Origin of the sequence: Streptomyces sp. NPDC018019, from assembly GCF_044327805.1 — a bacterium.
Classification (GTDB): domain Bacteria; phylum Actinomycetota; class Actinomycetes; order Streptomycetales; family Streptomycetaceae; genus Streptomyces.
Genome location: NZ_JBIRGD010000006.1, coordinates 159,951 through 213,832 on the forward strand (window position 1 = coordinate 159,951; position 53,882 = coordinate 213,832).

The 53,882-nt window shown below is 74.2% G+C and carries 58 protein-coding genes and 1 pseudogene (2 of these 59 cut by a window edge); 33 read left to right on the top strand and 26 right to left on the bottom strand.

Going from position 1 to position 53,882, the window contains the following annotated elements:
- A protein-coding gene (locus ACH4FX_RS12975) for a hypothetical protein (protein WP_398478112.1) crosses the window boundary here: on the top strand, nt 1-1,188 show its 3' end. Its footprint begins 1,206 nt before the window's first position; 1,188 of the gene's 2,394 nt are visible here — the last part of the coding sequence; its start codon lies beyond the left edge, outside the window; its stop codon occupies nt 1,186-1,188.
- Nucleotides 1,189-1,195: 7 nt separating this feature from the next.
- On the opposite strand, the gene ACH4FX_RS12980 is transcribed toward ACH4FX_RS12975, so the two are convergent.
- On the bottom strand, nt 1,196-3,646 hold the full coding sequence (locus ACH4FX_RS12980) for a right-handed parallel beta-helix repeat-containing protein (protein ID WP_398478114.1): 2,451 nt from the start codon (nt 3,644-3,646) through the stop codon (nt 1,196-1,198).
- A gap of 234 nt (nt 3,647-3,880) precedes the next feature.
- Nucleotides 3,881-4,486: a hypothetical protein gene (locus ACH4FX_RS12985; RefSeq protein WP_398478116.1), complete on the bottom strand. Its 606-nt coding sequence runs from the start codon at nt 4,484-4,486 to the stop codon at nt 3,881-3,883.
- 251 nt (nt 4,487-4,737) lie between these two features.
- Here ACH4FX_RS12985 and ACH4FX_RS12990 point away from each other — a divergent pair, with 251 nt between their 5' ends.
- A complete protein-coding gene (locus ACH4FX_RS12990; RefSeq protein ID WP_398478118.1) occupies nt 4,738-5,463 on the top strand; it encodes a CBS domain-containing protein in 726 nt (241 codons plus the stop codon).
- Nucleotides 5,464-5,504: 41 nt separating this feature from the next.
- On the opposite strand, the gene ACH4FX_RS12995 is transcribed toward ACH4FX_RS12990, so the two are convergent.
- From ACH4FX_RS12995 to ACH4FX_RS13010, 4 genes are all read right to left on the bottom strand, one after another.
- Complete coding sequence (locus ACH4FX_RS12995; RefSeq protein ID WP_398478119.1) at nt 5,505-5,963, bottom strand: ATP-binding protein; 459 nt, start codon at nt 5,961-5,963, stop codon at nt 5,505-5,507.
- Nucleotides 5,957-6,775 (bottom strand): MEDS domain-containing protein, encoded by an 819-nt coding sequence (locus tag ACH4FX_RS13000; RefSeq protein WP_398478121.1) that lies wholly within the window; start codon nt 6,773-6,775, stop codon nt 5,957-5,959. Before ACH4FX_RS13000 ends, ACH4FX_RS12995 begins: the two co-directional genes overlap by 7 nt.
- Nucleotides 6,776-6,999: 224 nt before the next feature.
- A complete protein-coding gene (locus ACH4FX_RS13005; protein WP_398478123.1) occupies nt 7,000-7,839 on the bottom strand; it encodes an MOSC domain-containing protein in 840 nt (279 codons plus the stop codon).
- 93 nt (nt 7,840-7,932) lie between these two features.
- Nucleotides 7,933-8,385: a DUF6643 family protein gene (locus tag ACH4FX_RS13010; protein WP_398478125.1), complete on the bottom strand. Its 453-nt coding sequence runs from the start codon at nt 8,383-8,385 to the stop codon at nt 7,933-7,935.
- 257 nt (nt 8,386-8,642) lie between these two features.
- On the opposite strand from ACH4FX_RS13010, the gene ACH4FX_RS13015 reads away from it, so the two are divergent.
- Nucleotides 8,643-9,962, top strand: coding sequence for a TerD family protein (locus tag ACH4FX_RS13015; protein WP_398478126.1), 1,320 nt, complete (start codon nt 8,643-8,645; stop codon nt 9,960-9,962).
- A 7-nt stretch (nt 9,963-9,969) separates the two neighbouring features.
- Here the strand turns inward: ACH4FX_RS13015 and ACH4FX_RS13020 are convergent, their stop codons facing one another.
- Nucleotides 9,970-11,124 (bottom strand): glycosyltransferase, encoded by a 1,155-nt coding sequence (locus ACH4FX_RS13020; RefSeq protein ID WP_398478412.1) that lies wholly within the window; start codon nt 11,122-11,124, stop codon nt 9,970-9,972.
- 175 nt (nt 11,125-11,299) lie between these two features.
- On the opposite strand from ACH4FX_RS13020, the gene ACH4FX_RS13025 reads away from it, so the two are divergent.
- From ACH4FX_RS13025 to ACH4FX_RS13035, 3 genes are all read left to right on the top strand, one after another.
- A complete protein-coding gene (locus ACH4FX_RS13025; RefSeq protein ID WP_398478128.1) occupies nt 11,300-12,100 on the top strand; it encodes a glutamate racemase in 801 nt (266 codons plus the stop codon).
- Nucleotides 12,101-12,160: 60 nt separating this feature from the next.
- Nucleotides 12,161-12,775 carry a hypothetical protein gene (locus tag ACH4FX_RS13030; RefSeq protein ID WP_398478130.1) on the top strand — a complete coding sequence of 205 codons (615 nt, stop codon included), beginning with the start codon at nt 12,161-12,163 and terminating at the stop codon, nt 12,773-12,775.
- 107 nt (nt 12,776-12,882) lie between these two features.
- A complete protein-coding gene (locus tag ACH4FX_RS13035; RefSeq protein ID WP_398478132.1) occupies nt 12,883-13,362 on the top strand; it encodes an NUDIX hydrolase in 480 nt (159 codons plus the stop codon).
- A gap of 120 nt (nt 13,363-13,482) precedes the next feature.
- On the opposite strand, the gene ACH4FX_RS13040 is transcribed toward ACH4FX_RS13035, so the two are convergent.
- Nucleotides 13,483-14,094 carry a hypothetical protein gene (locus ACH4FX_RS13040; RefSeq protein ID WP_398478134.1) on the bottom strand — a complete coding sequence of 204 codons (612 nt, stop codon included), beginning with the start codon at nt 14,092-14,094 and terminating at the stop codon, nt 13,483-13,485.
- A gap of 141 nt (nt 14,095-14,235) precedes the next feature.
- Nucleotides 14,236-15,339, bottom strand: coding sequence for a hypothetical protein (locus ACH4FX_RS13045; protein ID WP_398478135.1), 1,104 nt, complete (start codon nt 15,337-15,339; stop codon nt 14,236-14,238).
- Nucleotides 15,340-15,575: 236 nt separating this feature from the next.
- Between ACH4FX_RS13045 and ACH4FX_RS13050 the strand changes: the two genes are divergently transcribed.
- Entirely contained in the window at nt 15,576-15,776 is a 201-nt protein-coding gene (locus ACH4FX_RS13050; RefSeq protein WP_398478137.1) for a CsbD family protein, read from the top strand.
- Nucleotides 15,777-15,865: 89 nt separating this feature from the next.
- Nucleotides 15,866-16,063: a hypothetical protein gene (locus ACH4FX_RS13055; protein WP_398478139.1), complete on the top strand. Its 198-nt coding sequence runs from the start codon at nt 15,866-15,868 to the stop codon at nt 16,061-16,063.
- Nucleotides 16,064-16,075: 12 nt separating this feature from the next.
- Here ACH4FX_RS13055 and ACH4FX_RS13060 read toward each other — a convergent pair whose 3' ends face one another.
- Complete coding sequence (locus tag ACH4FX_RS13060; RefSeq protein WP_398478141.1) at nt 16,076-16,900, bottom strand: SAM-dependent methyltransferase; 825 nt, start codon at nt 16,898-16,900, stop codon at nt 16,076-16,078.
- Between the two features lie 361 nt (nt 16,901-17,261).
- Between ACH4FX_RS13060 and ACH4FX_RS13065 the strand changes: the two genes are divergently transcribed.
- The 5 genes from ACH4FX_RS13065 to ACH4FX_RS13085 all read left to right on the top strand — a co-directional run bounded on the left by ACH4FX_RS13065 (nt 17,262) and on the right by ACH4FX_RS13085 (nt 22,967).
- On the top strand, nt 17,262-17,843 hold the full coding sequence (locus ACH4FX_RS13065; RefSeq protein ID WP_398478143.1) for an RNA polymerase sigma factor: 582 nt from the start codon (nt 17,262-17,264) through the stop codon (nt 17,841-17,843).
- Nucleotides 17,844-17,845: 2 nt separating this feature from the next.
- Nucleotides 17,846-18,562, top strand: a complete 717-nt coding sequence (locus ACH4FX_RS13070; protein ID WP_398478144.1) for a hypothetical protein — start codon at nt 17,846-17,848, stop codon at nt 18,560-18,562.
- A 123-nt stretch (nt 18,563-18,685) separates the two neighbouring features.
- Nucleotides 18,686-19,927: an NAD(P)/FAD-dependent oxidoreductase gene (locus ACH4FX_RS13075; RefSeq protein ID WP_398478146.1), complete on the top strand. Its 1,242-nt coding sequence runs from the start codon at nt 18,686-18,688 to the stop codon at nt 19,925-19,927.
- 24 nt (nt 19,928-19,951) lie between these two features.
- Nucleotides 19,952-21,355, top strand: a complete 1,404-nt coding sequence (locus ACH4FX_RS13080; protein ID WP_398478148.1) for a 2-oxoadipate dioxygenase/decarboxylase family protein — start codon at nt 19,952-19,954, stop codon at nt 21,353-21,355.
- A gap of 76 nt (nt 21,356-21,431) precedes the next feature.
- The gene (locus ACH4FX_RS13085; protein ID WP_398478150.1) at nt 21,432-22,967 is read left to right on the top strand and encodes an aldehyde dehydrogenase family protein; all 1,536 of its coding nucleotides are present in this window, start codon (nt 21,432-21,434) and stop codon (nt 22,965-22,967) included.
- A gap of 37 nt (nt 22,968-23,004) precedes the next feature.
- Here the strand turns inward: ACH4FX_RS13085 and ACH4FX_RS13090 are convergent, their stop codons facing one another.
- The 3 genes from ACH4FX_RS13090 to ACH4FX_RS13100 form a co-directional block, all read right to left on the bottom strand.
- Nucleotides 23,005-23,358 (bottom strand): STAS domain-containing protein, encoded by a 354-nt coding sequence (locus ACH4FX_RS13090; RefSeq protein ID WP_398478152.1) that lies wholly within the window; start codon nt 23,356-23,358, stop codon nt 23,005-23,007.
- A gap of 235 nt (nt 23,359-23,593) precedes the next feature.
- A complete protein-coding gene (locus ACH4FX_RS13095; RefSeq protein ID WP_398478154.1) occupies nt 23,594-23,794 on the bottom strand; it encodes an antitoxin in 201 nt (66 codons plus the stop codon).
- Nucleotides 23,795-23,930: 136 nt separating this feature from the next.
- A complete protein-coding gene (locus ACH4FX_RS13100; protein ID WP_398478156.1) occupies nt 23,931-24,446 on the bottom strand; it encodes a DUF5949 family protein in 516 nt (171 codons plus the stop codon).
- 241 nt (nt 24,447-24,687) lie between these two features.
- Here ACH4FX_RS13100 and ACH4FX_RS13105 point away from each other — a divergent pair, with 241 nt between their 5' ends.
- Nucleotides 24,688-25,128: a hypothetical protein gene (locus ACH4FX_RS13105; protein ID WP_398478158.1), complete on the top strand. Its 441-nt coding sequence runs from the start codon at nt 24,688-24,690 to the stop codon at nt 25,126-25,128.
- Between the two features lie 292 nt (nt 25,129-25,420).
- Complete coding sequence (locus tag ACH4FX_RS13110; RefSeq protein WP_398478159.1) at nt 25,421-26,152, top strand: helix-turn-helix domain-containing protein; 732 nt, start codon at nt 25,421-25,423, stop codon at nt 26,150-26,152.
- A 108-nt stretch (nt 26,153-26,260) separates the two neighbouring features.
- On the opposite strand, the gene ACH4FX_RS13115 is transcribed toward ACH4FX_RS13110, so the two are convergent.
- Nucleotides 26,261-26,848, bottom strand: coding sequence for an AAA family ATPase (locus tag ACH4FX_RS13115; protein ID WP_398478161.1), 588 nt, complete (start codon nt 26,846-26,848; stop codon nt 26,261-26,263).
- Between the two features lie 231 nt (nt 26,849-27,079).
- Nucleotides 27,080-27,805, bottom strand: a complete 726-nt coding sequence (locus tag ACH4FX_RS13120; RefSeq protein WP_398478163.1) for a TetR/AcrR family transcriptional regulator C-terminal domain-containing protein — start codon at nt 27,803-27,805, stop codon at nt 27,080-27,082.
- Between the two features lie 112 nt (nt 27,806-27,917).
- Here ACH4FX_RS13120 and ACH4FX_RS13125 point away from each other — a divergent pair, with 112 nt between their 5' ends.
- Nucleotides 27,918-29,627, top strand: coding sequence for a CocE/NonD family hydrolase (locus ACH4FX_RS13125; protein ID WP_398478165.1), 1,710 nt, complete (start codon nt 27,918-27,920; stop codon nt 29,625-29,627).
- Here the strand turns inward: ACH4FX_RS13125 and ACH4FX_RS13130 are convergent.
- Nucleotides 29,585-29,971 carry a nuclear transport factor 2 family protein gene (locus ACH4FX_RS13130; protein ID WP_398478167.1) on the bottom strand — a complete coding sequence of 129 codons (387 nt, stop codon included), beginning with the start codon at nt 29,969-29,971 and terminating at the stop codon, nt 29,585-29,587. The genes ACH4FX_RS13125 and ACH4FX_RS13130 overlap by 43 nt on opposite strands.
- A gap of 159 nt (nt 29,972-30,130) precedes the next feature.
- On the opposite strand from ACH4FX_RS13130, the gene ACH4FX_RS13135 reads away from it, so the two are divergent.
- The 7 genes from ACH4FX_RS13135 (at nt 30,131) to ACH4FX_RS13165 (ending at nt 34,709) form a co-directional block, all read left to right on the top strand.
- Nucleotides 30,131-30,490, top strand: coding sequence for an ArsR/SmtB family transcription factor (locus ACH4FX_RS13135; protein ID WP_398478169.1), 360 nt, complete (start codon nt 30,131-30,133; stop codon nt 30,488-30,490).
- A gap of 151 nt (nt 30,491-30,641) precedes the next feature.
- On the top strand, nt 30,642-30,872 hold the full coding sequence (locus ACH4FX_RS13140) for a hypothetical protein (RefSeq protein WP_398478171.1): 231 nt from the start codon (nt 30,642-30,644) through the stop codon (nt 30,870-30,872).
- Nucleotides 30,869-31,357: an MrpF/PhaF family protein gene (locus ACH4FX_RS13145; RefSeq protein WP_398478173.1), complete on the top strand. Its 489-nt coding sequence runs from the start codon at nt 30,869-30,871 to the stop codon at nt 31,355-31,357. The genes ACH4FX_RS13140 and ACH4FX_RS13145 overlap by 4 nt, the downstream gene beginning before the upstream one ends.
- Complete coding sequence (locus tag ACH4FX_RS13150; protein WP_398478175.1) at nt 31,350-31,667, top strand: DUF4040 domain-containing protein; 318 nt, start codon at nt 31,350-31,352, stop codon at nt 31,665-31,667. Before ACH4FX_RS13145 ends, ACH4FX_RS13150 begins: the two co-directional genes overlap by 8 nt.
- A complete protein-coding gene (locus tag ACH4FX_RS13155; RefSeq protein WP_398478177.1) occupies nt 31,664-32,455 on the top strand; it encodes an MnhB domain-containing protein in 792 nt (263 codons plus the stop codon). The genes ACH4FX_RS13150 and ACH4FX_RS13155 overlap by 4 nt, the downstream gene beginning before the upstream one ends.
- Nucleotides 32,452-32,799: a sodium:proton antiporter gene (locus tag ACH4FX_RS13160; RefSeq protein ID WP_398478178.1), complete on the top strand. Its 348-nt coding sequence runs from the start codon at nt 32,452-32,454 to the stop codon at nt 32,797-32,799. Before ACH4FX_RS13155 ends, ACH4FX_RS13160 begins: the two co-directional genes overlap by 4 nt.
- Nucleotides 32,800-32,831: 32 nt before the next feature.
- Nucleotides 32,832-34,709 (top strand): complex I subunit 5 family protein, encoded by a 1,878-nt coding sequence (locus ACH4FX_RS13165; protein WP_398478180.1) that lies wholly within the window; start codon nt 32,832-32,834, stop codon nt 34,707-34,709.
- Between the two features lie 123 nt (nt 34,710-34,832).
- Here the strand turns inward: ACH4FX_RS13165 and ACH4FX_RS13170 are convergent, their stop codons facing one another.
- The 5 genes and pseudogenes from ACH4FX_RS13170 to ACH4FX_RS13190 form a co-directional block, all read right to left on the bottom strand.
- Nucleotides 34,833-35,249, bottom strand: a complete 417-nt coding sequence (locus tag ACH4FX_RS13170) for a PTS-dependent dihydroxyacetone kinase phosphotransferase subunit DhaM (RefSeq protein WP_398478182.1) — start codon at nt 35,247-35,249, stop codon at nt 34,833-34,835.
- Nucleotides 35,246-35,827, bottom strand: a complete 582-nt coding sequence (gene dhaL, locus ACH4FX_RS13175; RefSeq protein ID WP_398478414.1) for a dihydroxyacetone kinase subunit DhaL — start codon at nt 35,825-35,827, stop codon at nt 35,246-35,248. The genes ACH4FX_RS13170 and dhaL overlap by 4 nt, the downstream gene beginning before the upstream one ends.
- Nucleotides 35,828-36,004: 177 nt before the next feature.
- A complete protein-coding gene (dhaK, locus tag ACH4FX_RS13180; protein WP_398478184.1) occupies nt 36,005-36,997 on the bottom strand; it encodes a dihydroxyacetone kinase subunit DhaK in 993 nt (330 codons plus the stop codon).
- A gap of 361 nt (nt 36,998-37,358) precedes the next feature.
- Nucleotides 37,359-37,910 (bottom strand): hypothetical protein, encoded by a 552-nt coding sequence (locus tag ACH4FX_RS13185; protein WP_398478186.1) that lies wholly within the window; start codon nt 37,908-37,910, stop codon nt 37,359-37,361.
- Between the two features lie 260 nt (nt 37,911-38,170).
- Nucleotides 38,171-38,378: pseudogene (locus ACH4FX_RS13190) on the bottom strand (transposase); the annotation flags it as partial.
- 352 nt (nt 38,379-38,730) lie between these two features.
- On the opposite strand from ACH4FX_RS13190, the gene ACH4FX_RS13195 reads away from it, so the two are divergent.
- Nucleotides 38,731-39,552: a DUF1963 domain-containing protein gene (locus tag ACH4FX_RS13195; RefSeq protein WP_398478188.1), complete on the top strand. Its 822-nt coding sequence runs from the start codon at nt 38,731-38,733 to the stop codon at nt 39,550-39,552.
- Between the two features lie 152 nt (nt 39,553-39,704).
- Here the strand turns inward: ACH4FX_RS13195 and ACH4FX_RS13200 are convergent, their stop codons facing one another.
- A complete protein-coding gene (locus tag ACH4FX_RS13200) occupies nt 39,705-40,583 on the bottom strand; it encodes an alpha/beta fold hydrolase (RefSeq protein ID WP_398478190.1) in 879 nt (292 codons plus the stop codon).
- Nucleotides 40,584-40,720: 137 nt separating this feature from the next.
- Here ACH4FX_RS13200 and ACH4FX_RS13205 point away from each other — a divergent pair, with 137 nt between their 5' ends.
- A complete protein-coding gene (locus tag ACH4FX_RS13205; RefSeq protein ID WP_398478192.1) occupies nt 40,721-42,658 on the top strand; it encodes a BTAD domain-containing putative transcriptional regulator in 1,938 nt (645 codons plus the stop codon).
- Between the two features lie 87 nt (nt 42,659-42,745).
- Here ACH4FX_RS13205 and ACH4FX_RS13210 read toward each other — a convergent pair whose 3' ends face one another.
- Nucleotides 42,746-43,345, bottom strand: a complete 600-nt coding sequence (locus ACH4FX_RS13210) for a TetR/AcrR family transcriptional regulator (protein WP_398478194.1) — start codon at nt 43,343-43,345, stop codon at nt 42,746-42,748.
- A 118-nt stretch (nt 43,346-43,463) separates the two neighbouring features.
- Here ACH4FX_RS13210 and ACH4FX_RS13215 point away from each other — a divergent pair, with 118 nt between their 5' ends.
- The 3 genes from ACH4FX_RS13215 (at nt 43,464) to ACH4FX_RS13225 (ending at nt 46,070) form a co-directional block, all read left to right on the top strand.
- A complete protein-coding gene (locus ACH4FX_RS13215; RefSeq protein ID WP_398478196.1) occupies nt 43,464-44,213 on the top strand; it encodes an SDR family NAD(P)-dependent oxidoreductase in 750 nt (249 codons plus the stop codon).
- 14 nt (nt 44,214-44,227) lie between these two features.
- Nucleotides 44,228-44,977 (top strand): SDR family oxidoreductase, encoded by a 750-nt coding sequence (locus tag ACH4FX_RS13220; RefSeq protein ID WP_398478198.1) that lies wholly within the window; start codon nt 44,228-44,230, stop codon nt 44,975-44,977.
- Between the two features lie 397 nt (nt 44,978-45,374).
- On the top strand, nt 45,375-46,070 hold the full coding sequence (locus ACH4FX_RS13225; RefSeq protein WP_398478200.1) for a rhodanese-like domain-containing protein: 696 nt from the start codon (nt 45,375-45,377) through the stop codon (nt 46,068-46,070).
- Nucleotides 46,071-46,111: 41 nt separating this feature from the next.
- Here ACH4FX_RS13225 and ACH4FX_RS13230 read toward each other — a convergent pair whose 3' ends face one another.
- Nucleotides 46,112-46,852, bottom strand: coding sequence for a TetR/AcrR family transcriptional regulator (locus tag ACH4FX_RS13230; RefSeq protein ID WP_398478202.1), 741 nt, complete (start codon nt 46,850-46,852; stop codon nt 46,112-46,114).
- Nucleotides 46,853-46,961: 109 nt separating this feature from the next.
- On the opposite strand from ACH4FX_RS13230, the gene ACH4FX_RS13235 reads away from it, so the two are divergent.
- Both ACH4FX_RS13235 and ACH4FX_RS13240 read left to right on the top strand, forming a co-directional pair.
- Nucleotides 46,962-47,891 carry a zinc-binding dehydrogenase gene (locus tag ACH4FX_RS13235; protein WP_398478203.1) on the top strand — a complete coding sequence of 310 codons (930 nt, stop codon included), beginning with the start codon at nt 46,962-46,964 and terminating at the stop codon, nt 47,889-47,891.
- A 220-nt stretch (nt 47,892-48,111) separates the two neighbouring features.
- A complete protein-coding gene (locus ACH4FX_RS13240) occupies nt 48,112-48,810 on the top strand; it encodes a glycerophosphodiester phosphodiesterase (protein WP_398478205.1) in 699 nt (232 codons plus the stop codon).
- 92 nt (nt 48,811-48,902) lie between these two features.
- On the opposite strand, the gene ACH4FX_RS13245 is transcribed toward ACH4FX_RS13240, so the two are convergent.
- On the bottom strand, nt 48,903-50,705 hold the full coding sequence (locus ACH4FX_RS13245) for a TnsA endonuclease N-terminal domain-containing protein (protein ID WP_398478207.1): 1,803 nt from the start codon (nt 50,703-50,705) through the stop codon (nt 48,903-48,905).
- A gap of 184 nt (nt 50,706-50,889) precedes the next feature.
- Between ACH4FX_RS13245 and ACH4FX_RS13250 the strand changes: the two genes are divergently transcribed.
- The 3 genes from ACH4FX_RS13250 to ACH4FX_RS13260 all read left to right on the top strand — a co-directional run bounded on the left by ACH4FX_RS13250 (nt 50,890) and on the right by ACH4FX_RS13260 (nt 52,871).
- Nucleotides 50,890-51,663 carry an IclR family transcriptional regulator gene (locus ACH4FX_RS13250; protein ID WP_398478209.1) on the top strand — a complete coding sequence of 258 codons (774 nt, stop codon included), beginning with the start codon at nt 50,890-50,892 and terminating at the stop codon, nt 51,661-51,663.
- Nucleotides 51,660-52,517, top strand: coding sequence for an SMP-30/gluconolactonase/LRE family protein (locus ACH4FX_RS13255; protein ID WP_398478211.1), 858 nt, complete (start codon nt 51,660-51,662; stop codon nt 52,515-52,517). The genes ACH4FX_RS13250 and ACH4FX_RS13255 overlap by 4 nt, the downstream gene beginning before the upstream one ends.
- Nucleotides 52,518-52,607: 90 nt before the next feature.
- Complete coding sequence (locus ACH4FX_RS13260; RefSeq protein WP_398478213.1) at nt 52,608-52,871, top strand: DUF5133 domain-containing protein; 264 nt, start codon at nt 52,608-52,610, stop codon at nt 52,869-52,871.
- A 90-nt stretch (nt 52,872-52,961) separates the two neighbouring features.
- On the opposite strand, the gene mmsB is transcribed toward ACH4FX_RS13260, so the two are convergent.
- A protein-coding gene (gene mmsB / locus ACH4FX_RS13265; RefSeq protein ID WP_398478215.1) for a multiple monosaccharide ABC transporter permease crosses the window boundary here: on the bottom strand, nt 52,962-53,882 show its 3' portion. 321 nt of this gene lie beyond the right edge of the window; the window shows 921 of its 1,242 coding nt (coding positions 322-1,242); its start codon lies beyond the right edge, outside the window; the stop codon is at nt 52,962-52,964.

The following is a 53,882-nucleotide window of genomic DNA, read 5'->3' on the forward strand; positions in this document are numbered from 1 at the left end:
GCCGCGCTGAAAGGATTCCACGGCGCGTCCGTCGCCCTGCTGGGGTGCGGACTGGGCGGCGTGCTCACCGGGGGAGCGGCCCAGCGCCTGGCGGACTGGCTGGACGACGGCGCGACCCCGGGCCGGCCGGGCGCCCCGATCGCCGGCCCGCCCGTCCTGCTGTCCTGGCAGGCATCGGTGCTCCCGGTGCTGCTGGTCGTCGTCGCGGCCTTCGCGCTGCTGGCCGGCGTGCAGATCCTGCTCGTACGCCGCCGGGTCGAGCCGGACATCCCCGGGTTGTACGACAAGCAGGAGCGGCCCGACGAGCAGCGGGCGCGCCGTATCGCGGGCACCATCGCCCGGGCCGGGCTCACCGACTCCGCGCCCGTCCTGGTCGGCGCCGTCTGCGTGGTGACGCTCGTCCTGGGCGCCGGCGCGGTGGCCGGTGCCTGGCTCACCGACCGGGCGCCCGGCCGGGCCACGGAGCACGCGCCGGTGCTCGTCCACACGGCCGCCGCGACGGCCGAATCGCTCGGGTCCTGGCTGATGGGCGCCGGAGTGCTGCTCCTCGCCGTCATGGGCTGGCGCGCCTACCGCGACCGCTCCACCCGCCGCACCGTCGGCATCCTCTGGGACGTCGGCACGTTCTGGCCGCGCGCCGCGCACCCCTTCGCCCCGCCCTGCTACGCCGAGCGCGCCGTGCCCGACCTGACGTGGCGGATGGCCACCTGGACCGAGGAGAACGACGGCCGCCTGGTCATCTCCGGCCACTCACAGGGCAGCGTCCTGGCGGCGGCGGCCGTCTGGCAGCTGGACCTGGTCACCCGCAGCCGGGTCGCGCTGCTCACCTACGGCTCCCCGCTGGAGCGCCTGTACGGACGGTGGTTCCCGGCCTGCTTCGGGCCGGCGGCGCTGACCGGGCTGCACCGGGAGATGGACGACTGGCGCAACCTGTGGCGGCTCACCGACCCCATCGGCGGGCCCGTGCGGCTCACCTGCGAGGGCGGCCCCGCCATCGACCTCGGCCCGCTGCGCGACCCGCTCGCCTTCGGGCGCACCCTGCGCCACCCGCTGCCCGCCCAGATCCTCGGGCACGGCGACTACCAGTCCGACCCGGCCTTCGAGGAGACCCGGGCCGAACTGATCGCCCGGCTCGGCTCCTCCGTACCGGGGCAGCGGGCGGAGGAGGGCCCGGCGGCAGACCGCTGACGGCCCGTCACGGCAAGTCGGGCAGGTCCTCCGCGTACAGCAGCGTGAGATCGTCGGTGTCCGGGTCGGCCAGCAGGGCGACCCGGCCCGCGTGCCGCTCCACCATCGCCTCGAACGTCTGCCGGGCGGTCCGGCCGTTGCCGAACGACGGCCCCTTGGGGAGCGCGGTGAAGTACTTGAGCAGCGCCTCGCCCGCCCCCTCGGCCAGCCGGTACTCATGCTCCTCGCCCTGCTGCTCGACGATGCGCAGCAGGTCCTCCGGCGCGTAGTCGGCGAAGGTGATGGTGCGGGAGAAGCGCGACGCCACACCCGGGTTGACGGCGAGGAAGCGCTCCATCTCGGCCGTGTACCCGGCCACGATCACCACCACCGCCTCCCGGTGGTCCTCCATCAGCTTCACCAGCGTGTCGATCGCCTCGCGCCCGAAGTCCCGCCCGGAGTCCTCCGGCGAGAGCGCGTACGCCTCGTCGATGAACAGCACCCCGCCGCGCGCCCGGTCGAACGCCTCCTGCGTACGGATCGCCGTGGAGCCGATGTGCTCACCGACCAGGTCCACCCGGGACACCTCGACCAGGTGCCCGCGTTCCAGCACGTCCAGCGAGGCCAGGATCTCGCCGTAGAGCCGGGCGACCGTGGTCTTGCCGGTGCCGGGGGAGCCGGTGAAGACCAGGTGGCGGCGGACCGAGGCGGCCTTGAGCCCGGCCTCCCGGCGCCGCCGCCCCACCTCGATCATGTTGATCAGGCTGCGCACCTCGCGCTTGACGCTCTCCAGACCGACCAGCCGGTCCAGTTCGCCGAGCACCTCGTCCGAGGGCCGGCTCGTGGCGGCGGGCGCTGCGGGCTCCGGGGCGGGCGGCGGCTGCACGCTCTGCGCCGGTACGTTCCCGAGCAGCCCCGCCGTCTGCGTCGCCGGCACCACCGCCGACGCCCGCACCGCCGGGACCGGCGGCTCGCCCACCGCGCGGCTCTCGTCGCTGGTGCAGTCCCGCACGGCCGGCCCGCCGGTGTGCCCCTCGCCCTGCGCGCCGGCGCCGTCCGCGAACTCGTACCCGCCGCGCGCGCACCGCTCCGTACGGCAGCGCGTCAGCGTCGTACGGCACCCGTCGAGGATGTGGAATCCGTACCCCGAACTGTCCGTCACCCGGCAGGAGTCGAACGTGCCGCGGCCTTCGGCGGAGACGTAGAAGCCCGCCTCGACCGGCGCGGCGACCGTGCAGCGCTCGACGGTGGGATCGGCGCCCTTGGTCACGATCACACCGGTCTGGGCCGCTTCGACGGTGCAGTTGGCGAGCGTGCCGCCGCTGCCGTGGTCCCGGAACCAGGCGCCGGTCGCCGCCTCCCGGATGCGGCAGTCGTCGAGCTGCACGGTCGCGCCGTCGCTCACCGACACCGCCGTGTTGCGCACCTGCGACAGGTCGCAGTCCACCACGTCCGCGCGCGAGCCCCGGTCCAGCACGAACAGCGCGTCCGGCACGTCGTGCACCCGCGTCGCGTCCAGCACGGCGGTGGCGCCGTCGCTGACCCACACCGCCGGATAGTCGCCCGTACTGTCGTGGATCTCGCACTGGTTGGCGTCCACCCGGGTGCCCGGGTCCCACACGGACAGCCCGTTGCGGCCGAAGCGGCGCACCGTGCTGCGGGTCAGCGTCAGCACCGACCGGGACCGCAGGTCTACCGCGTTCTCCGGGATGTCGTGGATGTCGCAGTCGGCGAGCGTGAGCACCGCGTCGGTGTCCAGGGTGATGCCGTCGGCCGAGGTCCGGTGCACCGTGCAGTCGGTCAGCTGGCCGCTCGCCCGCGCGGCCACCTGCACGCCCGCGCCCTTGATCTCGTACAGCTCGCAGCCGACCGCCTCGACGCCGCTGCCCTCGCCGTTGACCGACAGGCCCGCACCCGAGGCGTGCCGCACCCGGCAGTTCTCCAGCCGCGGGTGCGCGCCGCCGCGCACCGCGACCCCGGACTGCCCGGCGGCCACCACCTCGCACTCCTCGAAGATGCCGCCCGCGCCGTCCAGCACGCTGATGCCCACCCCGCCCGGGTTGTCCACCGAGCAGCGGCGCACGGTTGGGCGCGCGCCCCCGCGCACCTCGATGCCGGACGCCGAACGCGTCACCACCCGCAGCCCGTCCAGCTCCGGCGCACCGTCCTCCACCAGCACCGCGGGCGCCGTGGAGTCCTGCCCCTCCACCTGGATGTCCTGGACCGTCGCGGAGGCCCGCACGGTCAGCGCGACGCCGTCGGCGGGCGCGATCCGCACCGACCCGCGGGCGCCGTCGGGCCCCCGCAGCGTCACCGCGCGCACCAGCACCAGGTTCTCGCGGTACGTACCGGCACCGACGGTCAGCACGTCACCGTCCCCGGCGGCGTCCAGGGCCGCGGCCAGCGAGCTGTACTCGCCCGTGCGGCGCCGCCACCGCGATGTGCCCGTGTGCGTCACCTGGACCGAGCCCTGTGCCATGGCGCTGTCGTGTCCCCACCTCGTGCGGCTGTTACCGGCCCGGCAGTTGTACGTCCGCGTATGTCCGCGTTCGTGTGCCCGGGACCCCAGCCGGGAGGCTGGCCGCTCCACCGTAGCGCGCCCGGCGGGCGCCGGATGACATGGTCAGCCTGTATGCGCGGGAGCCGCCGGACGGGGCCGGCGGTCCGGTCGCGTGACCGCGCGGCGGCCCGTTCCGATGCCCGCCGCGGGCGTTCAGCTACCCGCGCCGGCCCGTCCCCAATCCTGGCCCGCGCGCTCCCACTCCCGCTCCCAGCGCCGGTAACGGCTGGTCAGCAGCCCTCGCACCACCAGCCGCCGACCGCCGTCGACCACGCCCGCCGCAGCCGCCGCCGCGCCGATCCCGGCGAGCACCGCGTGCGCCCCGGCCGTCCCGGCGTCCATCGGCCGCGGTACGACGTGACCCCGGTCGTCGGTCCAGATCCGGAACCGTTCGCCCGGCTGCACGGCGTACGGCGCGGCGACCGGGCCGCTGTGCGCGCTGCCGTCCCGCCCGGTCCAGCGGGCGTCCACCCGGCGACGGGCGTCACGGCCGGACGGGGACTCGGCGTCCGGATCCACGGGGGTGCGGGGGAGCGCCCGGACCGCCGTCGCCCAGACCTGGTGCCGCTCCTGCTGCTGCGCCCGTACGGACCGCAGCAGCGCGTCGTGGGCGCCGCCGCCCACGGCCCGGCCGGCGAGGACGCCGCCCAGCACCATCAGCACGACGGCGGCCAGCGCCGCCCACGCCTCCAGCAGATCCGTCGTCCGGCGCAGCGGGTTGTGCCGCCAGCGCCACAGTCCGGCGATGACACGTACCACTTCGTGCCCCCTTCCCGCCTCCGCAGGTACCTCGCCGGGCCCGCCTCATGCACGGACGGGACGAACGGACGGAAAACACCGGTGGCGGCGCGCACCGGGCCGCCGTGGACGAGGCGGGCGGACTGCGTACGGTCCCGGGCCCGTACGGCCCTCCGCCGCCTGCGGGACACCGGCCGTATCGCCGTGTGCGCGGCCTTCAGCGGCCCCCGCCGGCGGCCGACACTGTACCCCTGCCGGAGGGAGGCCCCGCGATGGATCACCGACAGGTCGGCCGGCTCATGAACACCGAGGTCGTCAAGGCCCGTTCCGGCACGTCGTTCCGGGAGGTCGTCAACCTGCTGAGCCGGCACCGCAAGACGGGGCTGCCGGTCGTCGACGCGGACGGCAAGGTCCTCGGCGTGATCTCCGAGACGGACCTGATGTTCCGCCAGGCCGCGCAGGACATGCTCCAGAACCGCTGGTACAACCGCCGCCGGCTGACCGGCAGCGCCCGCGCGGCCCGCGCCAGGAAGCGCGGCCTGCGCGCGGGGCAGCTGATGACCTCGCCGCCGGTGACGATCGGCGCCCACCAGACCGTCACCGAGGCCGCCCGGCTGATGGTGACCGGGAAGCTGGACCGCCTGCCGGTCGTCGACGCGGAGGGCCGGCTGTGCGGACTGGTGACCCGCACCGACCTGCTGAAGGTCTTCCTGCGCCCGGACGAGGAGATCCGCGAGGAACTGGTCACCGAGGTCCTGGTGCGCACCCTCGGCCTCAAGCCCGGCGCGATCGGCCTGTCCGTGCGGGCGGGAGTGGTCACGCTGTCCGGGCGGCTGGCGCGCAGCAGCGAGGTGTGCTGGGCGCTGCGGCTGGCGCGCCGCATCGACGGGGTGGTCGCGGTGGTCGACGAGCTGGAATACGCCCACGACGACGCGGCCGAGCAGCAGGGCGAGCAGACCGTGCGCGACCGGGCGCAGGAGTGGCTGCGCCGGCTCTGACGGACGGGACGCACCGGCCGGTCCGGGCCCTCGCGGGCGCGTCACCGCACCCGTACCGCGAGGGTGACCTCCGTGCCCCGGGAGCCGTTCGGCCCGTCGGCGCCCGGCCGGACCGCGAACCGGTCCGCCACCAGGCGCGCGAGCCACAGCCCGCGCCCGTGGTGCGCTCCGTCGAGCCCCGGCAGCAGTTCGGGGATCACCGTTTCGCTGAAGCCGGGGCCGGAATCGCTGATACGGCACTCCAGTTCGTCGCCGACGCGCCGCAGCAGCAGCCGGCCCGAGCCGCCCGCGTGCTCCACCGCGTTGCCCGCGATCTCGTCCACGGCCAGCACGAACTCGCCGCGCCGCGGCTCCGTCAGGCCCTCGCGGACGGCGCACTCCTCCACCAGCAGCCGCAGCTGCGGCAGCAGCCGGGCGGTGAAGCGGCGCTGGAGCAGACAGGTGGCGGTCTGCGTGTCCACCGGCCCGTCCTCGGACATGGCCGGTTCCGGGGTCAGCACGGCCGTACCACCTCCATCATCCGCATCCGCGGCACCACACCCGCACCGAGCCGGTGCAGCGTACGCGCCTGCAGACGGTCGCAGCGGACCTCGACCACATGGTGTCCGTCGGCCCGGTCGGCGAGCGCGATCAGCGCGGTGGCGCAGCCCACCGACAGGAAGTGCAGCCGGGTCAGGTCGACGGTGAGCCGGCGGGCGGCGGCGCTGCCGGACAGGGCCAGTTCCAGCGCGGTGGTGAAGGCGGACCGGGCGGTGGCGTCCGCCTCGCCGACGAAGTGCACGCTGCCGTCGCCGCCGCGCACCGTCCGCAGGGTGCCGAGCCGTTCCAGCAGGCTGCGCGGGTGCGCCCGGTCCATGGCGTGCAGCACCCCGCGGTCGAACCAGCGGCGGTCGTAGGCGCAGATCTCGCTGTACGGGCGGTCCTCGAACAGCGCGTCCGCGTGCGTCTCACGGTGCATCATCACCCGTACGTCGGCGTCCAGGTCGGGCACCCACCGCATGTCGATGAAGGTCCGCAGCCCGGTGAAGCCCTGGTCGGCGGCGCGCGCGGTCTCCGAGGACAGCCGTCCGATCTGCCGCTCCGGGGTGAACCGGAGATCCGGGCGGATCAGGCTCCGCATGCTGCTGAGCACCAGTTGCCCCCGCTCGCGGGCGGTGACCGTGCTGCGGCCGGTGAAGTCGAGCCGGGCCAGCACCTCGGCCTCCGGGAGCCACGGATCGGGGAAGAGGATGACCTTCTCGCCCTGGGCCAGCCCGAGCCGTACGAAGGCGGTCATGACCTCCCAGCGCACCTCGTCATCGTCGTAGCTCACAAAGGCGTGGTCCCCGGGACGCATGCGCTGCACCGGAATGAGACGGTCCCCGGGCACTTCCCAGGACGGCATCGGCACCTGGACACTCCCAACGGCTCCCGCAGTCGGCATCGCCGTTCGCTCACTGTAGGCAGCCGGACACGCTCCCGCAATGTGCCCGTGCGCCGCCGTGGGCGGGGCGTGCTCCGGACCGGACGGCGGGCCGGCGGCCCGGCGCGCGGGCCTCAGTCGCGCGGGCGGCGGGCGAGCACCTCGAAGGGGTCGCCGACCCGGAGGGTGCCGGTGCCCTCCGGGATCAGGTTCTGGCCGAAGACGAGCTGGTCACCGATGCGGCGGTGGCGGGCCAGGGTGCGCAGCGGCTCCTTGCCGCGCCGCCCGGTGCGCTGGTCGGTGGTGGTGATCACGCACCGGCCGCACGGCTTCACCACCCGGAAGGTGACCTCTCCGATCCGTATCCGCCGCCAGTCGTCCTCGTCCCAGGGCGCGGTGCCGTCCACCACCACGTTCGGCCGGAAGCGGTCCATCGGGAGCGGCCCCTCGCCGGGGTGGCCGCCCTGGGCGACGAGGGAGTTGAGGGCGTCGAGCGAGGAGGTGGTGGTGAGGAGGAGGGGGAAGCCGTCGGCGAAGCCGACGGTCTCGCCCGGCCGGGCGAACTGCGGGTCGGCGGGCCGCCGCCGGGCCGGATCGTCCAGGTGCACCAGCTGTACGGGGGTGTCCAGGAAGGTGCTGAACCACTCGGCGGCGGCGCCGGACGCGGGCACCGCCTCGACCTTGTCCCGCCAGACCTCGACCGTGACCGTGGCGCCGGGCTCCGGCACCGCGACGGTCAGCGGGGACATGCCCGGCGCGGTCAGCCGGACCGCGCCGTCCGGGAGTTCGGCGGCGGCGGCCGTCGCCAGCCGGGGCAGGGAGCGCTGGGTGACGAACCGGTGCGCGGTGTCGACCAGCATCCAGCGGCGGTCCCCGGCGAGCCCCCACGGTTCCACGACCGCCTCGCCGGGGCCGGACCCCGCCACGGATTTGACCGGATACCGGTGGATGGCACTGAGGGAAGGGTTCTGCACGCCCCCATCCTGCCAGGTGCCCCCGAGGACCCGGCGGCCGGTCCCGCACCGGTGTGCAGGACCGGTTCTCCGCCCGCGTACGGCTCGTCCCGGTCAGTACCCGCGCGGGTGCTGACGGCCGTACGGATCGTCGTAGGGGGACGGCGCCGGGCGCGGGGCGACCGGCCCGGCCGGGCGCATGGCGTCGTACCCCACGCCGTTCCCGGCGGGGCGCTGGGGCGGTTGCTGCTGGGGCGGGTAGCCGCGGGGGCCCGTCTGCTGCGGGATGTACGGCGCCGGGGTGCTCTGCAGCGGCGCCACCGGCTGGGCCGCGGCGCCCGGATAGCCGTGGCCGGGCTGCGGCTGGGACGGCGCGGCGGGCAGCGCGGGCAGGGCCGACGGGAGGGCCGGCATGTACGACGAGCCCGAGTCGTAGGGCAACTCGACCCGGATCGGGGCGATCTGCGGGGTGCCGCGCTCGGCGACCAGGGAATCGTAGATCGGGGTGTCCGGGAAGGACGGCGAAGCGTAGTAGCCGCCGCCGTAGGTAGAGCGGGGGGAGGTCATACCTCTTAAGTTAAGCCCACGATGTGCCGGTTGGGGAGCCTGAAAAGAGGGTTGTTTCCCGTGTCGTGTGCAGCCCCTGATCCGCAATGTGAGCGAACTTGGCAAAATCGGTCGCGAACGCCCGTAGGAATCGTGTAACGGCCGTGTCCACATCAGATGAACGGCGGACATTTTTCGGCAAGTAGGTTGGAAGCCGCCACCGTGCACGGGGGCGCCGCACTGCGGCCCGGCGAGCGAAGCGAAGGAGAGGGGCCACGATGTCGATGCCCAAGGGGAGCAACGTCGCGGTACCGGCCACGTCGGTACGGCTGGAACTGGGCTGGCGCACCGGTCCCGGCACCCCGGACGTGGACGCGTCCGCGCTGCTGCTGACCACGGCCGGAAAGGTCCGCGACGACACGGACTTCGTCTTCTACAACCAGCCCGCGCACGCCTCCGGGGCCGTCCGCCACGAGGGCAAGCGCCCCGCCGGGGACACGGTCACCGACAGCCTCGCCGTCGACCTGGCCCGGCTGGAGCCCGCCGTGGACAAGGTGGTGCTCGCCGCCTCCGCCGACGGGGGCGCCTTCGGCCGGGTCGCCGGACTGCACATCCGGGTGCTCGACGCGGGCAGCGGCGCCGAACTGGCCCGCTTCGACAGCCAGGACGCCACCGGGGAGACGGCCTTCGTCCTCGGGGAGCTGTACCGCAGGCAGGGCGCGTGGAAGTTCCGGGCGGTCGGGCAGGGCTACGACACCGGGCTGGCCGGGCTGGCCACGGACTTCGGCATCAGCGTGGACGAGGACCCCCCGGCCGCCGCGCCGGCCCCGCCGCCTGCCCAGCCGTACGGGGCGTACCCGCCGCCCCCGGCCCCACCCGCCCAGCCCCACGGGGCGGCGCCGGTCCCCGCTCCCGCCCCGCCGGTGAGCCTGTCCAAGGTCACCCTCACGAAGGAGGCGCCCGCCGTCTCCTTGACGAAGCAGGGCGGTACGTCGGGGGCGATGCGGGTGAATCTGAACTGGCAGCAGGCGGGCGGACCGGGCAAGCGCCTGGGCAAGAAGCTCGGCCGCCGGACCATGGAGGCGCTGGGCGCCCGCGGCGCGCTGCTGCCGCACTCCGGCGACCTGGACCTGGACCTGTGCGCGCTGTACGAACTCACCGACGGCAGCGCGGGCGTCGTCCACCCCATCGGCGGCAACTTCGGCGCGCTGCACGCCCCGCCGTACATCCAGCTCGACCAGGACGACCGCACCGGCGCCGCCGCCGCGGGCGAGAACCTGACGATCAACCTCGACCACCAGGCCCGCATCCGGCGCATCCTCGTCTTCGTGACCGTCTACGCGGGTGCCAGGAGCTTCGAGGGGCTGCACGCGACGGTCACGCTCCGGCCCCAGTTCGGCGCGCCCGTCGACTTCTCGCTCGACGAGTGCACCGTGCCGTCCACCGTCTGCGCCCTGGCCCTGATCACCAACACCGGCAGCGACCTGGTCGTGCAGCGCGAGGCCCGCTACCTCGTCCCCGCCCCGGGCGTCAGCCCGCAGCGCACCGTCGACGAGGCGTACGGCTGGGGGCTGAACTGGTCCCCGGCCAGCAAGTGAGCATCCTTCAGGAGGCGCCCGGCGCCCCGTACGTCCGGCCCTTCCAGGCGGCCCCGCGCCCCCGGTAGTGCTGGACGGCGGAGTCGACCGTCATCAGAAGGTAGAGCAGCGCGGTACCGGGCAGCAGCGGCGCGAGCCACAGCGGCTGCCGGTAGTAGCGCAGCATCGGCAGGTACGTGCCGGCCATCACGGCCCACGCCGCGCCGCCAAGCGCTGCCGTCGTCGCGCTGCTCACCGCCAGACCAACTGCCAGCGCGACGGGCGGCGCCAGGTAGACCAGCGCCAGCCCGGCCACCGTTCCCGCCAGCAGCAGCAGATTGTGCCGCAGCTGGGCGTACGCGCTGCGCGAGACCATCCGCCACAGCGTGCCCAGCCCCGCGTACGGGCGCACGCTCTCCACCCGGTCGCCCAGCCCCAGCCAGATCCGGCCGCCGGCCCGCTGCACGGCCCTGGCCAGCGTCACATCGTCGATCACCGCATGCCGGATGCTGCCGGGGACACCGGCCCGCTCGGCCACCGCACGCCGCAGCAGCACACAGCCGCCGGCCGCCGCCGCGGTCCGCGCCCCCGGCCGGTTCACCCACCGGAACGGATACAGCTGCGCGAAGAAGTACACGAAGGCCGGGACGATCAGCCGCTCCCAGATCGACACCACCCGCAGCCGCGCCATCTGCGACACCAGGTCGAGGTCCGCCGAGCGCGCCGCCGCCACCAGCTCCCGGAGGCTGTCCGGCGCGTGGGCGATGTCCGCGTCCGTCAGCAGCACGTGCTCCGCGTCGCCGCGCTCCCGCACGAGCGCCATGCCGTGCCGGACCGCCCACAGCTTGCCCGTCCAGCCCGGCTCCGGCTCGCCGGGCGCGGTGACGGTCAGCGGCAGCCCGCCGCGCCCGGCCAGCTCCCGGGCCAGCTCGCCCGTCCCGTCCGTACTGCCGTCGTCGACGAGGACCACCTCGGCCCGGCCCGGGTACTTCTGCGCCAGCAGGGACGGCAGGCTCACCGGCAGCACCTCGGCCTCGTCCCGCGCCGGGACGACGACGGCGACCGGCGGCCAGCGTTCCGGGTCGGCCCGCTCGGGCAGCCGGACATCCGTCCGCCAGAAAAAGCCCTGCGCCAGCGCCAGCCACACCCAGGCCGCCAGCGACCCGGCACCGATCCACTCCATCGCTCCCACGCCCGCAGTCTGCCGCACCGGCCCCGGCCGCGGCCGGAACCCGCCGGAGGCGGCCCGCGGACCCGGCGGACGGAGCGCATGGGCACGGGCGTACGGAGCCCGCGGACCCGGCGGACGGAGCCCACCGGTATGACAAGTACGGTCCGGCCCGGCGTAAAGTGTCCGGGTGAAGATCGCGCTCATGGACTCCGGCACCGGTCTGCTCGCGGCGGCGGCCGCGGTGCGGCGGCTGCGGCCCGACGCCGACCTGGTGCTCTCCTCCGACCCGGACGGCATGCCCTGGGGCCCCCGCCCGCCGCACGACATCGCGGCGCACGCCCTCGCCGTCGCCCGGGCCGCCGCGGCGCACCGCCCGGACGCCCTGATCGTCGCCTGCAACACCGCCACCGTGCACGCCCTGCCCGCCCTGCGGGCCGAGCTGGAGCCCGCGCTGCCGGTCATCGGGACCGTGCCCGCCATCAAGCCCGCCGCGGCCACCGGCGGCCCGGTCGCCATCTGGGCCACGCCCGCCACCACCGGCAGCCCCTACCAGCGCGGTCTGATCGAACGGTTCGCCGCCGGCATCGACGTCACCGGCGTGCCGTGCCCCGGCCTCGCGGACGCGGTGGAGAGCGCCGACGAGGCCGCGATCGACGCCGCCGTCGCGGCCGCCGCCGCGCACACGCCCCGCGACGTACGGACCGTCGTCCTCGGCTGCACCCACTATGAGCTGGTCGCGGAGCGCATCCGAGCCGCCCTCCAGCAGCCCGGCGCCCCCGCCCTCGTCCTGCTCGGCTCCGCGGAGGCGGTCGCCGCCCAGGCGCTGCGCCGCACCGGGGCCGCCCCGGACCCCTCGGCCGCGCCCACCGGCACCGTCACCGTCCTCCTCAGCGGCCGGCCGGGCCGCCTCCCCGAGGCCGCGCTCGCCTACGCCGAGGGGCGCCTGCTGTCCGGTCCGGCCCGGGCCGGTGAGCCCGTCCGTCACTGAGGCCCCGGCAGTACGCGCGACACGCTGCCAGGACGGGCAAAGGCGCGTACGCTGCGAGTCATGAGGGACCACCCCCACGAGGGGGCGACAGCCCCCGGCGAGCACGGCGGCCCGGTCGGCGACGGCAGGGGTTCCGGCAGTCATCGCGACCCCGCGGACGTCCCCGAGGTGTGGCACGGCCGCGCCACCAACCGCGTGCAGTGGCTCCTGTCGTGCATCGGCGCGGCCTGTCTGGCGCTCGGTATCGAGCTGGCCGTCGACAGTGCCTGGACGTCCGGCCTGGCGCCACTGGTGATGTCCGTCGTCGGCTGTGTCCTGGCCGGCCTGCTGGTGCTCTTCGGCACCCTCGCCTTCGTCCACGTCGCCGTCCGGGTCGACAAGGACTGCCTGGAGGTGCGCTGCGGGCACATGGGGCTGCCGCGCCGCCGGATCCCCCTCGACCACGTCGTCGGCGCCGACTTCGCCCCGCGCGTCACCCCGCGCCACTGGGGCGGCTGGGGCTACCGCTGGCGCCCCGAGCAGGGCACGGCCGTGGTCGTCCGGCGCGGCGAGGCCGTGGTGCTCCGGCTGGGCGACGGCCGCAGCTTCACGGTCACGGTGGACGACGCGGAGAACGCGGTGCGCTGCATCCGCGGCAGATGCGGGCTGAAGCAGGGGACGGGCAGCGGGGCCTGAGCCGCCGGCCGGCGCGACCCGTACCGCACCCCCGCAGGGATTCGACCGCGCGTGCGGCAGGGCGCGGACTGCCCGTTTCCCCGCCCGGTGGTCGTTAGGGTGCGGGTATGGCGACACCCGACTTCATCCGTGACATCCGGGCCGGCATCGGCCACCAGCTGCTGTGGCTGCCGGGCGTGAGCGCCGTGGTCTTCGACGACCGCGGCCGGGTGCTCCTCGGCCGCAGAGTGGACAACGGCATGTGGTCGATCATCGGGGGCATCCCGGAGCCGGGGGAGCAGCCGGCCGAGACCGCGGTGCGCGAGGTCTTCGAGGAGACGGCGGTGCACGTGGTGCCCGAGCGGGTGATCCTCGTCGAGGCGCTCCAGCGGGTGCGCTACCCCAACGGCGACGAGTGCCAGTTCATGGACATCTCGCTGCGCTGCCGCGCGGCCGGCGGCGAGGCCGTGGTCAACGACGACGAGTCGCTGGAGGTGGGCTGGTTCGCGCTGGACGCGCTGCCGGAGCTGGAGGAGTTCGCGGTGGCGCGGATCAAGATGGCGCTGGACGACGGGCCGGCCTGGTTCGCGGGGATCGAGCGGGCGTAACGGGTCCGGCGGGGGCGGGGCAACGGCGCCCCGCGGCGGCCGGGCGGGGCGTGCCGGGGCCTCGCAGGAACCGGACGAGGCGCGGTGCGAGCCCGGCCGTGGCCGTACGGGGCGCACCCGTCACGCGCGGAGCCACGGGAGGCGGATCGACGTCTGCGACTCCTCGCCCCCGCCGGGCACCCCCGGCCCCTCCGGCGTCCCGGACTCCCCGGGCTCGCCCGGCGACTCCTCGGGGCCGTCCGGCGCGGAGCGGCCCGCCTCCTCGGTGTGCATCTGCTGCCGGCCGCCGTCCTTGCGGCAGCTGCTCAGCCAGGTGCCGGTGGGCCCGTTCTCGTACTGGCACTCCCAGCCGCGCACCGTCAGCGCCGGCCGGTCCGCGGTGGCCTTGCGGAAGAACTCCGCCATCACGCTGCGGGCCTCGGCGCAGCCCGCGGTCGGTCCGGCGCCGGGACCGGAGAAGAGCCGCGCGGTCAGGCCCTCGCCCATCGCGTCGGGCAGGGCTCCGCAGTCCAGCGGCTGGCCCGGGACGGCGGAGCCGGAGCCGCCCGGCCCGGACGGGCTCGCGCCGCCGCCCGGGTCCCCGGACGGGCTTTCCTTCAGGCTCTGCGTGGGGTTCGCGCCCGGCGCGGAGCCTGTGCCGGCGGACGCCGTGGGGTCGTCCGGTCCGCTGCCGGCGCACCCGGCGACGGCGAGGGCGAGCAGTGCGGTCGGTACGGCGATGAGCCGGCGCATGTCGAACTCCTTCGGCCGCGGGTCACGCAGGAGGGGGACACTCCGCCGTACGGACGCTAGGAGCCCGGCACGCGGGCTGCGATCCGGAACGGGCGAACGGGTGAACGGCGGCGCCGCCGTCCGTCCCGCCCGCCCGGTGGCTCAGCCGAAGCGTTCGATGTGCATCCGGGCCGTGCTGCCCGCGTAGAAGGACGTGGTGCCGACGGACCAGTAGGCGGCCGTGCCGGGGATCGGCGTCAGGTCCGTCATCAGGGCCGTCTCGGGCATCTCGGGGCCGCGCTCGCTCACCCAGGCGGCGCCGTCCCACCGCAGGTAGTGGGAGCGCTTCTGGTCCCAGAAGTCCCAGCCGGTGATCCGGTCGGGGCGGCCCCGCCCGTCCCCGAGGATCGAACTGAACAGGCCGACGGAGTACGGAGCCTCCACCGGCGTCCACCGGGTGCCGTCCCAGCGCTCGAAGATCACACCGGGTGGCTTCCCGGGCGGGCCGCCGATGCCGTAGCCGTAGCCGGTGAGCCAGATGTCGTCGTGGGCGACCGGGAGCAGCCCGGATACGGTCGCGCGGATGCCGGTGGTGTGCGGGAGCACGGTCCAGGCGCCGTCCCAGCGCGCGATGACGTCGCCGTACACCCAGACCTCGCCGCCGGGCGTGACGTGCACGTGCCCGGGGGTGGGGGCCGCCGCGTCCGGCAGCGGGGTTCCCCAGCGCCACTGGCGGCCGTCCCAGTGCAGCAGGCCGGCGCGGCCGTCGTACCGGCCGCTGGCCCAGGCCCGGCCGTCGGGGGCGGCCGTCACGTCGGTGACCGTGGTGCGGCTCCCGCCCTGCCCCGGGTACGGCGACTTCTTCCAGGTGGCGCCGTCCCAGGCCAGCAGCAGGCCGTCGGCGCCGACCGCCCAGGCGCCACCGGCCCCGGCGGACGTGACCGCCGTCAGCGGGCCGGCGGAGGCGAGCGCGCCCAGGTCCGTACGGGACCAGGCGGAGCCGTCCCAGCGCAACGCCACCGCGGTCCCCTCGCTGCTGCCGCTCAGTCCTTCCGCGCCGACGGCCCAGGCGAGACAGGGCCCGGCCGCGGCCACGCCGTACAGCCGGGCGCCGGGCCGTGCGTCCGGTACCGGGACGGCCGACCAGCCGGGCGCGGCGGAGCGGGCGGCGGAAGGGGACGCGGCGGTCGCGGGGCCCGCGGTACCGGCCGGACCGAGGCCCGCGGCGGTGCCCGCCAGGCCGCTGACGAAGGTGCGTCTTCGCATGGGTGCCGTCCTTGGTGTCGAGGAAGGTCGGGACCTCACGGACATGCCGTGGCGCGGGACACCTTGGCGCCGGGAGCCGGAGAGGTCAATGGCGGCGGGGCGCCCGTACCGGGAGCGGGCGGAGAACGGCCGGCGCCGTACGGGCGGCTGCGCTGCCGGTAGCCGCCTCCGGATGCGGCCGGGCCCCGGCTGCGGCAGCGTGGTGCTGTCCCACCAACCGGACGAGGGAGCAGGTCATGGGCGACGACAGCGCCATGAAGAAGGTCAAGGGCAAGGCCAAGGAGATGGCCGGAAAAGCCACCGGCGACGAACGGATGAAGAGCGAGGGCCGGACCGACCGCGCCCAGGGCAAGGCCAAGGGCGCGCTGGACGACGCCAAGGAGAGCGCCCAGGGCATGCGCGACTCCCTCAAGAACAAGGGTGACCGGCGGACCTGACGCCGTCGGGCCCCGCCCGCACCCCGCCGTCCGTGCCCTGGTGCGGACGGCGGGGTGACCCGTGCGCCGGAGTCCTCGTTGTGCAGGGCATGATCAAGAAGATTGCCGCAGTGGCCCTGCTGACGGGCTCGGCCGCCACCACGGCCCAGACCACCGCACAGGCCGTGGAGATTCCGCGCGTCCTCGCCGAGACCACCGCGATGACGGCGGAACTGGTCTCCCAACTGCCGCACGTCCACGACGTGCAGCCGCCGCCCATGTTCACGGTCCAGGACGGCGGCAAATAGCGGGCGCCGGCGTCAGGGCTTGCGCGCCACGGCCGCGTAACAGCCGGCCTCGGCGTCCGTGACGTGGGTGGCGTCACCCGGGTCGGCGGGCCGCCACTGGTGCGACAGGGTGATACCGGGCTCCCACAGCTCCCAGCCGTCGAAGAACCGGGCGAACTCGGCCTTCGTACGGAACGTCACCGTCGTCCCGGCCGCCGCGTAGATCTCCGCGATCCGGGCCATCGCCTCGGGGGCGAAGTCGGCCGTGGCGTGGCTCATGGCCAGCGCGCTGCCGCTGGGCAGCGCGGCCTTGAGCTCCGCCACCACCTCGTGCGCCCGCTGCCGCCCCCCGTCGGGCACGAAGTGCATCAGCGCGTTGAGGCTCAGCGCGACCGGGCGGCGCAGGTCGAGGGTGTCCCGGACCTGGGGCGCGGTGACGATGGCGGCCGGTTCGGTGACATCCGCCTGGAGGTAGGTGGTCCGCCCCTGCGGCGTGCTGCGCAGCAGCGCCGCGGCGTGGGCCAGCACGATCGGGTCGTTGTCCGTGTAGACCACGCGGGCGTCCGGCGCGATGTCCTGGGCGATCTCGTGGAGGTTGGGCGGGGTGGGGATGCCCGTACCGATGTCCAGGAACTGGCGCAGTCCCGCCCGCGCGAGGTCGCGCGTGGAGCGCTGCATGAACTCCCGGTTGATCCGCGCGGCGACCAGCGCCGCGGGGAAGACGGCGAGCACCTTGCCCGCGGCGGTCCGGTCGGCGAGGAAGTTGGTCTTGCCGCCGAGCATGTAGTCGTAGATACGGGCCGAGTGGGCCCGGTCCAGTTGGAGGTCCACCACCGGTCCGCCGTGCCGCTCGCTCATCGCGCTCCGCCTCTCCTGTGCGGCTGCCCGGCCGCGACGGAGCCTTACCCGCCGCGTTCGCGGTCATGCGCCCGGCCGTGCCGCACGCTGCGCGGGCCCGGCACCGCTGATCGGCCCAAGTAATCACATGAACGCGCACCGCGAGATTTCTTGGCGGTCGGTGCCACAACGGGGCGGGTTTTCCGGTTCATTGGAAGGGAGGGTTCCCGCCCTCCCGCCGATCGCCGGGGCCTGCCGGGCTCCCGGACCGCGACGAAACGGAACGAGGACTTCACGTGCGCACGTACCGGGACAGCCCCCTGCCGCCGACCGCCGCGGTCCGCCCCCTCGGCCCCGGGCGCCACGGCGCGCAGGGGCGCCCATGACCCGCGACCGGCTGCCGTCCGCGGCCGACGACCCGCTGCGGCGGGCCGGCCGCCGGCTGGCCGTCGCCTTCGAGGCGTTCCACGAGACCCACTACCGCAAATGGCTGGCCTACGCCTATCTGCACACCGGCAGCGAGGAGGCGGCCCTGGAGGTCACCGGCGCCGCCTACCGGCGATTACGGCTGTGCTGGCCGTACGCGCTCAAACAGTCCTCGGTGGACTCCTACGCGTGGGCCGTCCTCAAGGAGACCGTGGTGGACTGGCTCGGCGCGCACCGGCGCGCCACGGCGCTCACGCAGAGCGCCGCCTTCGCCGTGGTCACCCGCGCCCTGCTGCGCGAGTGCCAGCAGCAGTTCGCGCTGCTGGAGAGCCAGCTCGGCCTGTACGAGGCGATCGCCCGGCTGCCCGAGCGGCAGTGCGACGTGATCGTGCTGCGCCATGTCGTCGGCTACTCCGACGACCAGATAGCCGCCCTGCTCGGTGTCGACGAGGCCACCGTCCGCTCGCACGCGAGCCGGGGCAAGCGCCGGCTCGCCGCCGCACTGGGCATCGAACCGTGCCCCACGAAGGGAAAGTGACCATGCCGCACACCCGCCGGGCCGGCCGGGACACCATAGAATCCCTGCTGGCCGCAGCCGCCGAGGTACTCGCCGAGTCGTACGGCTCCTACGACACCGCGGCGGCCCGCGACCGGCTGGCCGGAGACACGTTCGAGGAGTCCGGCGCCGCGTATCCGGCCGAGCCGCGCCCCGGCGCCCCGGCGCCCACCGCCTACCCGAGCGCCCACGACGAGGCCACCCACGAACTCGACCTGGCCTGCGCCCTGGTGGTCAACGCCGCGGCGGCGGCGGACAGCCTGGCCCGGCTGGTCAACGACCACCGGATCGACCCCGAGGGCGCCCTGGTCTTCGCCTGCCTGCTGCACATCACCGGGCGCGCCGAGGCCGCCGACTTCTGGTGGCGGTTCGGCGCCGGCGGCGGCAGCCGTACCGCGGCCTACTGCCTGTACCTCTCCCACCGGCGGCACGGCGAGTTCCGCGACGCCGCCTACTGGCGTACGCAGGCCGCCCACGATCCCGACGAGGAACCGCCGCCGCCCGCCGCCCCCGACGGCCGGCAACTGCTGCCGGACGCCGCCCGGCACGCCCTGCTCGTCCAGTGGCACAGCGGCCTGGCACCCACCCTGCCCGCCGTACTGGAGAACGTCATCAACCGGCTCGCCGTCGTGGACGACGACGAGGACTACGGCGAGATCCCCCACCCGTCGCCGACGCTCGTGGAGGACCTCGGCCGGTGACCCGGCGCGTCGCGACCGGAAAGGACCGGCCGGGCGGACGGCGCATGGACGCGGCGGACCCGGACCGTCACCATCGGAACCAACGGCACCACACGTCCCGGCACCCGGCGGAAGGCGCCTCGCATGGAGCGACGCACGGCCACGGACCCCGGCCCGCACCCGGCCCCCGACCCCGTTCCCGTCCCGGACCGCGCCGACGTCGTGATCGTCGGCGGCGGGATCATCGGCGCGAGCATCGCGTTCCACCTGGCGGAGGCCGGGGTGGGAGGTGTCCTGCTGCTGGAGCGCGACCGGCCCGCGGCCGGCTCCTCGGGCAAGCCGATCGGCGGTGTCCGCGCGCAGTTCTCCGACCCGCTCAACATCCGGATCGGCCTGCGCAGCCTGGAGGCGTGGCGGGCGTTCGGCACACGACCCGGGGCGGACATCGGGCTGGCGAGCGTGGGATACCTCTTCCTCCTCGGTGACGACACCGAACGCGCCCTCTTCGAGGACAGCGTGGCGGTGCAGAACGCGCTCGGGGTGCCCAGCCGGATCATCGGCCCGGCCGAGGCCGCCGCGCTGTGCCCGTATCTGGACCCGGACGGCATCGTCGCCGCCGCCCACTGCCCCACCGACGGCTACGCGCTCCCGGAGGCCGCGGTGACGGGCTACCTGCGCGCCGCCGTCCGGCGCGGCGCGGCCGTCCGCACCCACTGCCCCGTCACCGCGATCGACACCCGCGGCGGCACCCTCGGCGCGGTCCGGACCCCGCACGGCACCGTGCACACCGGCACGGTGATCTGCTGCGCGGGCGCCTGGTCGCAGGAGGTCGGCGCGATGGCCGGCGTACGGCTGCCGGTCACCCCGCTGCGCCGCCAGATCGCCCTGACCGGGCCGCTGGACCCGCCGCCGCCCCGCATCCCCTTCACCCTCGACCACGCCTCCACCGCCTACTTCCACAACGACGGCGCGGACGGGCTGCTGCTGGGCATGTCGGACCCGCGCCAGGAACCGGGCTTCGCCCGGGACTTCAGCCGGGAATGGCTCGAACCCTTCCGCGAGGCCGTCGGCCGCCGGGCACCCGCCCTGGCCGGCGTACCGGTCCGGCACGGCTGGGCCGGCCTGTACGAGACCACCCCCGACAACAACGCGCTCATCGGCGAAGCGGCCGACGTGCACCGCTTCCTGTACGCCACCGGGTTCTCCGGCCACGGCTTCCTCCAGGCGCCCGCGGTGGGGGAGCTGATCCGCGACCTCTACCTGGGCCGGGAACCGTTCCTCGACGCCGGTCCGCTGGCGGCCGGCCGGTTCGACGGCCGGACGGCGGACGCGGGGGAGGAGGGCGCGGGCCACGACGGCACCCGCCCGGAGGCCCACATCATCTGACGCCCGTCAGGGCCCGGAGGAATCATGATCCCTGCCTGGCGGCTCCGCGCCGCCTTCGCCCGCCGGCTGTCCGACATGTACGGCGCCGAAGTCCCCGTCTACACCACGCTCCTGGAGGTGACGGGCGAGGTGAACGACGCGGTGACGCGGCGCGATCCGGACGCCCGCCGGGCGGTCGGGAGGGTCGCCGTGGAGCGGCACGGCGCCATCCGCGTCGGCACGCCCCGCGAACTGCGCCAGGCCGCACAGGTCTTCGCCGCCCTGGGCATGCACCCGGTGGGCTTCTACGACCTGCGGGACGCCACCACCAGCGCGGTCCCGGTGGTCTCCACCGCCTTCCGGCCCGTCGAGCCCGCGAACCTGGACCGCAACCCGTTCCGCGTCTTCACCTCCCTGCTCACCACCGCCGACCGCCGGTTCTTCGACGCCGGCCTCCAGGCCCGGCTGGAATCCTTCCTGGACCGCCGCACCCTCTTCCCGCCGGAACTGCTCACCCTCGCCGAGCGCGCCGAACGCGAGGGCGGTCTCGAACCGGAACAGGCGGAACGCTTCCTGACACTGGCGGTCGCCGCCTTCGAACTGTCCCCGGAGCCCATCGACCGCGCCTGGTACACCGAACTCGCCCGGATCTCCGCGGTCGCCGCCGACATCGGCGGCGTCACCAGCACCCACATCAACCACCTCACCCCGCGTGTGCTGGACATCGACGCGCTCTACCGCCGGATGGCGGACCGCGGCATCACCATGATCGACGAGATCCAGGGACCGCCCCGCTGGGACGGGCCCGACGTCCTGCTGCGGCAGACCTCGTTCCGCGCCCTGGACGAGGCCCGCACCTTCCGCGAACCGGACGGCACCATCACCACCGGCGCGCTGCGCGTCCGTTTCGGCGAGGTCGAAGCGCGCGGCACCGCGCTGAGCCGCGCGGGCCGCGCCCGCTACGACGCGCTCACCACGGAGACGGACCGGCGGCTCGCCGCGGCCGGGCCCGGCGCCCGCACCCGCCAGGACGTGGCCCGCGCCCTCTGGGAGGCCGGTTTCCCGCGCACGGAACACCGCCTGGCCGTCGAGGGGCTCGGCTACTTCACGTACGCCCCGGCCGCCGCGCGCCCGCGCGACGGGCGGCGCCCGCCCGCCGATCTGGCCGGGCTGCTGGACCAGGGCTGGCTGACCGCCCGCCCGATCGTCTACGAGGACTTCCTGCCCCGATCGGCCGCCGGGATCTTCCGCTCCAACCTGACGGAGCAGGGCACCCGGGACGCGGCCCGCACCGGTACGCCGTACGACGATCACCGGCTCGCCGAAGTCATCGGACGCCCCGTGCACGACCCCTTCACCCTCTACGCGGCCCAGCAGGACGCCTCCCTGCGGCACGCCCTGGACGCCCTGGGCGCGGACGAAGCCCGCCGCAACCTGTGTTCCTCCTGACCCGTTCCCCCTGTCCTGTTCCCTTCCGACCACCGCGTCCCCCCCCACCATCCGCGACCGAAGGAGCCACCCCGCCGTGAGCACCCCCGCCCCGCTCCCCACCACCGACGAACTCCGTGACCTGGCCGCCGACCGGCTGCGCCGCTGCGGCGTCGAGACCGTCCCGGAAGGCACCGGGATCACCGCCCGCACGCCGCTCACCGGGGGCGTCCTGTACCGGCTGCCCGCCGCCACCGGCGAAGCGGCGGACGCCGCGGTCGGCGCGGCCGAAGCGGCGTTCCACGAGTGGCGCACCGTCCCCGCGCCCCGGCGCGGCGCGCTGGTCAAGCGGCTGGGGGAACTCCTCACCGCACATCAGGACGCCCTCGCCGACCTGGTCACCGTCGAGGCCGGCAAGATCCGCTCCGAGGCGCTCGGCGAGGTACGGGAGATGACCGACGTCTGCGACTTCGCGGTCGGGCTCTCCCGCCAGCTCTACGGACGCACGATGGCCTGTGAACGCCCCGGCCACCGCCTCGCGGAGACCTGGCACCCGCTCGGCGTGACCGGCGTGCTGTCCGCCTTCAACTTCCCGGTCGCCGTCTGGTCCTGGAACACCGCCATCGCCCTGGTCTGCGGCGACCCGGTCGTGTGGAAGCCCTCCGAGCAGACCCCGCTGACCGCACTGGCCTGCGACGCCCTGCTGGCCCGCGCGATCGCCGACACGGGCGCGCCGGCCGCGGTGCACCGGCTGCTGCTCGGCGGTCGGGAGACGGGCGCGCTGCTCGCCGACGACCCGCGCGTCGCGCTGCTCAGCGCCACCGGATCGGTGCGGATGGGGCGCGAGGTCGGGCCGCGGGTGGCCGCCCGCTTCGGCCGCTGCCTGCTCGAACTCGGCGGCAACAACGCCGCCGTGGTCACCCCGTCCGCCGACCTCGACCTCGCCGTACGCGGCATCGTCTTCTCCGCCGCCGGCACCGCGGGCCAGCGCTGCACGACGCTGCGCCGGCTGATCGTCCACGAGGACGTCGCGGACCGGCTGACGGAGAAGATCGTGCACGCCTACGACCGCCTGCCGGTCGGCAACCCCTTCGACGCCGCCACCCTCGTCGGCCCGCTGATCGGCCCGGCCGCCCATGCCGCCATGGTCAAGGCCCTGGACGCCGCGCGGGCCGTCGGCGGCACCGTGCTGACCGGCGGCGACCTGCACCTCACCGACCAGGTACCGGACGCGGCCTATGTCCGCCCGGCGGTCGTACGGATGCCGGAGCAGTCCGGCATCGTCCGCGCGGAGACCTTCGCGCCCATCCTGTACGTGCTGACCTACCGCACCTTCGAGGAGGCCGTCGCGCTGCACAACGGCGTGCCGCAGGGCCTGTCGTCCAGCATCTTCACCCGGGACCAGCGGGAGGCCGAACGCTTCCTGGCCGCCGACGGCTCCGACTGCGGCATCGCCAACGTCAACATCGGTACCTCGGGCGCGGAGATCGGCGGCGCGTTCGGCGGGGAGAAGGAGACCGGCGGCGGGCGGGAGTCGGGCTCGGACGCCTGGCGCTCGTACATGCGCCGGGTCACCACCACCGTGAACTACTCGGACGCCCTGCCGCTCGCCCAGGGCGTCACCTTCGGCTGATCCGGCCCGCCGGATTCCGTGGGGACCGGCGCGGGCCTCAGTTGAGCGTACGGGCGGGCAGCAGCCGGTCGATGACGGCGAAGCGCTCGTCGAGCGGCGCCAGCCGCAGCAGGCGGCGGACCACGGGGCGCGGGCTCAGCAGCACCAGCCGGCCCCCGCGGTCGGTCACCCGCTCGCGGAGCCGGCAGAGCAGGGCCAGGCCGCTGCAGTCCATGAAGGTGACCTGGCACAGGTTCACGACGACGGTGCCGGGCTTGGGCGGCAGCGCCTCGCCGATGGCGGGCTGCAGGGACAGCGCCATCGCCAGGTCCAGCTCGCCCTGGAGTGCCAGTACGAACTGGTCACCGACCGTGTATGTGTGCAATGCCGTATCGACGGTGCGTTCCACCATGTCGCCCCCACCGGTTGCGCAGGCCGCAGAGCGGCTTCTCGCTGTTGGCACCGGGGACCGGGGTGCGGAAAAACGGTAGCGGGAGGCGTCCGAGGAGAATCGATCAGGCAAGGTTGCGTCCCTCGATCGGGTGGAGGTGTGCCCTGCCTCTTGACGAGTGGGCCGGACGGCGACCAGCGGCCGGGCCGGGCGCCCTGACAGGTGGCGCCCGGCCCGGGACCGCGCATGATCAGGGTCAGGACTGCGGCGGCTGGTCCTGGCCCCGGCCCTGATCGTTGCCGAGCTGCTGTCTGAGCTTGTCCTGGGCCGTGTCGACCTGGCCGCTGTACTTGCCCTGGGTCTTCTCGTCGAGCATGTCACCGCCCTTGTCGATGCCCTTGCCGGCCTGCTCCTCGTGGCCCTTCAGCATCTGCTTGAGCTTGTCCAACATGGACATGAGTCGTCCTCCTCGCCACTGTCGCCCCCATGTCTCCAGGGTCACCGCCTGCGAACGGATCCGCATCCGGGGTGGCGCGCGGCCGTACGGGGAGGACCGGTACGGCAGGGCCGGGACGGCGGAGCGCCGGCGCGCCCTAGGCCGAGGTGGAGCCCCGCAGGCTGCGTACGGGCATGAGGCAGTGCGCGGAACTCTTGATCACGGCCTCGTCGCCCGCGTAGGCCCGCAGCATGTCCTCGCTGACCGGACCGCCCGGCCGCGCCTCCGGCCACGGCCGGGTGGCGAACATGCCGTACACCTGCTTGCGGTGGTCGGCCGCCGCCAGCCACTCCGGCGGCACCGGGCACTGGGCGCTGAACCACGGCAGCGTCAGCACCGCCTGCCCGGCCTCGACGATCAGCGTCAGCGGCAGGCCGGGGGTGCGGGAGGCGTCCTGGAGCTCACCGCCGACCAGCAGCCCGGCCTGGCCGAGCAGCTTGCCCATCGCCTCCGACCCGGCCTCCGGGCCGTCCTTGCCGTCGCCGAGGGAGTAGGCGAGCAGGAAGGGCACATCGTGACCGTCCTCGGGGTGGGCGCCACTCCACCCGATCATCATGAGCGTGCCCAGCTGGCTGTGCGGAATGTTGCCGGTGGTGGTCTGGGATGTGGTCATGGCGGGCACCTTAGTGACCTCCAGGAGCCGTCGTGCGCGTGCTTCACCCGGTCGGAGGAGCCTCTGTGGCATCCCAGCCGAACGAGACCCGGCCGCTCACCCGTACCGGCGACGGCACCGGCTCCGTACGGCTGTGGCGACGCCCCGGCCGGGCTGCGCCCCCGGCCCGGCGCACCGGTTGGTGCGCCGGGCGGGCGGGCACCATGAGGGCAGACCCGGCGGCGGAGGGGAGCGGGGGCCGATGGAGCTGTGCGAGGTGGAGTACCACGACCCCGACGACGCGTCGGGCAAGGAGGCCATGGGGGAGTACGCCCGGGTGGCGTGCGAACTGACCGGCATGGACCCGCGGTACGGCGTACCGGCGCTGGTCACCATCGCGCGGCGGGAGTCCGCGTACAACCACCCGCGCTGGCGGGTGAACACCACCGACGGCAACGCCTGGGGCCCGGTCATGCCGGACGGCCACCCGCGCAACTGCTCGCGCGGCGCCACCCAGTGCATCCCGCCGACCTTCGCGGCGTACCACCTCTGCGGTACGGCCCGGACGCCGTACGACGTGGTGGCGTGCATGAGCGCGACCATCGGGTACGTCCGCGACCGGTACGACGTCAACGAGTCCGGCTCGAACTTCGCGGAGCGGGTCCAGCAGGCCGACCCGACCCGGCCGCCGAAGGGCTACTGACCCGGCCGCCCAAGGTCACTGGCGCGGCGCCACGGCACCCTCACCGATATTCAGGAATCCCTGAATTGCGCGCTGAGGCATCAGATTGCGTTCATTGTCCGCTCAACGGGTGCTGGTGCGTCCAGGCCCGCCTGTGCTGTAAGTTGCTGGCCTACGTGGCAATGAGTGAGATGCCGGATACGTCCTTCGTGACCGGCGGACGATTGCAATGGGGTCCATGCGAACGCATACTGTGCAGCGGGTGCGTGGGCGCCGGACCCCGTGCAGACCGGCAGACAGGAGACGCGTACCGATGCCCGGAGGCAGGCTCACCGATGAGGACCGCCGGCAGATCGCCGCGGGACTGGCCGAGGGGCTCGGATATACGGAGATCGCCCGGCGCCTGGGGCGGCCCGCCTCGACCGTCATGCGGGAGGTCGCCCGCAACGGCGGCCCCGCCGACTACCGGGCGGATCAGGCGCACGAGGCCACCCGGCACCGGGCGCGCCGGCGCAAGCAGACGGTCCGGTCTCCGGTGCCGCCGGGCGCCGACGGCGGGGACGGGCGCGATCCGCGGGCGGTCCAGGACTTCGTGGAGTCCTTCACCGTTCTCCTCGCTCAGCAGGGCCTGCCCCGGATGACGGCCAGGGTGCTGGCCTGCCTGCTCGTCACCGACTCCGGCACCCTCACCGCCGCCGACCTGGTCCAGCGGCTCGGCATCAGCCCGGCGTCCGTCTCCCACGCCGTCACCTTCCTCGAACAGCAGGGGCTGCTCAGGCGGGAACGCGTCCCCGGCGCGCGTCGCGAGCGCTATGTCGTCGACGATGAGGTCTGGCTCCGGTCCCTGGACGCGGCCTTGCAGATGAACGAAGCCCTGATGGCCGCGTCACGGCGCGGAGCCGAGGTCCTCGGGGAGGCGACGCCGGCGGGCGGACGCTTCGCGTCCTCCGTCGCATTCCTCCACCTCGTGAGCGAGGCCCTCCGGAAGACCATGGAGCAGTGGCGGCAGAGCCAGTCCTCCGGGAGCACCGGACAGCAGACGTGAACGGCGGTCGCCCCCGACCGCTGCCCGGCCTGTCGCGCTGCCGGGCGTCCCGCCTGCCGTCCTGCCGCCCGCGGTCCGGGCCGCGGCCGGTCCGGACGAGCGGCCGGTTCAGGCGATGGCGCCTTCCGTCCAGGCGCGGGTGAGGATCTCGTCCACGGTCTGCTCGACGGTCTGGTCCGTGGTGTCCAGCCACAGTCCGATCGGCGGGGTGTGCTCGCGCAGCGCGGTGTCGAGGTCGCGCACGCCCCACTCGGGCCCGTAGGCCGTCTTCGACCGGCCCGCCTCCCGCCGTTCGACCGCCGACGGGTCGGGGGCCAGCACGACCACCGCGAGCGGGCGGGTCCGGATGTGCTCGGCCATCTCGGTCAGGTGCTCGCCGAGCAGGATGTCCTGGGCGATCACGGTGAACCCGGCCTGGGCGTACTGGTCGGCGCAGGCGGCCGTGAGGCGGTGCCGCAGCCGCAGCTGGGCGAGGGCCGTCTCGCCGGCGTCCGGCGTCATCTCCGCCCGACCCCGGACCACCATCCGCCGGAAGGTGTCCCCGCGCAGATGCACGGAGCGCTCCAGCCGCTCGGCGAGCGCCTGCGCCACGGTGGACTTCCCGGCCGCCTGGATGCCGGTCAGCACGACGACTCCCGGGCCGAGCCACGGCCCCTGGGGCACGGCGGGCGCGGTTCCGGTGGGGTGTGCGGTCATGGGTCGACTGCCTTTCCGCAGGAGGGGCGGTTCGGCGGTGCGACGCCGTAGGGGCCGCACCGCCGGGGCATCGTAGCGCCGGGCGATCATGCCGCGGCAGCCGTCGGCGGCTCCCCGGTGCTCTTCGGTGCCGGGCGCGTCCCGGCGTCGCCCCGCCGCCCGGCCCGGCCGTTGCTGCGGGCCGCGGCGCGAAGGCGCGGCCGTCGGACCGCCGGAGCGGAGCCGTCGCCGTCAGGCCGTCGCCGTCAGCCCGTCGATCATGCGGTTGAGGAGGCGGTCGAAGGTGGCGTCGGGTGAGGCCGGGCCGTCCGGGGCGGCCAGGGCCCGGGCGACCGTCGGGTGGGCGGCCGTGACGGCGGGGGAGCGCAGGTAGCGGGCCTGGGCCTGGTGGAACGCGTCGCCGGTGCCGTCGGCCGCCTGTTCCTGGGCGAGTTCGTGCGTGACGTGACTGGCCACGAAGCCGGACAGCAGGCCGAAGACCTCCAGCCCGGCCCGGGCGTCCAGTCCGGCCGGGGCGAGGACGGTCAGCGCGTACTCCAGGGCGGCGAGGGTGTTCGGGCCGAAGGTCCGCCGCGCGGGCAGCGCGGCGGGCAGCCAGGGGTGGCGCAGCATGATCGCGCGCTGCTCGTGGAAGAGGTGCCGCAGGTCCGCGCGCCAGTCGCCGGACGGCTCCGGCAGCCGGTGGCCGCCGCTCATCTCGTCGATCATCAGCTCCAGCAGCGTCTCCTTGTTGGGGACGTAGCTGTAGAGCGACATCGTGCCGGCGCCGATCCGGGCCGCGACCGCGCGCATCGTGACGGCGCCGAGCCCTTCGGCGTCGGCGAGGGCGACCGCCGCGGCGGTGATCCCGGCGCGGCTGTGGGCCGGCGGGCGCCCCCGCCGCGGGCGTGCGGCCGGGGCCCAGAGTGCCTCGGGATCCACCCCGGCAGCACGGCCCGATGTGCCTGTACGGGTCACGGCAACCTCTCCTCGCTGTCCGCGTCCATCCAACCATCCGCTATTGTCGTACGACGTACGGGAAATGCGCCGGCCGCGGAACGGACCGGTCCGCACCAGGAATCGAGGCACCGTGACCACGGCGACGTACCCCTCCACCGCCAAGAAGCCGCCCCTGCGCGTCCGGGCCGTCCGGCGCACCCTGCGCGGCATGCCGCCCAAGCGGTACGACGTCGCCTGCGAGCAGGGGCTCGTGGTGCCCGCGGCCGACGGCAGCCCGCTGCTGACCGACCATTACTTTCCCCGCGCGGACGGAGACTTCCCCACGCTGCTGGTCCGCTCGCCGTACGGCCGGGGCATCCCGTGGGCGCCGATGTTCGGCGTGCTCTTCGCCGAACAGGGCTTCCACGTCGTCCTGCAGAGCGCGCGCGGCACCGGAGGGTCGGGCGGGGAGTACGCCCTGTGGCAGCACGAGGCCGCCGACGGCCGGGCGGCCGTCGCATGGCTGCGCGAGCAGCCCTGGTTCACCGGCGTCCTCGGGACGATCGGACCCAGCGCGCTCGGGTACGCCCAGTGGGCCCTCGCCGCCGATCCGCCGCCGGAACTGCGCGCCATGGTGGTCCAGGTCGGGCTGCACGACCTGCACGGCTTCTTTTACCCCTCGGGCCCGTTCGCCCTGGAAAGCGCCGTGATCTCCGCCGTCGGCCGGATGCACTACGGCCGGGGCACCCTGGCCTTCGCGCGCGCCGCGCTGCGGTTGCAGCGCCATTTGCGCGGCATCACCCGCACGCTGCCGCTCGGCGAGGCATACGTGCCCGGGCTGGGCGGCCGGGTGCCGTTCCTGGACGAGGCGATGGCCCGGCCCGACCCGGACGACCCGTACTGGCGGGGCGCGGACGTGGGCGCCGCGGCGGCGCGCCCGGCCGTGCCGACCAGCCTGATCACCGGCTGGCACGATGTGTGCCTCGACCAGACGGTGCAGCAGTACGGCCGGCTGCGCCGCGCCGGCTGCGACACCGCCCTGCTCGTCGGCCCCTGGACGCACAACTCCGCGATGCAGCAGGGCTGGCCCGTGGTCTTCGCCGAGAGCCTCGCCTGGCTGCGGGCCCACCTGTGCGACGACCCGTCCGGCCTGCGCGAGCAGCGGGTCCGTGTGCACGTGGGCGGCCGTCGGGAGTGGCACGACCTGCCCGACTGGCCGCCGGCCGCGGCGGAGCACCGCTGGTACCTCGCGGGTGACGGCGGGCTGAGTGCCCGGGCTCCCGAGGCTGCGGCGTCCCCGCTGCCGTCCTTCCGGTACGACCCGGCCGACCCCACGCCGTCCGTCGGCGGCCCGACGCTGTCCCGGACGGCCGGCCCCCGTGACAACGCCGACCTGGAAGCCCGGGACGACGTACTGACCTTCACCACCCCGCCGCTCACCGGGCCCGCCGAGGTTCTCGGCACGGTCGCCGTGGAACTGCGGGTCGGCACCGGCACCGGGCACGCCGACGTGTTCGCCCGGCTCTGCGACGTGGACGAGCGGGGCCGCTCCGTCAACGTCTGCGACGGGATACGGCGCCTGGACCCCGCCGCCCCGGGCCCGGCGGACGTGACGGTGGCGATGAGCCCCACCGCCCACTCGTTCGCCGCCGGGCACCGCATCCGCCTCCAGATCAGCGGCGGCGCCCACCCGCGCTTCGCCCGCAACACCGGTACGGGCGAGCCGTTGGCGACGGCCACCCGGCTGGTGCCGGCCGAGATCGCCCTGCACCACCCGTCGGCGCTGGTCCTGCCGCGGGCGGAGCCCGGGACGGGGCGTCAGACGAAGAAGGCGTTCATGCCGTCCACGTCGGACAGGTAGGTCTCGATGGCCGCGATCCTGCCGTCGCGCACGGTGCACACCGTGGACAGGTGCTCGTCCAGGACGAGGTCGCCGCGCTGTGCGGTGTTGTGCAGGGACAGGGCCATGTTGCGGCGGCTGACGAGGATGTGCAGCAGGGCGAAGTTCACGCCGTACCCGGCGATCTTGCGGGCGCGCTCGACGACCTCGTCCGCACCGCGCGCGGCACCGGAGATCGCGTTGTCGCCGGGCAGCTCCCACACCGCGTCCTCGTGCAGCAGGGAGCGGATCGCGTCCCAGTCGGCGGTGGCGAGCGCGGCGTGGAACTGCTTGCCGAGGGAGTAGTTGTCCTCGTAGACGGTCATGTGCGGACTCCTTTGCGAGCGTGGCACGGGCAGGCCGGTTGCATACGGCCCGCCTCGACAGTTCGTATGTTCTAGAACAGTAGCGTAATGGTGCGGGCGGGTCACGTGAGGGGGGTGGGAACACGGCCGGGTGCCGGTCCGTCCGCGTACGCTCGGGGCATGGCTGTACTGAGTCACCCCGACCGCGCCGAACTACGCATCGCGGATGTCCTGGAGGCGTTCGCGCATCCGATCCGGCTGCGCATCGTGCACCGCCTCGCCCACGGAGCCGAGCGCTCCTGCGGGGAACTGCTGCCCGAGGTGTCGAAGTCCACCGCCAGCCACCACTGGCGCGTGCTGCGCGAGAGCGGCGTGCTCCACCAACGGCGGGAGGGCCGCCGCCTCCTGATGCACCTGCGGCGCGAAGACCTGGAGGCACGTTTCCCCGGACTGCTGGACGTGGTGCTGGCCGCCGCCGGTGACGATCCCGAGGTGGCGGCGGCCGACGAGGTGGCGGCGGTCGAGGAGAGCCCGGTCTAGCGGGCCCGGCCGGATGCCGCGCGGGGCCCGCGGCCCACGCGCCGTACCGCCGGTGCACCGTCCGGATGGTCCGCCCGGCGCGGTTCGTCCGGCCGGGGAGTGCCGCATGAGAGCCTGACGGCCGGGTACGGGCGAGGCCGGAGGTGAGCGCATGTCCGGTGCCGCGAAGCCGCCCGGCGCGGCGGTGACGACCCTCGAACTGGCCGGCTGGTGGGCCGTGCTGGCCGGGCTGTGGCTGGTGCTCATCAGCAGCCCGGACCTGCTGGAGTGCCTGGTCGGCGCGGCGGCGGCGCTGCTCGGCGCGTTCGCCGCGCGCGCGGCCCGCAGGGCGGCGGCCACCGGTGCCGGACGGCGGCGCCCGGCGGACGGCCGGCCGCGGTGAACGGCTGGCTGCCGGCCGCCGCGCTCCTGCTCGTGGCCGGCTTCGCGCCCACCGTGTGGGGCGCGGCGAGCGGCCCCGTGCGGCGCCGCGTCCTGGCGCAGAACCTCGCGACGCCGGCCGGCTGCATGGTCATGCTGCTGCTCGCACAGGGCTACGCGCGCCCCTCGTACGTCGATCTCGCCCTGGTCCTCGCGGTCCTCGGTCCCGCCGGGACGCTCGTCTACGCCCGGCTCCTCGCCGGCGAACTGGCCGAGCGGCCGGCGCGCGGCCGCTCCGCCCGCGTCCTCGACCGCGCCATGACACCGCTCGTCGTGACCGCCGTACCGCTCGTGGTGCTGCCGCTGTGCGTGGCGACCGGGCCGGGCCGTGCGATGGTCAAGCTTCTGGTCATCGGCGCGCTGCTGATCGGCGGGAACGTCGTGTCCACGCGCGCGCTGTCCGGTCGGCCCGCCACCGGTGAGAAGGGCGGTGCGGCCGGTGGCTGACGTACTGGTCGTGCTGGCCCTGGCGCTGGTCGCGGCGGCCGCCACCGCCGCCGTACTGAACCGCGACCCGGTGCGGCAGGCGACCGTCCTGGCCCTCCTCGGCCTGGCCCTCGCCCTCCTGTTCGCCGTCCTCCAGGCGCCGGACGCCGCCCTGTCCCAACTCGCGGTCGGCTCCGCCCTCACCCCGCTGATGCTGCTGCTCTCCGTACGGAAGGTACGGCGCAAGGGGCAGGAGGGCGGCAGCCACCGCAAGGCCGGGGGCGGCGGCCGGGACGGGACCGGGGACGCGGGCCCGGAGGGACGCCGATGAGCAGGCGCGTCCGGATGTGGGTGCTGGCCATCGGCGGCCTGGGCCTGGCCGCCCTGCTGTTCGCGGCGAGCCTCGAACTGCCCGGTTTCGGCGGCGACCGGCACCCCTATGGAGACCGGGCCGTCGAGGCCGCGCTCGCCCGGCACACCGCCAACGCCGTCGCGGCGGTCACCTTCGACCAGCGGGCGTTCGACACGCTGGGCGAGGAATCGATCCTGTTCTGCGCGGCGCTCGGCACCGTCGTGCTGCTCCGCCAGACCAGGGACGAGCACCGCGTACGGCCCGAACCGGCGCGCGTCGCCCCGCCCGTACGCCGCTACGCGCTCGTCGCGCTCCCGGTGACCCTGCTCATCGGCCTGTACGTCATCGCACACGGCCAGCTCAGCCCCGGCGGCGGCTTCCAGGGCGGGGTGGTCGTCGCGACGGCCCTGCACCTGCTCTACATCGCCGTGGACTACCGCGCGCTCGAACGGATCAGACCGGTCGGCCTGTACGCGATGGCGGACGCGGCGGGGGAGGCCGCCTACCTCCTGATGGGCGCCGCCGGCCTGGTCGCCGGGACCGCCTACCTGGCCAACTTCCTCCCGCACGGCACCTTCGGCACGCTCGCCTCGGGCGGCACGGTGCCACTGCTCAACGCCGCCATCGGGGTGGAGGTGGCCGGCGGCGTCGTGGTGCTGCTGGCCTCCTTCCTCGACCAGGCGGTGGAGATCGTGGACGCGGACGACCGCGCCCGCTCCGGCCGGACACCGCGCCACGACACCCCGCCCGAGGAGGAGCCGGTATGACCGCGCTGCCGTATCTCGTCGCCGGCTGGATCTTCCTGATCGGCTGCTACGGGCTGGCCACCAGCCGCAATCTGATCCACGCCGTCGGCTGCCTCGCCGTCTGCCAGGCGTCCACGTACGTCCTGCTGCTCGCCGTCGGCTACCGGGACGGCGGCACCGCTCCGGTCTTCTCCGACCTGGAGCCCGGCACCCGGCCCGTCGTCGACCCCGTCGTCCAGGCGCTGACCCTCACCGACGTGGTGGTGGGCGCCACGGTCACCGCGCTGCTGCTGGCCCTCGTCGTCCAGGTCGGCAAACGGCACGGCACCGTCGACCCGGACGAACTCTCGGAGCTGCGCGGGTGACGGCGGCGGGCCACCTCACGACCGCCGCGGGCATGACGCTCACCCCTGCCGCCACCCTGCCCCTGATCGTGGCCGTCCCGCTGCTCGGCGCCGCGTTCCTGGTGGCGGCGGGCCGCCGGCTGCCGCGCCGGGCCGCCGAGACCGCGGGCACCGGCTTCGCGGCGGGCACGGCGCTCCTCGCCCTGTCCGTCCTGCTGCGCGGGCCGTCGGCGGGCGGGCCGGGCGGCCGGGCCGTCGAATGGCTGGGCGGCTGGCACCCGAAGGGCGGGGCGGGCGTCGGCATCGTCCTGGTGGGCGACCGGATCGGCGTCGGCCTGGTCGCCGTCGCCTCGCTCCTGGTCGTCGCCGTCCTCGCGTACTCCTGGCGGTACTTCGACGAGCCGCCGCACCGCCAGGCGGGTACCTTCCCCGCCCTCGTCCTGATCTTCCAGGCGGCCATGTGCGGCTTCGCGCTCACCGGCGACCTCTTCAACGCGTTCGTCTTCTTCGAGCTGATGGGCGTCGTCGCGTACGCGCTCACCGGCTACCGCGTCGAAGGGGCGCGCGCCGTGCAGGGCGCGCTCACCTTCGGCGTCGTCAACTCCCTCGGCGGCTACGCCACCCTGCTCGGCGTCGGCCTGCTGTACGGGCGCACCGGGGAACTCGGCTTCGCCCAGATCGGCGCCGGGCTGGCCGCCCACCCGGGCGCGTCCTCCGGCGGCCCCTCCGGCGGCACCGACCTCCTCGTGCTGACCGCCTTCGTCCTCGTCCTGACCGGACTGCTGGTCAAGGCCGCGGTGGTGCCGTTCCACTTCTGGCTCCCGGACGCGCACGCGGTCGCGCCCACCCCGGTGTGCATGCTGCTGTCCGGCGTCATGGTCGAACTGGGCGTGTACGGCACGGCCCGCGTCTACTGGACCGTCTTCGCGGGCCCCGGCGGCATCCCCACGGCCGACGCCCACCGCATGCTGCTCGCCCTCGGTACGCTCACCGCCCTGGTCGGCGCGCTCATGTGCTGGCAGCAGCGCCACCTCAAACGGCTGCTGGCGTTCTCCACCGTCGCGCACACCGGCCTGTTCCTGATCGGACTCGCGGTCCTGACACCGGAAGGCGCGAGCGGCACGGCCCTGTACGTCCTCGGGCACGCGGGCGTCAAGGCCGCGCTGTTCGCCGCCATGGGCATCCTCCTCGACCGCTTCCGCAGCGTCGACGAACTCGAACTGCACGGCCGCGGCCGGGAACTGCCCCTGGTCGGCGTCGTCTGCGCGGCCGGCGGACTGGCCCTGGCCGGGCTGCCGCCGTTCGGCACGGGCCTGGGCAAGGCCGTCACCGAGGAAGCGGCGGGAGGCTGGCCGGCCGCCGTGTTCGTGATCGTGTCGGCGGTCACCGGGGGCGCGGTGCTGCGCGCCGTGGCACGGGTCTTCCTGGGCCTGGGCGTACGGCCGGAGGCCACCGACACGGCGGTGAGCGGCCGCGCGGACGAGACCAGCGGCAAGGACGAACAGCCGGAAACCGCCGGCCGGCTGAGCCGGGTCCCGGACACCATGCTGGCCGTGCCGGTCGTGCTGCTGGCGGGGGCGCTCGCCGTCGGCGTCGTACCGGGCCTGCACGCGGCGGTCGGCCGGGCCGCGGACGCCTTCCTCGACCGGGCGGGCTACGCAGCCGCCGTCCTGCACACCCCGTCGGCCGCCCCCGTACCGGTGCCCGGACCGCACTGGTCCCCGGTAGGCGTGGCCCTCGGTCTGCTGTCCACCGCCCTGGCCTGCGGCCTGGCCTGGTGGGCCGTACGCCGCCCCCAGGGCCCGGCCGAACCCGCCCGCTGGGCCGCACCCGTACGCCGCCTGCACTCCGGGCACATCGGCGATTACGTCGCCTGCGTGCTGGCGGGCATGGTGCTCGTGGCGGCGCTGGTGCTGCCGGGGCTCTGGTGAGGGGGGCCTACGAAGGGGCGTCCGCAGCGGGGCGGGGGCGGTGGGGCCGGGGTCAGGCCGGCCGGGGAGGGGCGGGCCGGGGACAGTCCGCCCGGTACCTGCCCGGCCGAGGGCGGCCGGTACTCACTCCTTCCGGTAGGAGTACGCCTCTCCGGCAGCAGCCGCCACCGCGTCCAGACCCGCCCCGGTCGACGCGGTGACCACGGCGGCCACCGCGCCCTCGACGAACGGCGCGTCCACCAGCCGTGTGCCCTCGGGCAGTTCATCCCCCTCGGCGAGCAGCGCCTTGACGGTCAGCACGGCGCTGCCCAGGTCCACGAGGACGGCGACACCCGCGCCGCCGTCCACCTTCCGCGCCGCTTCCGTGATCAGCTCCGCGCTGGTCCCGAGACCGCCGTCCGGCGTACCGCCCGCGGCGGCCACCGGCGCCTTGCCGCCGCCGCCCGCCAGGCCCACGGCCAGCTGCGCCACCGACTCGGCCACCGGTCCGCTGTGCGACACCAGCACGATGCCCACGTACGAGGAGTCCGCGCCGCTCACTTCGCCCCCTCCTCGTCCGCGACCGCCGCCAGCGCGGCGAACAGCAGGGCGGACGAGGTCGCGCCCGGATCCTGGTGACCGATGCTGCGCTCGCCCAGATAGCTCGCCCGCCCCTTGCGGGCCTGGAGCGGCACGGTGGCCTCCGCACCCTGCCCGGCGGCCTCGGCGGCGGCCCGGAACGAGGTGGCCAGCGCCTCGACGGCCGGGTCGAGCGCGTCGAGCATGGTCGCGTCACCGGGCGCCGAACCGCCCAGCTGCGCCACCGCGTCCACCCCGGCGCGCAACGCCGTACGCAGCTCTCCGACGCCGACCTGAGCGGCGTCACCGAGTGCCTTGCCCGTACGCCGCAGCAGCGTCCCGTACAGCGGGCCGGACGCGCCGCCCACCGTGGAGATCAGCTGCCGTCCGGCCGTCGTCAGCACGGTACCCGGCGTCCCCGGCGGCTCGGCTTCGAGCGTCTTGACGACGGCCGCGAAGCCGCGCTGGAGGTTGCTGCCGTGATCGGCGTCGCCGATGGCCGAGTCGAGGTCGGTGAGACGGGCCGCTTCCCGGTCCACGGAGGCGGCGGCCGCCGCCATCCACCGCAGGAAGAACCCGGCGTCCAAGGCCGTTTCGGACACGAACTGCTCCTCTGGTCGTACGTGTGCGGTAAGGGGCTGGTGAGAGGGATACGGGGCGGTACGGAGGCACGTCGCCGTGCGCGACGTGTGCGGGGAACGCCCCCGCCCTGGGCGCGTCGATGCGTGGCCGTCCGGTCAGCACCCCCACCGCAGCCCGGGCGTCCGCACCGGCGCGTCCCACAGCCGCAGCAGCTCCTCGTCCACCTGGCACAGCGTCACCGAGCAACCTGCCATGTCGAGCGAGGTGACGTAGTTGCCGACCAGCGTACGAGCGACCGGCACGGCCCGCTCGCCGAGCACCCGGTGCACCTCGGCGGCGAACCCGTACAGCTCCAGCAGCGGAGTGGCGCCCATCCCGTTGACCAGCACCAGCACCGGCTGCCGGGGGTTGAGATCGGTCAGCACCGCGTCCACGGCGTAGTCCGCGATCTCGCCGGCGGTCATCATCGGCCGCCGCTCGCGGCCCGGCTCGCCGTGGATGCCCACGCCCAGCTCCAGCTCACCGGCGGGCAGGTCGAACATCGGGCCGCCCTTGGCGGGGGTCGCACAAGAGCTGAGCGCGACACCGAAGCTCCGCGACGACGCCACGACCTGGTGCGCCAGCCCCGCCACCCGGTCCAGCGGCGCCCCCTCCGCGGCCGCCGCGCCCGCGATCTTCTCCACGAAGAGCGTGGCCCCGGTCCCGCGGCGCCCGGCGGTGTGCAGCGAGTCCGTCACCGCCACGTCGTCGTTCACGACCACCGTCGCCACCTGCACGCCCTCGTCCTCCGCCAGCTCGGCGGCCATCTGGAAGTTCAGCACGTCACCGGTGTAGTTCTTGACGACGAACAGCACCCCCGCCCCGCTGTCCACGGCGGCGGCCGCCCGCACCATCTGGTCGGGCACGGGCGAGGTGAACACCTCGCCGGGACAGGCGGCATCCAGCATCCCCGCCCCCACGAACCCCCCGTGCAACGGCTCATGCCCACTCCCACCCCCCGAAACCAACGCCACCTTCCCCTCGACCGGCGCATCCCGCCGCACCACCACCCGATTCTCCACATCCACCACCAACTCCGGATGAGCCACCGCCATCCCACGCAGCGCGTCGGCCACCACGGATTCGGGGACGTTGATCAGCATTTTCATACGGGGCTCCTCGGGTACTCGAAGGAATCGGCTGTGACTGCAACGTTGCAGGTCAGAGGTGGTGGGAGGGCTATTCGGCGCTGGCGGTATCGGCGACGGGCCGGCGGACTCCGTCGGTACTGATGCTGACCTGATGCTGTCTTTCCCGATGGGAAGTCAGCTTGGTGGCGAGTCGTGCAGTGCGACGAAATCAGGGTATGTGCTCGGGCCGGGCCGGGCCGGGCGGTGGCAAGGGTGTTGGGTGGTCTGCGGGCAGCGGGCTGATGCGCACATCCTGATCAGCGGGCGGGCGGGCGGGCGACGGCGGGAGTGCTCCCGAGTGTGGCGGTCGCGCGGGACCGGCAGCCGATGCGGAACCGCGTCAGCCCCAGAACTCCCGCAGGGCGGCGTTGACGGCGGCAGGTTCCTGGGTGTGCGGGTAGTACCCGGGCACCCGCAGGAGGCGGCCCCCGAGCGAGTCCGTGAGGGACTCGGCCACGGCCATGAGGGGGAGCCCTACGTGCTCGCGGTACGCGGCCGGCGCGCCCTCCCAGGTTCCGCAGACCACCAGGATCGGCAAGGCGGCGCCCCTGATCACGTCCAGTGGGATCTCCACATCCCAGATGGGGCGCTCCCTCATGGAGGTGGCAACGGCACGGAGCCGGCGCGACGTGGGCTCGGGCATGGCCATTCCCAGCCCCTCGGTGGACGCACGCAGGTACTGCTCCGGCGTGACGCCGTCCGGGATGCCGGGGGCGCCCTCGCGGACCCGGTCGAGGAGTCCGGCGACGACCGGACGATGCGCGGCGGCGGTGAAGGCGGAGGGCTGGATGAGGGTGAGGGAGCGGACGAGGCCGGGCCGGCGCGCGGCGGCGAGGAGCGCGGCGACGGCGCCGTTCCCGTGCCCCACGAGGTGGGCGCCGCCCAATTCCACGGCGTGGGTTCCATCGCTGAGAACCTCCACGACGTCCTCGGCGTCGACATCGAAGTCGCTGCGCGCGGTGTCCGGGCTGTCGCCGTAACCCTCGAAGCGGCCGGGGCCCGGCCTTCTCCGACCCGATCGCGGTCATCCCACACGGTCACGTGCACGGCTGCCACAGGTCATCCTCCCGACGTCGAAGGCTGTCGACTCCCGCGAGGCTGACAACTGCTGACTCGATGAGCTGAGTTGTCGGTGCGTGGTGAGGCAGCCGTGGCCGTGGTCGGCGAACAGCGCGTCCGGCTTACGGCGGGGGCGGCCGACGCGGCCGCGGACCGGCGGAATCGCATCAAGCAGGGGCAGCAGCTGAGTGACGTCGTTGCGGTTGCCGCCGGCCAGCAGGACCGCGAGTGGGGCGCCGTGCCCGTCGGTGATCAGATGGTGCTGCGAGCCGGCCCGGCCCCGGCCGACCGGCGAGGGACCCGTGTGCAGCGCGTACACGGCGACGCCCCACACCGGCCCGAATGCTGAACTCCCGCTTCGGGCATGGCAATCAGGGCAGCTCCGTGACGGTGTTCGGCGCGTGGTCCGGAGTCGCGGGGCAGGCGGCGCCATCGTCGACGGCCGACCGGGCGCGTAGATGTTGGTTCACGCATCCTGGGTGCGTTCTGCTGCTTGTGTCTGTGGGCGAGTCGCCGCAGGGTGAGGAAGACCTGGGCGGTGGTGACGAGGATGACGTGGGGTGCCGACTGCGGCCCTCGGAGTGGCACGGCCCCAACTCCCCATTGTGTTCAGCCCTGTCACTGCCCGCCCATGGGCCCGTTAAGGTGGCCCGATGACCGACGAGACAGTGGACGGACTGAACCGCTTCCGAGCCGAGGCGATATCCCGGGGCCTGGCGTCGGAGGAGGTGGAGGAATGGATACGTGTCGCCCTGCCGGCGGTGTACCTGGCCGAGGGCGGTGACGGCCCCCTCGTGGCCCGGATCGGCGGCGACCCCCTGCTGCCGCACGGCGTGCCGAAGCCGTCCGATCCCTTCGTGGCCTCCGTCGACCTCGCGGCCCTCCCGCCGAAGGCGACCGACCTCCCTCTGCCCGCCGACGGCCACCTGCTCTTCTTCTCCGGCACCGATGTGCAAGGCGTCGAGGGGCGCGTGCCCGACGCGGTGCTGTACGTCCCCGCCGGAACCCCTACGGTCCCGACCTCCCTGGAACACAGCTGGCGCGAGCCGTACCGGGCGCGTGAACTCCGCACGGTCTGGCACCAGCCGAGCGCGCAGATGCCGGAGAGCTTCGCCCTCGACAGATGGGGCGACTTCCCCGAGGACGAGCAGTTCGAACTCGCTGACGAACTGAGCGACGCCTGGGCGCACGTGGGCGGCTACCGCCCTCCCTGGGCCCTGCAGATCGGCGGCCATCCGGTCTCGCCCCAGAACGACCCCGTCCACTACGCCCGTGCTCCCGAGGCGGCCGGCCCCTCCGGGCAAGGCGGTACGGCTCAAGAGGAGGGCACCGACGACTGGGCTCTCCTGGCCACCTGGAGGTGCGGCGACGACGTCACGGAACTGGACTCCGGCGTGGCCCACTGGGTGATCCGCCACCGGGATCTGGCGGCCCGGCGCTTCGACCGGGTCCATCGCTACGTCGAAATGGCCTGACCGTGCGGGGCGGAGGGCCCGCTCCCTGACGCTCACCGGCCGCCCTCCCCGCCCCGCCCACGCCACCCGGTCCGTGCCGTCACCGTGACGGTCGGCCTGCCAGGAGCGAGTGCGGTCCCCTGCCCCGCCGCCCGCAACCCGGGTCTGCGGGCTCAGCGGAGCAGCAGGTCGCGGATCGCCTCCGTGATCTCGCCGGGGGCCTCCTCGGCCATGAAGTGCCCCGCCCCGGTCAGCCGGTGGTCCAGGTCCGGAGCCCACGCGTGCCAGACCGCGGCGGCGTCGTAGCCCAGTCGCGCGCCCCAGTCCTGCTGGACGACCGTCACGGGCATGGCCAGCTGGGAACCGGCGTCCCGGTCTGCCTGGTCGTGCGTGACATCGATGCCCGCCGAGGCCCGGTAGTCCGCGACGATCGACGGCACGGCCGCGGCGCTCGCCCGCAGGTACGTGGTCCGGACCGGTTCCGGTATGGCGGCGGGGTCCCCGGCCCAGGCGTTGAGGAAGGAGCCGAAGTAGGCGTCGGCGCTGTTGGCGATCATCGTCTCCGGCAGCCCCGGCGGCTGCGCCATGAGGAACAGGTGGTAGCCGGCCGTCGCCGGGACACCGTGCAGGACGTTCCACATGTCCAGGGTCGGCACGATGTCGAGGATGCCCAGGTGGGTGAGGGTCTCGGGATGGTCCAGCCCTGCCCGGAAGGCGACCAGGGCGCCCCGGTCGTGGCCGACCAGGGCGAAGCGCTCATGACCGAGCGCCGCCGCCAGGGCGACGACATCCATGGCCATGGTGCGCTTGGAGTACACGTCGGGGCCGGTGGCCGCCGGCTTGTCGCTGGCCCCGTAGCCGCGCAGGTCGGGACAGAGCACCGTGTGCTCGCCGGCGAGCCGCTCGGCGACGTGCCGCCACATCAGGTGGGTCTGGGGAAAGCCGTGCAGCAGTACGACCGGGCTGCCGCTGCCGCCGACGGCGGCGGCCAGTTCCACTCCGTCCGTGCCGGGCAGGCGGACGTGGTCGAAACCGGGAATGGTGAGCGTCATGAAAGGGCCTTTCCTGTGATCGGTGGACCGGTGGGAGACCTGGTCCGAGGGCTGACGGGCTCAGCGTGGATGACGGCGATCAGCAGCGGATCAGTACGCTTCGGCGGTGCGGACCCGCGGCACGGAAGATGGAGGGCATGCGAATCGACGTGCTCGGTGCCGTGCGGGCCCTCCGCGACGACGGCACCCCGGTTGACCTGGGCGGACCCCGCCACCGGGAGGTGCTCGCCCGGCTCGTCGCCGCCGGGGGGCGGATGGTCCCCACCGACACCCTCGTGGACGACCTGTGGGCCGAGCCGCCGGTGCGCGCCGTGGGTGCGCTGCGTACGTTCGTCGCCGCGCTGCGCCGCGCCATCGAACCCGACCGGCTGCCCCGCACTCCGCCGCGCGTTCTCGTCACGGAAGGCCCCGGCTACGCGCTGTGCCTGCCACGTGAGGACGTGGACGTCCACCGGTTCGAGGACGCCCTGGCCCGCGCCCGGCGCAGCCCCGATGCGCTGACCGGCCTCGACGCGGCCCTCGCGGCCTGGCGCGGCCCCGCCTACGCCGACGTGACCGGCTCCGCGTGGGCCCAGCGCGAACGGACCCGACTGGAGGAGCTGAGGCTGGAGGCAAGGGAACTGCGCGCCCGCCTCCTCCTCGACTCCGGTTCAGGAGCCGAGCTCGTCGCCGAGCTGGGCGCCCACGTCACCGAACATCCCTGGCGCGAGCCGGCCTGGGGACTGCTGGCCCGCGCACTGCACCGGGCGGGCCGTCAAGCAGACGCACTGGCCACCCTCCGCCGCGCTCGCACCATGCTCGTGGACCAGCTCGGGCTCGACCCGGGCGCCGACCTCCGGCGGCTGGAGGCGGACATTCTGCACGGAGCAGCGACGCTTCAGTCCCCGCGGACCGTGTGGACCGCCGGCGTACGACTCGGCCCCCGCACCACTGTGGAACTGGCCCGTACCCTGGCCCTGGCGGGTGGTGACGCCCTCCTCCACTCGCGGCGCGACCGACTCGCCGCCGTCCAGGCGGCGGAGCGCACCGGAGACATCACCCTGACCGCCCGCGTCATCGGCGCCTATGACGTGCCCGCCGTCTGGAGCCGGGCCGACGACCCGGAGCAGTCCCGCGCCGTCGTCGCGGCGGCCGAGCGTACGCTCACCGCGCTCGGCACCGACGGCCCCGCCGAACTGCGTGCCCGCCTGCTGGCCACCGTCGCGGTCGAGAGCCGCAGCGCCGATCTGTCGGGAGACGAACTCAGGCGCGCCGGACAGGCGGCGCGCGAGGCCGAGGCGCTGGCCCGGGCGCTGGGCGATCCCGCCCTGCTGGTGTTCGCCCTCAACGGCGTGTTCCTCCAGTCCTTCACCCGGCCCGGGCTCGCGGCGGCACGGGACCTGATCGGCGTCGAGATCCTTGACCTGGCCACCCGGCACGATCTGCCGAACTTCGCCGTGCTCGGGCGGCTCATCCGCCTGCAATCCGCCTCCGCTCTCGGCGACCTCGACGCCGCGACCGCACACGCCGAGGCCGCCGAGCAGCTCGCCGTCAGCACCGAGGCTTCTGCCGTCCCGGTCCTTACCGGATGGTTCCGGGCCCGGGCCATGGCCGCCCGCAGCGCCGAACAGGGCGGACCGGCCGCCGCCACGGCCGCGGCGTACTACCGCGCCGCCGAGGACGCCCTGGCCGGGGCAGCGAGCATGCCAGGGCTGCACCGGGGCCTGTTCGCCCTCGCCCTCCTGGGCCTTCGCCTCCTGCACGGTCGCCCCGCGCCCACCGATCCGGCCCTCGACTGGGGCCCTTACCGCCCCTGGACGCACCCCTTGGTACTGCTCGCCCGGAACCGGGTCGAGGAGGCCCGTACCGCCCTGGCCAGGGCGCCCGAACCGCCACTTGATCACATGCAGGAGGCACTCTGGTGCCTGACCGCCCACGCCGCTGCCCGCCTCGGCGAGCGCCGGGTCGCCGTCCGCGCCGCGACGGCCCTGCGCGCCGCCCGCGCCGAACACGCGGGCGGGGCGAGCGGGATGCTGACGCTGGGACCGGTGGCACGGTACCTGGCGGAGGCGGAGGAGTGCGCCGGCAAGGGGTGACCGACATCGCCCGCGGACCCGCTTCCATACCCGCCGTGCCACGTAGATGATCTCGTACCGGACGAAACTCCCCTGCCCGAGGTCAGGTCACGCCCGCAACCCGTCCACCGCCGTGTCGATCGCGGCCAGGGCCGCCGCCCTGTCGAGCCCTGCCCTCGATACGAGAGAGAGGCCCTGGACGATGTAGAGCAGGAGCTGCGCCTGGGCCTCGGGGGAGCGGCTGTCCGTGACCTCTCCGGCGGCCTGTGCGCGGCGGAGCGCATCGGCGACGATGCCGGTGAACCGGTGGTACGAGCGGGTGACGATCTCCGTGGCTTCGCTGTCCTGGGGGACGAGTTCGGCGGTCGTATTGCCGATCAGGCAGCCCTGCGGCACGCCCGCCTCGGAGATCAGTTCGTCCAGCCGTGCGGGATGGGTCAGGATCTCCCGCAGGGCGGGCAGGAGCGGGCTGGTGTCGAGCGCGGTGATCAGGTGCCGCTCGTACACCTCCCAGTAGAGCCTGACCGCTTCCAGGTAGAAGCGGCGCTTGTCGCCGAACGCGCCGTAGAGGCTGCCACGCTCGACGGCCAGCGCGTCGACCAGGTCCTGGATCGACGTCGCCCCGTATCCCCGGGACCAGAACAGTTCGAGTGCCCGCTCCAGCGTCTGTTCCCTGTCGAACTCGCGCGGGCGTCCGGTTCGTGCCACGTGCTCAACACTACGACTTCTTGACTCAGCGTTCAAGAAGTCGTAGCTTCCGCTGCAACACTTCTTGAACGGGCGCACAGAAGTCGGTCGCTCACCGGCCGGCGCGGAGGGTGAAGTCATGGAATTCGCAGGCAGAACGGCACTCATCACCGCATCCGGCGCTATCGGCGGACTCGGCCATGCGACGGCCAAAGTGCTGGCCGCGGGCGGCGCCGACCTGATCCTGACCGGCACCGATCCGGAGCGCGGTGCCCAGGTCGTGCAAGACCTCCACACGGCCGGTGGCGAGTCCGCCCGGACGGTGCGTTTCGTCGCTGCGGATGTGTCCGACCCGGCGGGCGTGCGACAACTGGCCGAGGACGCCGGAGCCGTCGACATCCTGGTCAACAACGCGAGCGTCATGACCTCGTCCCCGACCACCGGGCAGGACCTCGCGAGCTACGACGCCGCCTTCGCGGTCAACGTGCGTGCTCCGTTCCTGCTCACCGCCCTGCTCGCGGAAAAGATGGCCGCCAACGGCGGCGGCAGCGTCGTCAACGTCAGCTCCACCGCAGCCGGCCTCGGCATGCCGGGCATGGCCGTCTACGGCGCCACCAAGGCGGCGCTCGAATCGCTGACCCGCACCTGGGCGGCGGAATTCGCCGGGTCCGACGTGCGGGTCGACGCCGTCGCTCCGGGCCCGATGCGCACCTCGAAGGTGATCGCGGCGATGGGCCCGGACATGGGCGGCATGGGCCTGACCACCGCACTCAGGCGCACCTGTGACCCGGCCGAGGTGGCCCACGTGATCGCCTTCCTCGCCAGTGACCGGGCCGGTTACATGACCGGGGCGATCGTCGCCGCCGACGGTGGCCGCACCGCAATCTGAAGAGAGACAGGACAATGGATCGTCTTACGGGAAAGCACGCACTGATCACAGGGGGAACGAGCGGCATCGGCCTGGAAACGGCCCGCGAATTCCTCGCCGAAGGAGCGACGGTCGCCATCACCGGCCGCTCGCGGGAAAAGCTGGACGAGGCAGCCCGGCAATTGGACGGCCCGCTGCTGACCATCGCCAGTGACGCCGGCGACGTATCCGGCCAGGCGGCGCTCGCGGCGCGGCTCCGCGCGGAGTGGCCGAAGCTCGACATCCTGATGAGCAACGCCGCCGACATCACCCACCTCCCGATCGAGGAGTGGACCGAGGAGGCGTTCGACAGGCTTTTCGCGACCAATCTCAAGTCGCCGTTCTTCCTGATCAGGGATCTGCTACCGCTCTTCTCGCGGCAGTCCTCGGTCATCCTCGTCGGCTCGGTCTCCGCGTACATCGGACACGAGAACGCGACGGTCTACGGCGCGGCCAAGGCGGGCCTGCTCTCCTGCACGCGCGGCCTGACCTATGAGCTGAAGGACCGGGGCATCCGCGTCAACGGATTGAGCCCGGGCCCGACGATCACCAATGCATTCGCGCCCCTCGGCCCCGAGCGCCGAGCCGCCCTCTACGAGGAACTCCGTCGGACCGTTCCTCTCCATCGCCTGGGGACCGCCACCGAGCTGGCGAAGGCGGCGGTCTATCTCGCCTCGGATGAATCCGCCTATACCGCGGGGACCGTGCTGCGCGTTGACGGGGGGATCGGGCAGCTCGCGTACTAGTGGTGCTGCGTCAGGTTCTGGCTCGGGACAGTGGTCGGCCGCAGATGGGCAGGTCCCGGGTCAGCACCGGAGGAGGTCCTGGGCGGCGGTGACGAGGGCGCAGGCCGCGGCGCCGCTCGTCCCGCCCCGTTCCGCGCGCTGGTCCGGACATCCGGCATCCGGTGGTCGACGCCGGCCACGGGATCCGCCGGTGGTGTACCGAAGGACAGGTTTGCTGTTTCAGCAAGGTTACTTGCTCTTGATGGACGGTGCGCGCAAGCTGCATGCAGAAAGTTCCGGCTCGCAGCGCGGAGCCGGGACTCCGCAGGCTTGGCCGTGGTCCCTTGTCCGCTGGGGCCCCTACGGCCGGAGCGGTACATCAGAATCCATAACGCCTTGCGAGCAGAGGGGTCGGGAGATGGAAAATCGCCATGTCGTTATCATTCCGATTGAGATCGACGCGGAGAAGGAAAGCGCCTATCTGGACGCCTGGCAGGATGCCGCGGACGTGATGGCGGCTCAACCCGGTTTTATCCGTACGTACATGTTCCGTACGGTCGTTCCGGGGAGTAAGTTCCCTCTCGTCAATGTGGCGGAATGGGAGTCCGCCGCTCACTGGGAAGAGGCGATGAACGTCTGCCCGATGCTGGGGCAGCGGATAGCCATCGCCCACGCCTCGAACTACGAGGCGATCCGGACGGTCCGGCCCGCCACGCAGCGGAACCTGGGCCCCGGTGACGGTGACGCGCCCGCCGACCTGTCTCCTGCCGAGGCGCGTCGCCGCGTCCTGGACGGGGACCTCACGCTGGTCGATGTCCGCGAAGACGATGAGTGGGCAGCGTGTCACCCGGCCGGCGCCGTCCACGCAGCGCTCGGCACGTTGCCGGCCTCGCTGTCCGATGTGCCTGACGGCCCACTGGCCTTCATATGTCGCACGGGCGCACGCAGTGTGCAGGGCGGCGCACACGCGATCCGTGCAGGCCGACCCTCCGTCTACAACGTCGCAGGCGGCCTTGAGGCATGGGAAGCGGCAGGGCTGCCGGTCGTCCTCCCCGACCGCGAGGACTCGGTGAGCAACGGCGACCGTGTCAAAGCTGTGGTGCATGAGGACTGACGAAAAGCAGAACCGGTGGACGGCCGTCGAGAATTGGCCCGCTACTCGCGTGAACCCGGCTTCGGCTCCGGCTCCGTAGTCGCGGGGTGGGCGGAAAAGGTGAGTGCTTCGGGCAGGGCGGCGAATGCGGAGCGCACATCCGCGGCGAGTTGCCGGCGGGTGGGCGTGCCCTGTGGTCCCTCGCGGGCTGTCCAGTCGCTGAGCGCCTGCTGGAAGGCCGAGGTCACCATGTCGAGAGCCAGTCGGGCGCGCAGCGCGTGGGGCCCCGCGGAATCCGGCAGCTCCAGCCGGCGGTTCAGGACGTCGAGGATGGAGCGGCTGGTGCGGTCGCAGAACTGTCGCCCGCGTACGTCCATGGAGGGCGTCTTCTCGGCCAGCCTGCGGCTGAGCGCGACACGGTGCGTCCACCCGTCGTCGGGCATCCGTTCCAACGCGTCCAGCAAGGCCGCCTGGAGGAGTTCCAGCAAGGTGGTGCTCCGCGGGGCCAGGGGGCGGGTCTCCAACTCGTCGAGGCATGCCAGCCACAGGTCGTTGGTGGGAGCCAGGGCGACGTCTTCCTTGCCGGCGAAGTTGCGGAAGAAGGTGCGCTGCGAGACCTCGACGGTGTCGCAGAGGTCGTCGAGCGTCGTCTCGTCGAAGCCGCGTTCCGTGAACAGTTCGAGTGCGGTGTCGATCAACCGCTGGCGGGTGCGCTGCTTCTTGCGCTCGCGCAGATTCGTGGCCGCCTTGGTGGTCGCAGTCGCAGTCGCCGTCGCCGCCGTCACCTTCTCCGTTCCCGCCATGGTGGCCATCGTAGCAATGCATGCCGGGCAGCCGCCTTTGCCTGTTGACGGCAAATGCTGGTGACCGGCATCCTGGGGCGCCTAGCTGCACCAGGAAAGGTGGACGCACATGCGTGCTCTGCTCATCGACCACTCGGCGCCCTCCGGACTGCGCCTCGGTACGGCCCCGGATCCCGAGCCGGCCCCGCATCAGGCGCTGATCAGGGTGACGGCGACGTCGCTGAACTACGGGGAGGTCAGGTTCGGGGTCGAAAACTCCGCCGACGGCGCGGTGCTGGGCTGGGACGCCGCCGGAATCGTGGAGCAGGCGGCGGCCGACGGCTCGGGCCCCGCAGCCGGCACCCCCGTGGTGACGCTCGGTCCCGAGGGGGGCTGGGCCGAACTGCGCGCCGTGGACACCGACTTGCTCGGTGAAGTGCCGCAAGGAGCCGACCTGGGGGCCGTCAGTACCATTCCGGTCGCTGCCACCAGCGCGCTGCGCGCCCTGCACGCGCTCGGCCCGATCCTGGGCAGGCGCGTTCTGATCACCGGCGCCACGGGCGGCGTCGGCCGGTACGCCGTCCAGCTGGCCCGGCGCGGCGGCGCCGAGGTCGTCGCGACGACGGGCTCGCCCGAGACCCAGGGCCCGGGCCTGCGCGAACTGGGCGCGCACCAGGTGCTGTCCGCGCCCTCCCAGGTCACCGAACCCGTGCACGGCGTACTGGACATGGTCGGCGGCCCGCAGCTCGTGGACGCGTTCGCCGTGCTGGCCGGTGGCGGCACCCTCGTCGCCGTCGGCCATTCCGCGAACGTACCCGAGCACTTCCCCGTCGGCGCCCTCTACGGCGACCACGGCCGGCACGGGCGTTCGCTGACCTCCTTCCACCTGCTGGAGTGCACGGGGCTGGCGCCCGACCTGGCCTGGCTCGCCGCACGCGTGGCGGACGGCGGGCTCGATCCGCAGATCTCCTGGCGCGGCGGCTGGGACCAGGCCGCCGAAGCCGTCGCCGCTCTGCTGGAGCGCCGCCTGCACGGGAAGGCGGTGCTGGACTTGGCCTGACGGGCGCGGGGCCGACGGCGGTGCGGGGTCTTCCGAATCGCCCGAATCAGCGGTTGTATACGGTTACCCGGTGACAAAGCGAATATCGGTGGGCTTTTCGGCCCTTGTGGCGGTAGTGGCCACGTGCGTGAGCGGCTGCGGAGCGCCGTCGGCGGGGCCGCAGCCGGCGGTCGCCGCCGAGGCGACGGGGGGCGGGGCGCCCCGGTGTGCGGTGCCGGACGTGATCGCGCATCGTGGTACCCCCGCCGACGAGAACACGCTGCGGGGGTTCAGGGACGCCGTTGCCGCCGGCGCCTCCGGGTTCGAGCTCGATGTGTGGTGGACCCGGGACGGCGTACCGGTTCTGTCCCACGATCCGACAGTCGACCGGACCACGACCGGGCGCGGGCGCATACCGGGCATGACGGCCGCTCAGGTGCGCGGGCTGCGCACCCACCGCGGCGAGCGGATACCGACCCTCGACGAGGCGCTGCGGTACGCGGCGGCGCACCGGCTGACGGCGATGGTCGAGCTGAAACCGACGCCGACGGCCGCGCAGATACGCAGCCTGCTCGCCACGGTCCGCGCGGCCCGGGCGGACCGGTACGTGATCGTGCACTCGTTCAACACCGCAGCGGTGGACGCCGTACGCAAGGCGGCGCCCGCGCTGCGGACCGCGCTCACGCACGAGGCGACGCCCATCGGTGGCGCGGAGGCGGGCCGGTACGGCACGGCGCTGAACATCTCGCGTTTCCTCGTCACTCCGGCCCGCGTCCGCGAGTGGCACGCGGCGGGGCTGCGCGTCCACGCCTGGACGGCGAACTGGCCCCCGGCGTGGGAGAAGATGAAGGCCGCGGGGGTGGACGTGGTGCTCACCGACCGGGTGGGGCCCTACCGGGAGTGGGCCCGGCGGGCCTGTGCCCCCGGAACGGGCAGCTGAGGCCACGCGCGGACGCCTACGGCGGACACCCGCACCCACGGCAGGCCCTGCCCAGCCCCCGGCCACGGGCAGCCCCCAGTCCAAACCCCACCTCAAACGCCCCGCCCCGCCCGCAGCCGGTACGGCCCCAGTTCCCACCGCCAGCCGTTGCGCAGGATCAGCGCCGCCAGGTCGAGGGAGGTGAACGCGGTCCCGCGGGCGATGTCGCGTATGTCGGGCCAGGTCAGTTCGCCGGCTTCCAGGGCGGCCCGGAGCCGGTGTTCCAGTTCCGGGGCGACCGGGTGGCGTTCCAGATCCTGGAGGGTGCGGGTGCCGTCGGTGACCAGCAGGCCCCAGCCGTTGCGTGCGCAGAGGCCGGCCGCAGCCCGGTACTTGGCCAGGTTGACGGCGAGCGGGATGTCGCACTGCGGTTTGGCCTCGATCAGTACGGCGTGCCCTTCGGTGGTGACCGCGAGGAAGTCGGGGTAGTACGAGCGGGCCCGGCCCTCGTACCGGTAGTCGATGGCGAGCGGCTGTTCCTGGTAGTGGGCTATCCGGTCGGCGTGGTCGAGGAGGTGGATGACCCGTAGCTCGGTCTGCGACTCGTACTGCACCTCGCGCCCGAGCTTGGGGCTGTACCAGGTGCCGGAGTGCTCCCGCGGGGTGACGTCGCGCAGCGCGGCCAGTTCCGCCGGGGCCGGGGCGGCGCCCGGAGCGCCGAACCAGCTGGTCGCCGCGGCGAGGGCGGCCCAGCGGGCGGACGCCCGCTCCGCGCGGTCCGCCAGCCGCTGCCGGCGCCGCTCCTCCTTGTGGCGCTCGGCGAGCACCCCGGCGGCCTCCCGGATCAGGTGTCTGGCCTCGCTGTCGTCCCTGCCGGCGAGGCGGGCGAGCAACAGGCCCGCGGGGTTGAGCGGCGCGCCGGGGAAGGCCGTCTCCGCGATGGTGAGAAGGCGCTCGGCGGTACGCGGCCGGTCCTCGTTCAGGAGGGCGGCCATGGTCTCGCGCAGGGCTCGGGTGACCGGTTCGCGACCGGCGAGCATCCTGGTGATGCCGCGTGCCTGGAGCTGGCTGACGCGCTGCCTCGACAGCGCGAGCTCCCGCGCTATGGCCGGCTGGCTCCGCGGCTCGTGGCCGTCGAGACCGAGCCGGCGGCAGAGGACCGCGTGGCCGCGGGCGTCGCGCAGTTCGTCGACGGCCGCGGCGGCGAGGTCGCGCAGCACGGTGGCCGTGTCCGGTGTGCCGTCGGCCACCGGCCCCCAGGACAGGTCGGCCGCCGCGTAACCCGGACACACGGTGTCCAGCAGCCAGGCGTCGAGGAGGAGCCGTCCGGACGTCCGCCACAGGCGCCGGGCCACCGGCCGTAACGATTCCTCCGGATGGGCCGTCAGGGCCCGGACCGCCGTACGGTCCAGGAACGCGGCGCGGCGCTCGGGCGACAACCGGTGCCCGGTCACCTCCTGCCAGACCGCCACGACGGAGGCCGGTTCGCACCGCTCCGGACGCGTCCGCCGCCCTCGTGCGCCCGCCCCGGCCTTCTTGCCCGCCGCTCGTGCCCGCCGGGACTCCGCCAGCCGGGCCTGCCAGTCGTACGGTCCGTCGGCGAGCCGTCGGGCCAGCCACGCGAAGGCCGCTTCCCCGTCGGCCCCCTCCTCCGGAGGCACCAGCTGCCGCACGGCCCAGCGCATTCCGGAGACGCCGCGCTGGTGCCCGGCCCCCAGCTCTTCGAGGCTCGCGCCCGCCTCGATGCCCGCGACCAGCCGCCCGAACTCCGCCACATCCCAGCGCAGTCCCCGCCGTTCCGGCCGTTCCGGCGCCTCGGCGTCCGAGCCGCACGACGTGTGCGTACCGCCCGTACCACCCGGGCCGTCCGTACCGCCCGTACCGCCCGTGCTGTGCGCCGCGCCCCCGCCGTCCATGTCCTGATCCCCCTCAGGTCACCACCCCGCCGGGTCCAGTATCGGACACGTCGTCCGCGGAGCGGTGCTGCCGTTGCCGAGGGTGGGGACGCGCACTAGGGTGCGTCCGTGATACCGGCGCACGGCCGGTATCTCGAACGACCGGCCCGGTCGGCCGGTCCGGCGACGGATGAGGGGCGGGCGCATGGGGCGGCTCGTGCCCGCGGTGACGCGGGCCCTGGACATACTGGAGCTCTTCCTCGACGGGGACGGCACGCTGTCCGCCCCCGACATCACCCGCAGGCTCGGCCTGCCGCGCACCAGCGTGCACGAACTGGTCAGTACGCTCGTCGCGCGCAACTACCTCGCGTACGTCCCCGAGCAGCCGGGCCGCTTCCGGCTCGGCGTGCGCGCCTACCAGCTCGGCAGCCGGTACGCCGAACAGCTCGACCTGGCGGCCGAGGGACAGCGGGTGGCCCGTGAGGTCGCCGAGACGTGCGGGGAGACCGTGCACATCGCGCTCCTCGAAGGCGCCGATGTCATCTACGTCGCCAAGGTGGACAGCACCCACGCGGTACGGATGGTGTCCGCGGCGGGGCGGCGGCTGCCCGCGCACTGCACCGCCGTTGGCAAGATGCTGCTGGCCTCGCTGCCGCCGGCCGCGCTGGCCGAACGCATCCCGGCGGACGGGGAACTGACGGCCATGACGGAGCACAGTGTCACCTCGCCGGCCGAACTGCACACCCAGCTCGCGCTGATCCGGGACCGGGGCGTGGCGGTGGAGCAGCGGGAGTCCAACCCGGACGTGAGCTGTGTGGCCGCGCCCGTCCGGGACCGGTCGGGGCGGGTCGTGGCGGCGCTCAGCGTCTCGGTGCCGATGATCCGGTGGAGCGAGGAGCGGTGCGCCGAGCTGGCCGGGCTGGCCCGCAAGGGCGCCGACGAGCTGTCCGCCCGGCTCGGTCACCGGGGGCAGCCGTGACCCGGGCCTGGGAGGTGGCGGTCGCCGCGCCGGCCCGGCTCGGCGAGGGGCCCACCTGGGACGCCCGCGCCGGACGGCTGATCTGGGTGGACATCCTCTCCGCCCGCGTCCACACCTTCGACCCGGCCACCGGCCGCCGCACCGTGCGGGCCACCGAACAGCACGTCGGCGCGGCCAAGCCCCGCACCAGGGGCGGACTGGTGGTCAACCTCCGGGACGGGGTGGGCGTGTACGACGCGGCGGGCGTCTTCACGTGGCTGTGCCGCGAGCCGGTGCCGGGGCGGCGCGGCAACGACGCCGCCGTGGCGCCCGACGGGTCCCTGTGGGCGGGCACCATGGCGTACGACGAGGCGCCGGGCCGCGGCACGCTGACCCGGATCGCGCCGGACGGCCGGGCCACTCGCGTCCTGTCGGACGTCACGGTGAGCAACGGCACGGGGTGGAGCCCGGACGGCCGCCGGATGTACTACATCGACACGCCCACCCGCCGCGTCGACGTCTTCGACGTCACGGACGACGGGCTGGTGACCGGCCGCCGCCCCTTCGTGGAGATCGGGGAGCCCGCGGAGTCGGCGGGTTACCCGGACGGGCTGACGGTGGACGCCGACGGCGGGGTGTGGGTGGCGATGTTCGAAGGCGCGCAGGTGCGGCACTACAGCGCCGACGGCGTACTGGAACGGGTCGTACCGATGCCGGTCGGCCGCCCCACGGCCTGCGCGTTCGGCGGTGCCGGGCTCACCGACCTGTACGTCACCACGGCGCGCGGCGGTCCGGGCAGCGCTCCGCTCGGCGGGTCGCTGCTGGTGGTGCCGGACGCCGGGCGGGGGCTGGCGCAGCCCGAGTTCGCGGGGTGAGGCGGGCGGGAAAAGTCGGGGGCGTACGGGTGGGGCGGCCGGGTACACGGAGCGCAGTTGTTCTTGGACGGTGTGAACGAGGAGGCCCAGATGTTGCTGGCTCACCCTGCTGTGCTGCGTGACCTGATCGAGCAGTACGAGACGCTGCGCGTCCTGGACGCGGCGAACGGGAGCCCCGAGGTCCGGCAGCGGATGGACGACGTCGCCTACACCCTGTGCGTGTCCACCGGTACGCGCGATGTCGACGCCGCGCTGATCGCGGCCCGGCACCGGCTGCCGGGCGCCCGGGTCGAGGACGACTCCCTGCTCTGCGACCCGCCGGTCCAGGAGGAGGCGGCGGTGCCCGCCGCGTGACGCCCCACGGCCGCGCAGCGCCGGACCGGGGCCTTGCCGTCGGACGGCAGGGCCCCGGCGTGCTGCCGGCGCCGCTCCGCGCGGCCGGCGTCACGTACCCGTCCGCCGCTTGTTCCACACGTCGAAGCCGACCGCGGCCAGCAGCACCAGGCCCTTGATGACCTGCTGGTGGTCGGTGCCGATGCCGACCAGGGACATGCCGTTGTTGAGCACGCCGAGCACCAGCGCCCCGATGACGGCGCCGAAGACGGTGCCGACGCCGCCGCTCATGGAGGCGCCGCCGATGAACGCCGCCGCGATGGCCTCCAGTTCGAAGTTGATGCCCGCCTGCGGGGTGCCCGCGTTGAGGCGGGCCGCGTAGACGCAGCCGGCCAGGGCGGCCAGGACGCCCATCGTGACGAAGACCAGGAACGTGATGCGCGTGTCCTTGACACCGGAGAGCCGGGCCGCCGCCCGGTTGCCGCCCAGCGCGTACACATGCCGGCCGACGACCGCGTCCCGCATCACGAAGCCCAGCCCGAGCAGCAGCGCACACATGATCAGCAGCACCACCGGGACGCCGTGGTAGCTGGCCAGGGTCAGCGTGAACGCTGCCACGGCCGCCGTGATGGCGGCGCACTTGGCCAGCCACAAGGAGCGCGGCAGCACCTCCAGCCCGTGTGCGGCCCGCCGCCTGTGGTCGCGCCGCTCGCGCAGCAGGAGCCCGGCCACCACCAGCAGACCGATCAGCAGGGTCGGATTGTGGTAGCGGGTGTACGGGCCGGCCTCCGGGAGGAAGCCCTGGGCGAGGTCCTGGAAGGGGCCGGGGAACGGCGACAGCGACTGCCCCGCCAGGACGATCTGGGTCGCGCCGCGGAACAGCAGCATCCCGGCCAGGGTGACGATGAAGGACGGTATCCCGACGTACGCGATCCAGAAGCCCTGCCAGGCCCCCGCCGCCGCGCCGATGAGCAGGCACAGCGCCAGCGCGGCCACCCAGTGCACATGGTGCTGGACCATCAGGACGGCCGC

Excerpts from the sequence above, each read along its gene's own strand:
- ACH4FX_RS12980 (WP_398478114.1), bottom strand. The coding sequence starts at position 3,646 with ATGGCACAGGGCTCGGTCCAGGTGACGCACACGGGCACATCGCGGTGG.
- ACH4FX_RS12990 (WP_398478118.1), top strand. The coding sequence starts at position 4,738 with ATGGATCACCGACAGGTCGGCCGGCTCATGAACACCGAGGTCGTCAAG.
- ACH4FX_RS13010 (WP_398478125.1), bottom strand. The coding sequence starts at position 8,385 with ATGACCTCCCCCCGCTCTACCTACGGCGGCGGCTACTACGCTTCGCCG.
- ACH4FX_RS13015 (WP_398478126.1), top strand. The coding sequence starts at position 8,643 with ATGTCGATGCCCAAGGGGAGCAACGTCGCGGTACCGGCCACGTCGGTA.
- ACH4FX_RS13020 (WP_398478412.1), bottom strand. The coding sequence starts at position 11,124 with ATGGAGTGGATCGGTGCCGGGTCGCTGGCGGCCTGGGTGTGGCTGGCG.
- ACH4FX_RS13030 (WP_398478130.1), top strand. The coding sequence starts at position 12,161 with ATGAGGGACCACCCCCACGAGGGGGCGACAGCCCCCGGCGAGCACGGC.
- ACH4FX_RS13035 (WP_398478132.1), top strand. The coding sequence starts at position 12,883 with ATGGCGACACCCGACTTCATCCGTGACATCCGGGCCGGCATCGGCCAC.
- ACH4FX_RS13040 (WP_398478134.1), bottom strand. The coding sequence starts at position 14,094 with ATGCGCCGGCTCATCGCCGTACCGACCGCACTGCTCGCCCTCGCCGTC.
- ACH4FX_RS13045 (WP_398478135.1), bottom strand. The coding sequence starts at position 15,339 with ATGCGAAGACGCACCTTCGTCAGCGGCCTGGCGGGCACCGCCGCGGGC.
- ACH4FX_RS13050 (WP_398478137.1), top strand. The coding sequence starts at position 15,576 with ATGGGCGACGACAGCGCCATGAAGAAGGTCAAGGGCAAGGCCAAGGAG.
- ACH4FX_RS13055 (WP_398478139.1), top strand. The coding sequence starts at position 15,866 with ATGATCAAGAAGATTGCCGCAGTGGCCCTGCTGACGGGCTCGGCCGCC.
- ACH4FX_RS13060 (WP_398478141.1), bottom strand. The coding sequence starts at position 16,900 with ATGAGCGAGCGGCACGGCGGACCGGTGGTGGACCTCCAACTGGACCGG.
- ACH4FX_RS13065 (WP_398478143.1), top strand. The coding sequence starts at position 17,262 with ATGACCCGCGACCGGCTGCCGTCCGCGGCCGACGACCCGCTGCGGCGG.
- ACH4FX_RS13070 (WP_398478144.1), top strand. The coding sequence starts at position 17,846 with ATGCCGCACACCCGCCGGGCCGGCCGGGACACCATAGAATCCCTGCTG.
- ACH4FX_RS13075 (WP_398478146.1), top strand. The coding sequence starts at position 18,686 with ATGGAGCGACGCACGGCCACGGACCCCGGCCCGCACCCGGCCCCCGAC.
- ACH4FX_RS13080 (WP_398478148.1), top strand. The coding sequence starts at position 19,952 with ATGATCCCTGCCTGGCGGCTCCGCGCCGCCTTCGCCCGCCGGCTGTCC.
- ACH4FX_RS13090 (WP_398478152.1), bottom strand. The coding sequence starts at position 23,358 with ATGGTGGAACGCACCGTCGATACGGCATTGCACACATACACGGTCGGT.
- ACH4FX_RS13095 (WP_398478154.1), bottom strand. The coding sequence starts at position 23,794 with ATGTCCATGTTGGACAAGCTCAAGCAGATGCTGAAGGGCCACGAGGAG.
- ACH4FX_RS13100 (WP_398478156.1), bottom strand. The coding sequence starts at position 24,446 with ATGACCACATCCCAGACCACCACCGGCAACATTCCGCACAGCCAGCTG.
- ACH4FX_RS13105 (WP_398478158.1), top strand. The coding sequence starts at position 24,688 with ATGGAGCTGTGCGAGGTGGAGTACCACGACCCCGACGACGCGTCGGGC.
- ACH4FX_RS13110 (WP_398478159.1), top strand. The coding sequence starts at position 25,421 with ATGCCCGGAGGCAGGCTCACCGATGAGGACCGCCGGCAGATCGCCGCG.
- ACH4FX_RS13115 (WP_398478161.1), bottom strand. The coding sequence starts at position 26,848 with ATGACCGCACACCCCACCGGAACCGCGCCCGCCGTGCCCCAGGGGCCG.
- ACH4FX_RS13130 (WP_398478167.1), bottom strand. The coding sequence starts at position 29,971 with ATGACCGTCTACGAGGACAACTACTCCCTCGGCAAGCAGTTCCACGCC.
- ACH4FX_RS13135 (WP_398478169.1), top strand. The coding sequence starts at position 30,131 with ATGGCTGTACTGAGTCACCCCGACCGCGCCGAACTACGCATCGCGGAT.
- ACH4FX_RS13140 (WP_398478171.1), top strand. The coding sequence starts at position 30,642 with ATGTCCGGTGCCGCGAAGCCGCCCGGCGCGGCGGTGACGACCCTCGAA.
- ACH4FX_RS13155 (WP_398478177.1), top strand. The coding sequence starts at position 31,664 with ATGAGCAGGCGCGTCCGGATGTGGGTGCTGGCCATCGGCGGCCTGGGC.
- ACH4FX_RS13160 (WP_398478178.1), top strand. The coding sequence starts at position 32,452 with ATGACCGCGCTGCCGTATCTCGTCGCCGGCTGGATCTTCCTGATCGGC.
- ACH4FX_RS13165 (WP_398478180.1), top strand. The coding sequence starts at position 32,832 with ATGACGCTCACCCCTGCCGCCACCCTGCCCCTGATCGTGGCCGTCCCG.
- dhaL (WP_398478414.1), bottom strand. The coding sequence starts at position 35,827 with ATGGCGGCGGCCGCCGCCTCCGTGGACCGGGAAGCGGCCCGTCTCACC.
- dhaK (WP_398478184.1), bottom strand. The coding sequence starts at position 36,997 with ATGAAAATGCTGATCAACGTCCCCGAATCCGTGGTGGCCGACGCGCTG.
- ACH4FX_RS13195 (WP_398478188.1), top strand. The coding sequence starts at position 38,731 with ATGACCGACGAGACAGTGGACGGACTGAACCGCTTCCGAGCCGAGGCG.
- ACH4FX_RS13200 (WP_398478190.1), bottom strand. The coding sequence starts at position 40,583 with ATGACGCTCACCATTCCCGGTTTCGACCACGTCCGCCTGCCCGGCACG.
- ACH4FX_RS13205 (WP_398478192.1), top strand. The coding sequence starts at position 40,721 with ATGCGAATCGACGTGCTCGGTGCCGTGCGGGCCCTCCGCGACGACGGC.
- ACH4FX_RS13215 (WP_398478196.1), top strand. The coding sequence starts at position 43,464 with ATGGAATTCGCAGGCAGAACGGCACTCATCACCGCATCCGGCGCTATC.
- ACH4FX_RS13220 (WP_398478198.1), top strand. The coding sequence starts at position 44,228 with ATGGATCGTCTTACGGGAAAGCACGCACTGATCACAGGGGGAACGAGC.
- ACH4FX_RS13225 (WP_398478200.1), top strand. The coding sequence starts at position 45,375 with ATGGAAAATCGCCATGTCGTTATCATTCCGATTGAGATCGACGCGGAG.
- ACH4FX_RS13230 (WP_398478202.1), bottom strand. The coding sequence starts at position 46,852 with ATGGCGGGAACGGAGAAGGTGACGGCGGCGACGGCGACTGCGACTGCG.
- ACH4FX_RS13235 (WP_398478203.1), top strand. The coding sequence starts at position 46,962 with ATGCGTGCTCTGCTCATCGACCACTCGGCGCCCTCCGGACTGCGCCTC.
- ACH4FX_RS13245 (WP_398478207.1), bottom strand. The coding sequence starts at position 50,705 with ATGGACGGCGGGGGCGCGGCGCACAGCACGGGCGGTACGGGCGGTACG.
- ACH4FX_RS13250 (WP_398478209.1), top strand. The coding sequence starts at position 50,890 with ATGGGGCGGCTCGTGCCCGCGGTGACGCGGGCCCTGGACATACTGGAG.
- ACH4FX_RS13260 (WP_398478213.1), top strand. The coding sequence starts at position 52,608 with ATGTTGCTGGCTCACCCTGCTGTGCTGCGTGACCTGATCGAGCAGTAC.